The organism is Clostridium estertheticum (assembly GCF_018861295.1).
Taxonomy (GTDB): Bacteria; Bacillota; Clostridia; order Clostridiales; family Clostridiaceae; genus Clostridium_AD; species Clostridium_AD estertheticum_D.
In genome coordinates, this window is record NZ_JAHLDM010000008.1 from 1 (window position 1) to 57671 (window position 57671).

A 57671-nucleotide genomic window follows, 5' to 3' on the forward strand; every position below is an offset into this window, starting at 1 on the left:
TTAATGTTCTGCTTTAAATCATCTATGTACATTTTGTTTAATTCAACATTAGAAGATTTATTCCATTTAGCTTCGCGAGCAGCATAGTTTGCATAATAAGTATTAAGATTAAACATATTTTTAATAGTTAAATGAATACTCTGGGAAAGACCTTTCTCATGATTGTAAACAAGAATTGAATAAGCTTTAATTTTAGCTTCATTACCAACATACAGTATATTCGATAGATTGTTGAGATTTTCAAAGCTGAGCTTATCTTTATATATTCTTGTAGAAGAATTAGTTTCTATTCTCAAAATATTCACCACCTTTTTTTATAATCTCTAATATATATTATGCCGTAATAGCGTCTATAATATTAAGTTATATAAAAATAAGTTAGCAACAAAATTCATCTCCGTCTACAGAGAACGGAGTCTTCTTTTGCAAATAAAGATAAAATTCTTTTCAAAAAACATCATTAGATATTATCTATAATTATAGATAATATCTAATGAACTAAATTATTCTCTTTATTTTACACATGTTTTTTATGCTCAATTTTAAATGCAAATAGCGCTCCACATATTCCGCCTATAATATGTGCAAATTGAGATATATTATCCTGAGAAAAAGCTCCTGCAAAAATCTCTCTACCAATGAATACAAAAAACACAATAATTAAAGTTAATGGAATTTTCCCCTTCTGTGCATTTGTAAATGAGCTTAATATAATAAACATATAAACAATACCACTCGCCCCTAGAAGTGCATCATTTGAGAAAATCGTATTTATTAAACCTGTAACTAAAGCTGTTACGAGTATTAACTGTACTAAAACTCTCGAACCATACTTTTCTTCGAGCATTGGTCCTATTATTAGGATTATTATAAAATTACCAGAAAAGTGATCCCAATTAGCATGACCCAATATATAAGAAAATAATCTTATATATTGCATTGGATCCAGAAAAGAAGTTCTGTAATTTGAAAATATTACTTTATTAAGCATTCCATTTGTTAAATAACTTAATAAATAACTAGCAAGTGCTAGACCCGTAAAAGTTAATATAACCGGCGAATTATACTGTATTTTCTTTAGTTTCGCAAGCATTTTTTATCCTCCATTTTTCATACTTAAATCATCTCCTTCGGAGATGCATTAACGACTTCAGAAGGATATTTATATTCCAACTTAAATTTTATTTCTGATAAGGTAATTAATTTCAACTTATAGAAATGTGAGATTTTCCTTCTGAAATGTCGTTAAATATAACTTCTTAAGACTTCCTTTGTTTCTAAGTCAACAAAAGCTGCATTTACACTATTAAGGTATATTTGTTTATAATCATTAAAAGTAATATTAAATTCATTAAATAAAACTTCGCATTCCTTAGTCATGTTTGTGTTTGATACAGTCCTATTGTCAGTATTTACCGTTACTTTTATTCCATCATTATAAAAATTATAAATTGGGTGGCTACTTATCACATCAACTGCCTTAGTTTGAATATTACTTGTTGGACACATTTCAAGAGTTATTTCTTTATCTTTTACAATATTGTAAGCCTCAATACAATCTTTAATAAATACCCCATGGCCAATTCTTTCCGCTCCCAAAAGTTCCACTGCTTCAAGTACATTTTTACCTATTCCTGTTTCACCTGCATGAATAGTTATTCTATACCCATATTTTCTAGCTAGTGCTACAGGCTCTATGAATTTTTTGCAAAATTCATAGTCTTCAGCTCCACACAAATCTATAGCAACTACACCTTTGGATATATATTTTGCACCAGCTTCCACAACTTCAACTGCTTTATCTGCAGACATAAATCTCATGCAACAAAGTATTACATTTCCTTTTATATCATATCTCTCTTCTGCGTCTTTAATTCCAGATATTACACTCTCTATTACATCACTTATATTTAATCCATTATTTACATGAAGTAATGGTGCAAACCTAACTTCGATATATTTTACATTTTCTTTAGCACAATCTTCAAGAAGTTCAAATGTAATTCTCCTCAAACTTTCTTTTGATTGCATTACTAAATTAGGAATTACAAATCTTTTTAAATATTCATCGAGGGACTTGCATTCCTCAGGAGCAATCAATTCTTTTGTGATATTATAAACATCATAATACGGAATTTTTATTTCCTCTCTTCTTGCTATGTCAATTATTGTTTCCGGCCTAACACTGCCATCTAAATGACAATGCAAATCAATTTTTGGTAAATCTTTATATTTCATATTATCCCCTTTCTTAATCATTTAATATTTACTTACAACAATCACTGCTATAGAAACAAAGTATATAGCTAGTGGTATATATACTGTTAATCTTACGACTTTTCCACTGCTTGTTTCTCCACCTATTACCATATATTCTTCATCGCGTGCTGCGTATTTCAAATACTCATTATTCTCTTCTTGATTAATCACTTTAGCTCTTCCTTCACTCTCCTTATACTCTTTAAGTTTTCTTAGGTTTGTATATATTATAGCGCCTCCAACTAAAAAGAATATTGTGGCTTGAATCAATACTGAAGCAATGCTAATATTAGCTTCCTGTGCTGATTTTAAAGCGCTACTCTCAATCCCATTATTCATATAATTCATTAATACCTTACTTAAAATAAATGATATTGCGTTATTCGCTGCATGAAGTGTCATACTACCAACTATTGATCCTGTATACTCCCTAACCATTAATAAAATAAATCCTAAAAACATCACGTAAATAATTTGCATTATATTACCATGGAAAGCTGCGAATATTGATGTTATTATAAAATATTTTATTTTTTTATTTACCCCATCATAAGCATCTAAAAAAATTCCTCGAAAGAATATTTCCTCAAAAAATGCTGGAAGTAAAACCACAACTAATAATCCGAGTAACGTTGTACTACCACTTAATAGATTTGATATTTGTGTACTATCTTTTATAATAACTGGAAATAACTTAAAACTTATAGAATTAATACCCATAGCAAAAATATAAGTACCAAATGCTACAAATATAGTTAGATAGATCTGCTTTATAGATATTTTCTTTATTACCATTACATTTTTAAATTTTCTTTTAGTAATTAAACAGTATAATAAAGCAATTCCTCCAAGAACTACAACACTAGCACTACCTGAAAGAAGTAATGAAACATTTTCGCTTATAGGACGAACTAATCCAAATATTTTAATCGCCCAAACTGGAACTTGGATAAATAATAATAATGCCAATAATAATAAGCTATTAGCTAAAAATATTTTTTTGTTTTTCATAAACTTCTCCTTACGTTCTATAATTATATTACTCCAATATATATGATATGCCAATCACCAATAATAATCAAATTATAACTAACAAAAATTAATAAATTCATATATTTTTTCCAATTTGTAATTATTTATTATTAATTGCCTATTTAAATATAATTCTTAATTTTGTATAGCATATTATTTTTATGTTACAATTGGTCATGTTACAATATAGATTAAAGCGTTATATAGCTGAGAAAAGGAGATGCTCAAATTTGGAAAAATTATACTATGAAGATCAATATAAAACAGAATTTACAGCTGAAATAATAGATATAATAAAAAAAGAAAACAAATATCATGTTGAATTAAATGAAACGTATTTCTACCCCAAAAGCGCTAACCAGCCAAGTGATACAGGACATATAAATGGATCTTTAGTCACCTGCGTATACGAAGAAAACAATAAAATATATCACGTATTAGAAATTAAGCCTTTGAAAATTCATAAGGTTAAATGTAATATAAACTTTGATTTGCGATATGATTATATGCAGCAACATTTAGGCCAGCATATACTCTCCTCATGTATTTCTAATTTATTTAATCTACCTACTATTGGTTTTAACCTTGGTTTAACTTCTTCAACTATTGATCTTGATAAAGGTATTCGTGCCCAAGAAATTAAAGCTTGTGAGAAAAAGGCTAACGATATAATTAATGAAAATATCAAAGTAGAAGCCCTATATTTAACAAACTCAGAACTAAAAAAATTATCACTAAAAAAGATTCCAATAAAATCCGGCGAAAAAATTAGGATTGTGAAAATTGGTGATATTGATATTTTTCCATCCCAAGATATATATCCAAATTCCACTATTGAGGTTCAATTAATTAAAATTATAAATTTTGAAAAATATAAAACTGGGGTAAGAATTGAATTTATATGTGGACAAAGAGCGGTTTCTGATTATATTTCAAAATTTGAAGCTATTGAAAAAATGTCTAAACTCTTATCCTGCAATAATGCCACACTTATATCTAAAGTTGAGAATCTTACTGATGAGCTTAATAAGACGCTTACTAAGAACAGAGCACTAAGTTCAAAAGTTGCTACATATGAAGTTCAAAACATGTTAAAAGAAGCTGAAAAAATAGATGATGTTAGGGTACTTAAATTTATTTATGATAAAATGGACCTCAAATATGCTACCATGTTAGCGACAAAATTAGTAACCTCACCCAAAGTTATAGTTTTATTTGGGGTAAAACTTCAAGATAAAGCAAACCTCTTGTTCATGTGTTCAAAAGACTTAAAAATTATAAGAATGGATTTTCTTTTAAAGGATGCAATAACTCTTATAGATGGTAAGGGTGGTGGAAGTGAATTTTCTGCACAAGGTGGTGGAAAAAATAATAATAATTTGGATTCAGCAATTGATTATGCATTAAGTAAAATTAAAGAATATATAAAAGCCTAATAGATTATTTATCATATTAGGCTTCATATATTTTGATCCTTTATTTAATTTTCTTTATTTCATTGCTGATACTAATTTCTCTGTTGCTTCTTTTATACATTTTTTCGCAAGAATATCTGAAATTACAGCTACTCCATCAATATTTGCCCCCTTTAATAAATCAATGTTTTTCTGCGTAATTCCACCGATAGCAACTACAGGAATTGATATATTATCTTTTATTTCTTTTAAGCATGACACAGAAACAGCACTTGCATCATCTTTAGTAGTTGTAGGAAACATTGCACCAACACCAACATAATCTGCTCCTTCTTTTTCTGCCTCTCTCGCTTCTTCAACTGTTGATGTAGAAATTCCAATTATCTTATCATTTCCTATTATACCTCGTGCAATGCTTGCTGGCATATCGCTTTGACCCAAATGAACCCCTGCAGCATTTATAGATAAAGCAATATCTATCCTATCATTTATAATCAGTGGTACATTATATTTGTCAGTAACTTTTTTAACCTTTGATGCAATATTATAAAATTCTAAAGTGCTTATGTCTTTTTCTCTAAGTTGAACTAATGTAGCTCCACCTTTTATTGACTCTTCTACTGCAGTATATATATCTGTATCCACAAGCATTTTTCTATCTGTAAGAAGATAAAGACTGTAATTTATTTTATTCTTCATTTATCTTGCTCCTTTTATTTATTTCAGTCCCTTTTAAATTGTACATAGCATCTATCATTTTCACCCTAAAAGTTCCTGAACCTTCGATCTTTTTATCTAACCTTTCGTATGCTGTTTCACCTGCTATTCCCATTGAAACGACTCCTGCAAGGGCAGCTATTAAATTGTTTTCTCCTGCCCCTAAATAACAACCAATGACTGCAGTGCACATACACCCAGTACCTGTAACCCTAGACATCATTTTATGACCATTTGATATGGTGTAAAGAGTTTTACCATCTGTTATAATGTCTACCTCGCCTGTTATAGCTACAACTGTTACAAATTTAACAGCAAATTTTCTTGCCATTTCTTTCGTTTTTGTAAATTCATCGCTGCTTACATCAAATCTCTCAGAAGCATCCACACCTCTTGTAACAGTATCAATACCGTATATTGTTTTTATTTCAGACAAATTCCCTCTTATTACTGCTAATTTGACCTCACTTATAATCCTTTTACAGACTTCTGTTCTATAAGATGTTGCCCCTGCTCCAACAGGATCTAGGATAACAGGTATCTTTAACTCATTTGCCCTTTTTCCTGCCTTTATCATAGACTCTACACTTCTACTATTTAGCGTTCCTATATTTATAACAAGTGAAGATGAAAGTGACACCATCTCGAGGACTTCATTAATATCATCTGCCATAACAGGAGAACCACCAATAGCTAGTGTAATATTAGCACAATCATTAACAGTAACATTATTTGTTATTTGGTGAACCAAAGGCGTTTTTTCTCGTAAATCATTTAACAATTTAATTATTTTATTGTTAATTTCCATTTTGACATCATCCTCCAACTTATTAAATATATAAATCCTGTAATAACCATATCAGGCATTGTAGCTCCTAGTACAAAATCAAGTTTTATAAACCAATAATAAAGCATTATTCCTATAATCCACACAAAAATTGCTCCCCAATTTATAAGTACATCAGATTTCACTTTTGTGTTTTTCTTTATTATAAAATAATCTGTAATTAAAACTGCAAATAATGGTGCAAATACTGACCCTATAGCGTATAAAAAGTTTTCATAGTTTTCCATAGGAATTATAATTGCCATAATTGTTCCAATAACCGTCATAATGATACCAATCTTTTTTTCACCAAGCTTTGGCACTATGTTTAGAAATGAAACTCCTGCCGAGTACACATCTAAGAATGTAGTAGTTACTGTGGATAACACTACTATTCCAAGAGCCGCTATTCCTAAATTAGCTGCAAGCATCATAACCGAAGGATCTGAATTATTTGAAACAATAGCAGCCCCAAGACCTATAATAAACATCCATGAACTTCCAAGAAAATAACCTATAAAACTTCCATAGGCTCCTCCCTTTTCACTCCTTGCAAATCTAGTGTAATCTGCAATTAAAGGTAGCCATGAAAGGGGCATAACTATACTAAGTTCTAATGCCCCTCCAAAAGAAATTCCACCAGTAGCTGCTTTTGTTAGGAGTGTTTTATCTTTAAATATTATTGATCCAAGCACCAATGTAAGTATAAAAAGTAATGATACCGCTGTAATATTCAATTTTTTCATGCCTGCATTTCCAAAATAGAGCCACAATATTGTAAGTACACCTATAAGAAGTATAAATACTAAAACATTATTTACGTCCCATAAGCTTTGTGATATTAAGTTTACAGATCTCGCTGCTACCTTAATCATAATTGCAGTCCAACCTATTAGCTGAAGTATATTTAAAATTGAAAATAAATAGGTACTATATACTCCAAAAGAAATATTAGTTGAAATCATTGCTGGCACTTTTTCACGAGATCCGATGATTCCACCTAGTATTAATATTCCTGTTCCAATCAAGTGACCTAGAAGTATTACTATTATTCCAACTTTAAATCCTAAAGGTGCAATTAATCCACCTGTCATTATTTCAGCAATAGATACTGCAGCTCCAAACCACAAAAATACAAAGGTCCAAAATCCTAATTTCTCTTTATCCTTAATCATTTGCCATCCCCGCTTTTTTATATAGTTCATAGAAATGGTTTGTTGGTCCAACTCCATGTCCAATATCCAAAGAGTGTTCTATAGCAGTTGTTATATATTGTTTTGATTTTTTTATTGATTCCTTCATGCTAAAACCCAGTGCCAAATTTGCAGCAATAGCCGATGATAAGGTACATCCCGTGCCATGAGTATTTTTTGTGTTTATTCTTTCAGACGTAAAACGGGTAATTTCTTCTCCATCATAAAATACATCTACAGCTTCTCCCTTCATATGTCCACCTTTTAAAAGTATATTTTTGCATCCCAGCTTATACATTTCCTTAGCTGCCTTTTCCATATCTTCTATAGTTTCTATGTCTGGAAAATCTAAATTTACCTCACGAAGTATTTCTTGAGCTTCTGGTACATTAGGTGTAATAAGCGATGCGAGTGGTATAAGTTTTTTTATTAAAGCTGATTTTGACTCTGCTTTTAGTAGTGAATAACCACTCTTTGATATCATTACAGGATCAAGTACTATATTTTTAGGCTTGTATAATTCAAGCCTTTCACTTATCCCATCAATCGTAGAAATTTTAGATACCATACCAATTTTAACTGCATCTACAATTATATCTGTAAAAATAGCATCAATTTGTGCCTTAATGATTTCTGCATCTAGATCCAGAACTTCAAAAACACCCATAGTATTCTGCGCCGTTATGGCTGTAATGACACTCATTGCATATACGCCATTTGCGCTTAAGCTTTTTATATCTGCCTGCACTCCTGCACCTCCGCAGCTGTCAGAGCCTGCTATAGTTAAAACTTTTTTCATATTATTTTCCTCCTATTTTATCCTTTAACTTCTTTATTTAAATTAACAATTTTTTTTAAATCTATTACTCTAAGAATAAATAATGCAATTAGACTTCCTCCAATAGTACTTATTAAAAATGGTGCTACAAAGAATAATGCACCCACTTTTTTGCCCATTATAATATTAGCAATAGGAAATGCTAATAATCCCCCAATAATTCCTGTTCCAAATATCTCTCCGCCTACTGCAAGTAGATTCATTTTAGTTTTCTTATATAATATTCCAGCTAAAAGTACTCCGATGATACTTCCAGGGAATGCCAAAAGTGAACCTGTTCCTAAAATATTTCTTAGTAAAGATATACAAAATGCTATTGCTACGCCATATCCAGGGCCTAATAATACAGCTGATATAACATTAATTGTAGCCTGCACTGGAAAGCATTTTGCTACTCCCACCGGTATAAATATGATATTACCAGCTATTACACCAATAGCTATTAAAAGTGATGAAATAGTTAACTTTTTAGTCTTCATGCATTGCCACTCCCTTCTCTTATATAATTATAAAGGAATAAACTCTAAATAAACTAGCGTAATTAGTGTGCTGCATAACTAAAAAAACACAAATCCAAAGGATTTGTGTTAAATTAACGTGATATATAATAATTCATATATAATACACCAATAAACAACTTCCTACGCTGGCATTATCCAGTTCAGGTCATAGGGTCAAAGAATTACAGTTCTTGTTCTCAGTTGGCATATCCAACTCCCCTGTGCTATTTTATTCTTTTTTATTTCATACATCTAATAATAACATAACAAATTGTTATAAACAATTAAATTTCTATTCTAGTCTTATGCCTGATCTCTTAACAGCTATATGCCATCCATGAAGTAATTCTTTCCTATGTTCCTCTGTCATACTAGGTTTAAAACTTCTTGAAATTGCCCAATGCTTCGCAACTTCTTCCTTGTTTTTCCAATATCCTACTGCAAGCCCAGCAAGATAAGCTGCACCAAGTGCTGTAGTTTCAGTAACTTCTGGTCTATCTACTTGAACATTTAAAATATCTGATTGAAACTGCATTAAGAAATTGTTATTGCAAGCTCCTCCATCAACTTTAAGTTCAGTGAGTCTAATTCCAGAATCTTGTTGCATAGCTTTTAAAACATCATGGGTTTGGTATGCAAGTGCTTCAAGAGTTGCTCTTATTAAATGTGCCTTTTTTGATCCTCTTGTAAGTCCTACAATTGTTCCTCTTGCATAAGGATCCCAGTATGGTGCCCCAAGTCCAACAAAAGCTGGGACTACATATACTCCATTTGTATCCTCTACGGACATTGCATATTCTTCGCAATCAGAAGCATTATCAATCATTTGAAGTTCATCTCTTAACCATTGTATAGCTGCTCCTGCTATAAATACACTACCTTCAAGTGCATACTCTACTTTTCCATCTATTCCCCAAGCAATAGTTGTAAGTAATCCTTGTTTAGATTCAATTGCTTTATCTCCAGTATTCATAAGCATAAAGCATCCAGTACCATATGTATTTTTAGCTGTTCCTGAATTATAACAGGTTTGTCCGAACAGTGCTGCTTGTTGGTCGCCAGCAGCTCCAGCTATAGGAATTTCGCCACCAAACAATGAACTATCCGTATGTCCATAAACATAACTAGATGGTTTAACTTCTGGAAGCATTGATTTTGGTATGTTTAATGTTTCTAGTAATTCATCATCCCACTTTAATTCATGAATGTTAAATAGCATTGTTCTTGATGCGTTGGAATAATCTGTTACATATGTTTTTCCTCCAGTTAAATTCCAAATTAACCATGTATCTATGTTACCAAATAATAAATTACCAGCTTCGGCTTCCTCTCTAGCACCTTCCACATTGTCTAATATCCATTTAATTTTTGTTCCAGAAAAATATGCATCCAAAATTAATCCAGTTTTAGCTCTAACTACTTTATCAAAGCCTTTTTCCGTTAATTCATCACAATACTGAGCTGTCCTTCTACATTGCCATACAATCGCATTATATACTGGAACTCCTGTCCTCTTATCCCAAACTACAGTAGTTTCTCTTTGATTTGTAATACCTATTGCTGCAATGTCTGCGGCACTCGCATTAACTTTAGCCATTGCCTCAGTTGCAACACTAATTTGACTTGACCATATTTCCATTGGATCATGTTCTACCCAAGCTGCTTTTGGAAATATCTGAGTAAATTCCTTTTGAGCCGACGTTACAATAAGCCCCTTTTCATTGAATAGAATACATCTTGAACTTGTTGTTCCTTGATCAAGTGCCATTATATATTTAGCCATGTTAGCAAAACTCCTTTTTTTATTAGTTTTATTGAATCGTTTACAAATTAATACACAAAAAAAACGCCAAAATAAAGCATAATACTTTATAATAACGCGGCTCATTATCTCTGCCAAATATCATATATCATTAATTAAAGTATAACTTATTATTATAGCTTTTGCAATATTAGTTATAATTTTCACAATTTTTCTTTGTTTTTTTACCTTTTTTTGCTGTTTATAATATTATATACGACTAATGTACTAAATTTTTATAATAATAAATCAAAAATTCATTTTATTACACTAATGTGTTTTTTATTCATATTAAGAAAAATATACATAATTTTTGTAAATAATTCCTACTATATTTTATAAAAAAGTGGGTAATCTATATAATGCACTGAATATGTACAGTGTAATTTTTATATTTGAAAGGAGATTTTTATGAATAAATATAGTTTAGAAGAGACTAAAAAATTAAATAATCAATCAGCTACAAACGGAGGTTCAAATGCTTCATCAAATTCTGGTATGACTAACAGTACTAGTGATGCCAATTTACAAGAGACAATACAATTAAATAATCAATCAGCTTCTAACAAGGGCACTAGCAGTGCCTCAAATTCTAGTATGTCAGGTATGTCTAACATGTCAGGTGCTTCTAATATGTCTAGCAGCACTAATGATTCGGCTTTAGAAGAAACAAAAAAACTAAATGCTCAATCAGCATCAAATAAAGGCACCAGTGGTGCTTCAAGTTCTAGTATGTCAGGTATGTCTAACATGTCAGATGCATCTAATATGTCTAGTAGCACTAGTGATTCTGTTTTAGAAGAAACAAAAAAACTAAACGCTCAATCAGTTTCAAATAAAGGAACTAGTAACTAATAAATTATTTTCTTTATTAGTTATTGAAATATGTTTAAAATAAATATAAATAATATTCACCACTTTTAGGGGAGTCAAATTTATTTTGGCTTCCCTTACTTTTTTTCTCAAAAAATTTATTCTTCTATGTAAGTAATATTACCATCGAAAATGTAAGTCAACGAAATTTTTGTACCTTCTAGTGCATACATCATTTTTTCAATAACAATTTGTTCTTCTTTATTAGTTGTTATTGAAAGTTTACCTTCTTCATGAACCTCAGATTTAAGTTCAAATTCATATATAAAATCATTAATTAGTCTTATCCACTCGGCTGTGTCATTTGATCCTACATTTTCTTTCTTTCCAAATTCTTTTAGTGTTCTATCTAATTGTTTTTTTGAATATCTCAATATATTTGCCATTCTTTTGCCTCCTACCTATCACTTCTCTTAAAAATTTTCTTTTGTTTTACCTTAAATTTATCCACAATAACATAAAAGGATGAACTTTTTATGGTTCATCCTTTTATTATTAAATTATCTCTATTTTATTATGCCTTAACTTCTGGTTCTGCAGCTGCTGCTTCAGGAGTTGCAACTACTTCTTCAACTTCTTCTTCAACCTCTTCCTTCATTTGTGTTATAGATGCGTAAACTTCATCTTCTTTATCAGTAACTTTTATTTCTTTATTTAAATCAAAATTCTTTATTGTAATTGAATCTCCAAGTGCCATTTGTGATACATCAACACTTAATGAATCTGGCATTATAGCCATCTTACCAAAAACATCTATTTCTGGTTTTTGAACTTGTAATTGAAGACGTTGTGAGATTAAATTCTCTTCACCCTTATAAGAAATAGGCAATTGTAATTTAATTTGATGATCTTTAGATACAAGTTGCACGTCTATGTGTGTGATTTTAGCAGTTACTGGATGTCTTTGAATTTCTTTTATAAATCCAGTTTTTTCTTCTTCTCCGTATTTAACTACAACTTTTGCATTAGAACCATGTTTTACAAGAATTTTTCTTAATGGTACTAATTCAAATTTTACAGAAGTTGCTTCTGTAGAACCATCTCCATACATTACTCCTGCTATAAAACCATCTTCATTAAATTTTTTATTGCTTGTAGTTCTTTCAAGTGCATTCAAAATAACCTGTTCCATAATAATTCGCTCCTCTTGGCTTATAAAGCCTTTCTGTTTATTATTTTATATACATATGTTACCAATAATAATTTCCAATAGTATTTGTGTTAAACTTTAAAATGACGTGATTTTTTTAATTAACAGTACCTAAAAATTTAATATATGTAATTGTAAACATTAAAAGACAACATAAATACTCTGCTGCCTTCGTAAATACATTTGTTGAATTTCTATATTGTACATATCATTTATACAAATAAATAAAAAAAACCAGCATCACTACCCAAAAGGTAACATTAGTAATTAAAACATAATTATATTATAGCACATTATATCATATATTAGCAACAGAAGTTGTCCGTCCCTCTGACATCTTTTTTAGTGTCATTATAAACTAATTTTCTTAATAAATCAATTTAAAATGGGTATAATTAAATAAGTTAACTTCTTAGTTTCAATTGTTAAAACACATAATATATCCATATGTTCATTGTTTACTGTTATACTTGTATATATAAATATTGATTGGAGGGATTGCAGTGATTAAATATAAAAAAATACCTTATATAGAGTTTGTCCCCATAATTATAATTACTTTTCTTCTTTACAGAATAGTAAATAACATTGAAAATGTAGGTTCAATACTTCATAAAATTTTTTCATTATTGAGTTATTTTATCTGGGGGTTCGTTATCGCTTATCTACTCAATCCACTTATGGTGTACCTTGAGAAAAAAGTGAAGATAAAAAGACTCTATAGTATAGGAATAATTTATACATTATTAGTAGGCATTATAATTTTGGTAACAACTCTACTTGCCCCGAATATTATTAGCAGTGCCGTAGATTTATTTAATAATATCCCTAAATTTGCAGATAAATCATATAAATGGTCTACTCTTTTTATATCTCAAAATGAGTTATTAAACAAATTTGATATTACATCTTACTTGAATAAGTACCTTAATACTTTTAATAATGATATATCAAAATATTTTGCCCCGGGTTTACAACTTGTTCTTGATAACCTAGTGGGTTTAAGTTCTTTATTTATGAAATTAGTGTCTGGTATAGTAATATCCGTTTATTTTCTAATAGATAAAGAATCTATTATTTTATATCTTCAAAAATTTATTTATTCTATTTCAAGTGAACATATTGCTATTACCATAATTGATTTTTTAAAAATAGTTAATACTATATTTAAAAAGTATTTCGTTGGTAAAACAATTGACTCTATTATTTTTGGGATTATATCATTTATTGGACTTATTATATTAGGTATACCTTATGCTTTGCCTTTTAGCTTAGTAATTGGAATAACAAATATGATTCCATACTTTGGAAACATTATAGGAATGGCTCCTGCTGTTATAATAACACTATTCTTTAATCCAGTTAAATCTGTAGAAATAATATTATTTATTGTAACCCTTAGTAATATCGATGGTTGGTTCATTTCACCAAAAATCATTGGTGATAAGGTCGGTCTTAGTCCTCTACTTATAATCCTTGGAATAGTTCTTGGCGGAGGGTTATTCGGAATTATAGGAATGTTACTTGGTGTTCCAGCTATTGCATTAATTAAGACTCTACTAGAAAATTTCATGAATAAACAAGTTAAAAACGAATAAATACACTAAGTATAATAAGACACTTGCAAAGTAAATCACCTCGCAAGTGTCTTATTAGTTATCTTATAACTTACATAATTTATTTTTTGATTTTGTATCAAACATAAAAGAAAGCGCAAGTGACACTATCGCGATTATGATCATTGCTACAAATACCTCATGAAGCCCTGAATTTAAAGATAACTTTACTTGAAGCATACTTAGACTGTTACTCGAAATTGAACTAGAATATAAATTGCTTGGCTTTATACCACTTATGCCTAGATTATTAAAATATTTAACTATATACATATTTAATATGGTTCCAAAAACGCTTACTGCAATAGTTTGTCCTAATGTTCGCACTAGCGAATTTACTGCTGTCGCTGCCCCTCTTTTATTATATCCTACAGACTCCTGTACCACTATTGTTAATGTAGTAAACGCTCCTCCAAAACCAAACCCCATGATAAAACCATAAACTACAACTAATTGCAATGGAGATTCAATACTTAAAGTAGATAAAAACACACAACTAATAAGCAAAATAATATTAGCCGTCCCAACCACTATTTTCTTGCCATATTTAGGAATAGCTTTGCTCAAAACAAATGATGACAAGAGCCATGATATAGACATCGGAGCCATAGATATTCCAGAGATTGTAGGTCCAAATCCCAAAACATTTTGCATATATAAAGGCATATAAACCTCAGCGCCTATTAAAATACCTGATGCTAAAAAACTTATAGCATTTACTATATTGCTAGTCTTTGTAAAAATATCAAAAGGTATAATAGGTTCTTCCGCCTTTTTTTCCGCATAATAGAATAAAACTAACAACACAATTGTAACAGCTATTGCTATTACTGTTTTCATTTTACCACCAGATAAACTCCCAAGTAAAAAAGTTATAATTGCGAATGAAAATAATAATGTACCTACATAATCTATTTTGTGTTTCTTCCTTTCAACAGTTTCAATTAAATTCTTTTGCAAAAGAACTATAGATATTATCCCAAAAGGTAAGTTTATAAAAAAGATCCAATTCCAAGAAATATTTTCTATCAAAAACCCTCCTAAAAAAGGTCCAGCTAAACTTGCTATTCCCCATACCGTACTTATCCCTCCTTGAATCCTTGTACTTTCTTTAGCAGTGAAAATATCACCAACTATAGTATAAGTAATAGTAAATATCGCTCCTGCTCCCAGTCCTTGAACGCCGCGAGACGCTATAAGCTGATACATACTTTGTGATATTCCACAAAGACAGCTTCCGACTATAAAAATTGCAATTCCAATCGATAGAACATTTTTTCTTCCATACAAATCAGATAATTTTCCATATATCGGTGTAGAAATTGCAGATGTCAATAAATAAGCAGAAAAAACCCAGCTTATAAGTTCAAACCCATTTAAATCTTTTACTATAGTTGGTATTGCAGTAGTTACAACTGTACCCTCTACAGCTGCAAGAAACATCGCCACCATTAATGCAATTACTATACCTCTGTTTTTAGATTTCATTCCTTATGTCACTTCCCTTAATATGATAATTATCCTCAATATTTAATCTAAGCAATAATAGAAGACAAATACCATTTTACCATCAAAACCTGAATATTTGTACCCAAATTTAAACACCTTATATAAAATTTTGAATTATTCACTCTGTTTGCTATTCTTCAAAACTTCTCTTAACGATTTTATTCCGAGCTGACCAGTACTTATCGCTATTGCAGCAAGTTCATCTACAGTCGAATCTTCTCTAGCTGAAAATACCCCAAGTAACATAGGAATATTTATTCCAGTTATAATATCCATCTTTTCTTCTTTTCCCGCTATCCTACTAGCTGCATTGAAAGGGCTGCCACCAAACAAATCCACCATAAAAAGAACACCTGCTTCACACTGCAAAGACTTTATAACATCCTCATACTTTTTCATCAAGTCATCTGCGCCTTCTCCTGGCAAGTAAGTTATTGTAGCAACGTTTCTTTGCTTTCCTAAAATCGATTCTGTTAATTTTAATATTTCTTCTGAAACCTTACCATGGGTTGCGAGTATTATAGCTATCATCAATTAGCCCTCCAATTCAAGTATTTAATACTTTGTCTTATATATATTTATATAGCAAATACCATGTCAAAATAGTGTATCAAAATATATAAATTTTTTACATGACTTTCACCTTACCTATAATAAATTATTTAAGACAAATAATCAAGAAAGAGAGCTGAAATCTAACTGTAATTAATTATAAAATATTTATATTTTGTACTAAAGTGGGTAAACTATATGTAACATACGTTAAATATAGTTTTTAATTTGAAAGGTGGTAATTATGAGTAAAAATAATAATAAAAACAAAGAAAAATTGAACAATCAATTAGATGGTAGTAATTTTTCAAATTTTCCTATAAATAGTAGTTTGATAAATATACCTATTATACCTAACATGGTCAATGTTAATAGCAATATTCCTGAGGAAGAAATAAAAAAGAGAAAATAATTTTCATAATAATTAAGACAGGCATGTTCGCCTGTCTTAATTATTATAGACTAAACTTCTAAACTACGGGCCTTAATAAATTTTTTATACCAAATTGAACTATCTTTCATGATTCTTTCCTGCGTATTATAATTTACGTACACCATTCCAAAACGTTTTGAATATCCATATGACCATTCAAAATTATCCATGAAAGACCATAAATAATAACCTTTTAGGTTTCCACCTTCCTTAATAAATTCTTGCATAACTTTAAGATGTGCTTTAATAAAATTTATTCTATCTATATCGTGAATCTTATTATCTCCTGTTACTACATCATCATATGCAGCACCATTTTCAGTAATGTAGAGTGGCAATTTTGTATATTCTTGCTTAATTCTTGTAAGTAAATCATGCATTGACTCTGGGCTATTCTCCCATCCCATCGAAGTTTTTTCTTTTTCACCATCTACTCCTCGAAATTTCAACTGCGAATGTTCATCATATTCCACTATACTTCTAGTATAATAATTTATTCCTAAAAAATCCATATCAGTAGATATAATATTTAAATCTCCCTCTAAAATGAAATCTAGTGTTCCAACCTCTCTCTCATATAAATCAACCATGTCTTTTGGGTAATGACCCTTAAGTAATGGATCTAAAAACCATCTATTATTGTATCCATCACTAATTTTTGCAGCTATTACATCTTCCTTCTTCTTTGATACTGCATATGTTGGTGATAAATTCAAAGTGATTCCTATGCTACTATTTTCAAATTTAAACTTTTCAAATGCCCTTACTACAATGCCATGAGATAGTAATAAATGATGCGCAACTATTAATGCCTTTTTTAAATCTTTATTTCCCGGTGCATGTATTCCTAAATAGTTTCCAAGTATAGATGCACAAAAGGGTTCATTATGTGTTATCCACATAGATACATCTTGTCCAAATTCCTCAAATATTTTTGTGCAATAATCCTCAAACCAATATATGCACTCCCTATTTTCCCACCCCCCTAAATCCTGAGCCCATTGTGGTAAATCCCAATGATATAATGTAATTGCCGGAGTAATTTTTTTATCTTTTAATTCCCGGATTAAATTTTTATAAAATTTTACTCCTTCGTGGTTAATCTCATCCTTACATGGAAATATTCTAGACCAAGAAATAGAAAATCTATATGAATCTACTCCTATATTATCTAAAATCTTCACATCTTCCTTAACCCTATGGTAATGGTCACAAGCTACATCTCCAGTATTACCCATAAAAACATTCTCTTCTTTCTTTGAAAAGGTATCCCAAATCGATGGCATTCTTCCACCTTCATTAACTCCTCCTTCTATTTGGTATGCTGCCGTAGCCGTTCCAAGTATAAAATCATCTTCGAATTTATTCATTTCAATACCTCCTATGCAAATATTCTCACATTCTCGTATTATCTTCTCTACTGTGTTTTTTTATATCTACTCTTCCCTTGAGTTCTCTTCCCACTCAGGTCTTAATAGCCCATATAAATACATATCATATCGCCTACCATCTCTGTGAATAAACTCCCTATAAACCCCTTCTCTTTTAAATCCTAATTTCTCATATAATTTTATTGCAGGTTCATTATATTCAAGCACCGTAAGATATATTCGGTGAAAATTTAATTCCTCAAACCCAAACTCTATAGTTAATTTAAGAGCTTCCTTTCCATACCCCTGTCCCCTATTTCCACTTTCACCAAGTCCTATGTATATTAAAGCAGTACCATTATTCCAAGATATATTTTCAAATCCTGTAACTCCAATGATTTTTTGCTTTTCAAGTATTTTAACAGCAAAAGTATAAGCTGTATTACTTTTCCTTACATCATTAATTGTCTCGAGTACTTCTTCAAAATTTTTAGGAGTTGCACTTACTACATCATAATTACGCATGAATGATACATCATTGTGCCATTTTTGAATTTCTGGCATGTCTTCTTCGTTTATAGACGTAAGATTCACTTTTTTTCCCATCAACAAATTTTTCATTATTTCACCTTTCCTTCACTTTATTTTAATTATAAACATAAGACTTCTTCAAAAAAATAGACTAGCTAAGCGCTAGTCTATTTTTTTAAATCATTTATTAATTACTCTCTTTAAATCTATAAAATATTACTAGAACTAAGAATATATTTTTTTTCTAATTTAAATGGATGATATGATAATTTAGATTTTCTAAGACCTTCAATTCCAAGGTCCTGTTCTCTATTTATTATTTTTACATCACTAAAACTTCTATCAACAAATGCCTTGTTAATAAAGCTGTACACACCACTATAACTAGTATCTGCTTTTTCTATGTGAATTACAGCTAGATCATCATTCAATTTTTCTCCTAAACTAAAAGCTACAATTTTCTCATCTACATAAACAGCTATACCCTTTGTGTTTACAATTTCAATGTTTTCTAGAATATCTTTTATTCCTTGAAGTTCAAAATTAAGCATACGATCATTGTTATTCGCCTCATACCATTTTTCCGCAGCCACGACAACATCTTTTATTACCTGCGCCTCTTCAATATCTTTAACTTCATAATTATAATTTTTTATAAACGAATTGTAATGATTTTTTTTTCCGTGAAGTTTCTTACCAGAAAGTTTTGTAAGTTTTTCTGCTTCATATAAATAATCAAAGTTATCTCTATCCTCTTTAATACAGATACCCCGTGCATCCCCATATATATCTTTTATCTCTTCCATAAAACTTTCATCAAGATCTTTAAATACAAATTCCATATTGTTTTCTTTTTTATAATCCATTAGCGCATCTATTAACTCTTTAAGATTCTCTTTGTTATATCCCAAAGGTTGCATAAAATAGTATCTTCCCTCAAAATCCATTTTTTTTATTATTAAAGCATCTTTGTAAACAGTAAAACAAATATCGCAAGCCTCTCTCCATATATATAAAGTTGTAAAAGAATATTCACAGCTCAAAAATTTGTATGGATAAATATATTTTTCAAATATTTTCTTATCTTCAATCGTAAGTCTTTTAAAAATCATAATCTCAACCTTTCCACTTAGTGTAAACCATAAATGTTGTCATCTTAGTATATTCTTATATCATTCTAGACTGTAAACTCATTTTTTGCAAGTAGATACTTTTAAGAACTTTAGTTCCCAAAAGTATACCTTTGTTTGTAATCTATATTTGTATATATATTAACTACTTATTAGAAGATAATTTGCCATTACTTTTATGTTTATTACATTAATATATAGTATAATGATATGATAGCATATTGATACATAGAAAACATAACCTTTTTTTATTTTCTTTACTTTATAATGTGATTTTCTTATGCTAAATTTTAAGGAGAGTGAAATATATTATGTTCCCCGATGGTACATGGCAAATTATATGTTTAATAATTTTATTATTATGTTCAGCCTTTTTCTCTGCTTCTGAAACTGCATTAATGACCTTAAGTAAAATAAGGTTAAGGAATATGGTAGAATCAAAAATCAAAGGCGCTAACATTATTAATAAATTGCTTCAAAACCCAAGTAAACTTTTAGGTGGTATTCTAGTAGGAAATAACATAGCAAATATTGGAGCTTCTGCACTAGCAACATCGCTCGCAATTACATATTTTGAAGACTCTGGAGTTGCTATTGCAACTTTTACAATGACAATTCTTGTATTAATTTTTGCAGAAATAACACCAAAGTCATTGGCTGCACAAAACTCTGAAAAAATCGCTTTAAAAATTGCTAAACCGTTAAGTCTAATTACTTTCATTTTAAATCCACTTATTACAGTCTTAATTTATATAACAAATACAATAATCAAAATGCTCGGTGGCGAGGTTAACAAAAGTAGGCCCTTTATTACCGAAGAAGAGTTAAAAACTATGGTTAGCGTAAGTCATGAAGAAGGCATGCTTGAAGGCGAAGAAAAACAAATGATTTATAACGTATTCGACTTTAGAGATTCACAAGCAAAAGATGTTATGACTCCGCGAACCGATATGATTGTGGCGAGCTCTAACTCAACTTATGCAGAACTTATAAATGTTTTCAGAAAAGAACAATTCTCAAGACTTCCTATATATGAAGATACTGTTGATAATGTTATTGGAGTTTTATATATTAAGGATTTGATTTTCTTTGAAGATGGGAAAGAAGAATTTAAAATAGAGAAACATATGCGCACACCCTACTTTACCTATGAATTCAAAAGTACTGCTGATTTATTTGCAGACATGCGTTTAAAACGAATTCCTATATCAATTATACTCGATGAATATGGTGGTACTGCTGGACTTGTTACATTTGAAGATTTGGTAGAAGAAATTGTTGGAGATATAGATGATGAATATGACGATGATATAGACAAAATACAAGTTATCAAAGAAGATGAATTTATTGTAGCTGGTGATACTAAAATAAGTATGGTTAATGAAATGATAGGATTAAGGATTGAATCTGATGATTTTGACTCAATAGGAGGTTTTGTTACTGGATTACTTGGCCGGCTTCCAAACACAGGTGAAACAATAAATTATAATGATACAAAATTTATTGTACAAGATGTAAGCAAAAATCGTATAATAAAATTAAAAGTTATAACTTAAATAAAGCACTTAAAGCTAAATTATTAAATTGGCTTTAAGTGCTTTATTATATCATTTACTTTTTAATTATCTACTACAATATTTTTCTAGGAATTGGACTTTTTAATTTTCTTTCTATTGCATCTAAAAGAAATTTGTCCTTTGGTGCTGAAAATAAATATGTATATCCATCCTCGCCAGCTCTACCAGTTCTACCAATACGGTGAATATAACTCTCAGCAGTTTCTGGCATATCGTAATTATACACATGATCTACTCCGTTTATATCAAGGCCTCTAGCCGCAACATCTGTGGCAATCAAATATTGTATATCGCATTTTTTAAAGTCTCTCATTATTTTTTCTCTCTTTGCTTGTGTTATATCAGAATGAAGCTTCTTGCAATTATACCCTTTTTTATAAAGTGCTACCTCAAGATCATCAACTCTTCTTTTCGTTCTACAGAATATGATAGCCATAAAAGGATTATCCTCGTCTATTACCTTACATAAATCTTCTTGTTTTTTTCTGTCAGTAGTCTCTATTAAAAATTGCTTAATATTCTTAAGCGTCGCCTCTTCTTTTTTAATAATTACTTCTATAGGATCATTCATATACTTATATGCCATTTTTTTAACATCTGAGCTCATAGTTGCTGAAAAACATAAAGTCTGCCTATTTTTAGGTGTCTCCATTAAAATGTTCTCAATGTCATTTTTAAACCCCATAAGAAGCATCTGATCTGCCTCATCTAACACTACTGTCTTAAGTTTATCAAGATTCACAGTACCACGTCTAAGGTGATCAAGTAACCTTCCTGGTGTTGCAATGACAAGATGAATATTTCCCTTTAATTTTTTGAGTTGCGCACCAATATCCTTACCACCATAAGCTGCTAAAATATTTAAATTTTTAGCTCCTGCAATTTTCTTCGCTTCCTCAGTTATCTGAATAGCAAGTTCCCTTGTAGGTGTAACTATTAATCCTTGTATTGTATCAATATCCGCTGACATATTATCAAACATTGGCAGCAAAAATGCAAGTGTCTTTCCCGTTCCTGTTTGAGCTTCTGCTATAACATCCTTGCCATCCTTTATTAATTGAATACTCTTCTCTTGAATAGGAGTTGGCTCAGTTATTCCTTGAATTTTTATCGCACTTAAAATATCATCATTAAGCCCTAATTTTTTAAACTTTATCATTTTTATTTACCTTTCTATTTCAAAATTATTTTTATTGTTTTTTTATACAAACCATTTAATTATAACAGACATTAATTATAATAAAAAGCATTTTATAAAAATGATTTTAAGATACATTTTATAAAAATGATTTTAAGATACCTTAAAATCAAAATATGCTATGTCTAATGCAAATCCCAGTAGAATAAATTATCATTCTACCGGGATTTGTACTTTAAAACAAAAGATTTTTTTGGAATAACTAGTATTATTTTAACAGCCATTTTATATAATAAAATAAGTTCTAAGATTTATTGTCCATATTAATTCTTCCATCTTTTATTTCAATTATTCTATCAGTTTTTTGTGCTATCCTTAGGTCATGTGTAATAATTATAAAAGTAGTCTTAAATTTTTGGTTAATATCTTTAAGTATATTATAAATGTTCTCCGTTGACTCGGAATCTAGGTTTCCTGTCGGCTCATCTGCAAGTATTATTTTAGGGTTATTAATTAAAGCTCTAGCAATAGCAGTTCTTTGCTGTTGTCCCCCAGACATATTTGATGCTAAATTATCCTTCACTTTATAAATTCCAACCATATCCATAAGTTCCTTGGCTCTCTCTATAATTTCTTTTGGTGGCTTTGGATTATTCATCATATATGGTATAAGCACATTCTCTATGGCAGTAAATTCTGGTAACAAATAATGAAATTGAAAGATAAATCCCATAGTCTTATTTCGAAGCGCAGCTAAAGCATTTTTATTCATGCTATCTGTTCTTTGGTTATTTATATAAACCTCTCCGCTAGTTGGTTTATCTAATGTACCTATAATATTTAATAGAGTAGTTTTACCACTTCCTGATTGCCCTATAATTGAATTAAAAGACCCTTCTTCAAAACTTAAGTTTGCATCAAACAAAACTTGAGTCTTAACAGTTGACCCATAAATTTTATTTACATTTTTTAATGTAATAATATTAGCCATTCTTAATCACCTCAATTGGTTCTAATTTTGATGAGTTTCTTGCTGGTATAAAAGCAGCTATCGATGCTGAAAGCACTGCTATCACCCCTGATATTGCAATAAACTTATAATCTAAATAAAGCGCTATTATTGGTGTCCCATCAGGATTCAAGGCAAAACTCGTAAATCCTACCATAAGCGTAATCCCGAGTGTTATTCCGAGTATCGCCCCAGCTACTCCTAGTAAAACCCCTTCAAACAAGAAAATTTTACTAGCATCTCTATCTTTTATTCCTATAGCTTTAAGAATTCCAATTTGTTTAGATTTCTGAACAACTGTCACTGCGAGTACACTTGCTATTCCAAGAGTTACAGAGATAAGTACAAACACCTGTATCATTAAGCTAGAGACGCTTTGCCCATTAAGTCCACCAAGTAATTCTTCATTTTGGTCTTTCCAATTTTCAACTCCTATATTTTTATCAGACAATTTTGCTTTTATTTTTATTGCAATTTCATCGGCCTTAAAAACATCTTTTGAATTCAACTGCATTTCTATAGAAGTTATCTTATTTTCAAAACCAAATAACTCCTGTGAAGTTTTAATGCTTGTTAGAACCCATGATTTATTTATATTTGCTACTTTTAAATCATAAAAACCAGTTACTACAGCTTCTTTAGTAATCCCCTCTGAAGTAACTAAAGAAATTTTATCTTTTATTTTTAAATTTAACTCTTCTTGTAAGTTTTTTCCTATTAGTACCTCATATGGGTTCTTTGGAATATTACCCTTATATATTTTAGATTTTATGTTATACAAGTCCTTATCATCGGTTAAATTTAAACCCCTTATAATTATTGGATCAGTTTTATCACTATATTTGATAAATGCAGGTGAATCAACAGCAGGTGATACTTTTTCTATTCTACTATCCGTCTCTTTTACTTTAGTTATCTTTTGTTCCCAATTTTCTATGGTTTTATCATCTTTATTAGATGATATGGTTATTTGAGAAGAATTTCCTATAGTTTTATCTATTAGACTCTTTTGTAATCCTTGTATAAGCGAACCAATAAAAATTTGCACTGAAACACCAATAGCTATACCTATAACTATTAGAAATGTTTGTCCCTTACTAGACTTTAAAAATCGTACAGCAATTTTAAATGATAAATTCATTCTTTTTTCTCCTCTTTTAATTTTCAAGTTAAAAATTTTACACTTTATTGTCAATATAACCATAAAACTACATTTTATATTTTTTTATTTTAAGTTTTATCATGTTACTTGCCATATTTACATGTTATCTTTAATCATATAATATTTTTAGTTATATAATAATCATAATTATACAATACTATATATTTTATAATTTGTAAATATTAATTTTTTAAATAAACTTAATTATAAAATAGCAGTCATATGTATACCATTTTTTTTTGTGTCAATAATTATAATGTGATATTACAATTGAAAGGAGCATTTTAATGAAAAGTATTATTAAATTAATAAGTGATGAAACTTTAGTTAAACAATATATAGAAAAAGGCAAAGGTCTATTTAATGATGGAGAGATTGATAAAGCATTTAGAAATTATAATAAGGCAATTTTACTAGATAATAAATATTCTCTAGCGTATTTTGTTAAAGCTGACGCTTTTCTAGAACTATATGAAGCTGATGAAGCTGAAAAATGTATAAAAGAATATCTTAAATTAGTTCCGAATGACCCAACCGCTTACTGGAAATTAATTTATATAAACGATTTAACAGGAGACTTTGATAAATGCGTTCACTATTGTGAAAAACTTCTTGAAGACGATAATCAAAATGCTCTCATCTATTTAAAAAAAGGAGAGTTCTTAACTATTCTCAATCGTTTAAAAGAAGCATTAGAATGCTTTAATCTTTGCCTTAAATTAAGCCCTGATTTTTACGACGCTCTATGTGGTAAAGCTAGCGTGCTACTCTCACTATCAAATAAAGAAGAGGCCCTTAAACTGTATAATAGGGCCATCTTCCTTGACAATACTAAGAGCATTGCCTATTTTGGGGCTTCTGAAGTGTGCGTAGTTATGGAAAATAATGAAAGTGCTTTATTATTTGCAGAGAAAGCATATGAAATAGAACCCAAAAATGAATGGTATAAATGTCATTATACCGTATTAAAAAATATGTATTTAGATATTAAATAAAAAATTGCTCCTACTTAATAAGCAGGAGCAATTTGTTTGTTTCTTTTATATCATTATTTATAACCATAATCTCACCTCAATTTATTGTGAGCATTAGTTCATTTCATTATACAATATATTTACAATTACTCCTTCATCTCAAATAAACCATATATTTCATCATCACTTAGTGTTGCAAATCCTTCGCCACTAGCCATTTCATCTCCCATAAGCTCTGATATGAGTTTTTTCTTTTCTTCTTGAAGTAACAGAATTTTTTCCTCAATTGTACCTTTGGCTATAATCTTTATAACACTCACCACATTTTTTTGTCCTATTCTATGAGCTCTATCGGTAGCTTGTTCTTCCACAGCTGGGTTCCACCAAGGATCAAAATGGATTACTACATCTGCTGAAGTTAAATTTAGTCCCGTTCCTCCAGCCTTTAAGCTAATTAAGAATACGGGATCTTCTCCATCATTAAAAGTTTCTACCAAATCCATTCTCTTTTTAGACGGAACAGAACCATCCAAATAACTAAAAGTAATTCCCTCTAACCTAAGCCTCTTTTGTATATTCTTAAGTACAGATGTAAATTGAGAAAAAACAAGTACTTTATGCTGCTCATCTACGCACTTATGAAGATGTTCTACAAGAGCTTCTATTTTTGCGCTACCTCCACTATAATCATTTAATAATACAGCTGGATCTAAACATAATTGTCTTAACTTTGTAATATACGAGAGTATCTCTATTTTACTATTTTTAAACTCATCGTTTTTCACCTTGTTTTTAATAAGCTCCATTGCATGATTTGCATAGGTCTTATAGACTTTTTTCTGCTGATGCTCTAAATTAACCATTAATGTTTTTTCTATTTTATCAGGTAATTCCTTCAAAACATCTTTCTTTCGCCTTCTTAAAATAAAAGGTTTTATAAGCCTATTTAAGTCCTCTAGTACCTCTGGATTTGCCTTAAGTTTCTTATGATATCTTACACTAAACATTTTTTCATCGTATAAGTATCCTGGCATTATAAAATCAAATATAGACCATAAATCCATAACTGAATTTTCTATTGGCGTACCCGATAGTGCAAATTTTGTCTTTGCCACTATCTCCTTAATTGCTATCGCATTTTGAGAATGTGGATTTTTAATATTTTGTGCTTCATCTATTATGCAATAATCGACCTCTAATGGTGCGTAGTTTTCTAAATCCCTTTTCAATAAATTATATGTAGTTATAATTACATCAAATTTATCTATGTTTTTTATTACCTCGACTCTCTCATCCTTAGGTCCACTAATTGCCGCCACATTTAATGTAGGTGCAAACTTTTCAAACTCACTTATCCAATTGTATATAAGGGATGTTGGTGCTACAATTAAACTCTTACTCCCCTTATTTGATAATATAAAAGCAATCGCTTGAATAGTTTTACCAAGACCCATTTCATCTCCGAGTATTCCACCAAATCCTAAATAATCTAATGTTTTAAACCAATTGTACCCAATCTTTTGATATTTTCTTAATGTACCTTTTAAATCATCTGGCTCTTTGAAACTTAGTTTTTCAATATTCTTAAGTTTATCATGTACTTCTTCTAGCTCTTTTTTGCCTTTTATATACCTAATATTATTATCTTCTAAATAATTATCTAAAAAAACACCTTTTCCTTTTGATATTTCAATATGATTGTCAAAGCTGTTAGGTGGCGTAATAACATCTAAAAGCTTTAAGAATTTATTAAGTTCTAACTCCTCCAAATCAAGATACTCACCATTTTTGAGTTTGTAATACTTAATGTTATTTCTAAATGCACGTAATATATTAATAGTTTCCTTTGGCTCTATATCGCCTATTTTAAAATCCATTTCGAAGTAATTATATTTCCCACTTTTAACATTTCCACTTATTGCTTTAGTCCCTAATGATTTTATACCCTTAAAATTTTGAGAATAATATACTTCTCCCATTTCTTGAAGTACACCTATATCGCTCTTAAAAAATTTGAATATGTAGTCTTCTCCTCTTAAAAAATAAAATTTGTTCTTTATCTTCTCAAATCCCAAGTTCTTTAAAACAGTTATAACCTGATTCTCTTTTTTAGAATCCCTATATATGATCTTTTCATCACAATCCTCAAAAACATTAAACTCAAATGTTCCATATTTAACCCTTAATGTTAGGGTAATATCTTTTCCTACCTGATCAAAATAGAAACTAATTTGACATTTTGCCATTATTATTTTATCCTTAATAGCTTTCGATAAAACAACACTAGGTGATAAGGAATTTAGATTTGGAATTAACCGTCTTAATATGGTCTCTTCCTCAAGACTATCCATAGTTACAACCTTTGCCTCATTAAAAATTTGTAGATATGGATTTATTTTATAACAAAACTCATAATCAGGAAGATATATAATGCTACCATACAAAAAAACATCATTTTTAGATCCTAAAGGAACTGGCATTCCACTTGATGACTTTAGAACATAAGTGTCTTTAATTAATTTTAAATCAAAATCTAACGGTGGAGATTCATATAAAATCTCTGTATCAACAGGTCTATAAAAAAAGCCATCATTTAAATAAACCCTATGCTTAGTTATAACTTCAAAAAATTCTCTTGTTAAATACTGAGGTATTTTTATGTTTTTTCCATCTACATATCGTTCTTCACTTCTGCGTGCATTTCTTTGTTCTCCCTCTATAGTCTTTACCATTTCAATAAAATCAATAATCCTTTTATCTTTAGTACTTAGTTTTTGATTTTTGATATTAAATGTAAAATTTTTACTATAGCTTATAGGAATATTATTATAACATGCTAATATAAAATGGTTAATGTCCTTTAAAACATAAAGATTACTTGAAGTCATAGAACTTAACCCTATCTTAAATTCCGCAGTAAGGTCGCTGGTCCACTGATTTTTATTTATATAGACTTCTATTTTAGTCTCATCCTTTTGTTTTTCATCCCCTAAAAGCATAGATAATATATTGCTTTTACTCTTATATATACTTGGTTTCTCTACATCATCTTCTCTTAAAAGAGGGTGCCTTGATAAATCCTCTAATGCTTTATAAAATGTTGCAACTAAATGTTTACAACAATAATTTTCTTTTTTAAACTCATTATTTTCAAAATCAGCACAGCTACAGAAAGTAGAAAATATACTTCTTCTGCCTGCATCCATTTCGATTTTTGTGTGATATTCATTAAAAAGTTTCTCTGAAATCACATTACCATCGATACATATTAGTTTATCTTCGTTTGTAATATCTATCGAAGAAACTAAATCATTACTAAGGACTCTTTGCCCTTTAGCTCCATTTTTACCGCTTGTTCCTTCATTGAATATTTGTAATATCATATCTTCATTCAACATATTTTCTCCCTAAATAAATTTTATAATCCTCTAATTATACCATAAATTCGAAAAGAACATAAAATCTTCATTCTATGTTCTTTTCTAAAGGACTACTTAGTTTTTTTAATAGGAACTATGATTTTATCAAATAAGTTTTTGTTACTATTTATTTTAGTTTCACTTCCTACAACGCAATGTAAATTCTGTTTTATTACTACATCTAGAAGACCGGCTAAATCTCTTATATCGCTGGCTTTAGTTGCTAAAACCTCGTCACGTATTTTTTGAATATCCTTTTGAGTAGTTCCTGAGAAATACATATTATCCCCTAATATGCCTTTAGCATAAGGGCCTTTCAAATAATCCATGTTTCCTATAGTTCCTATTATATAATTAGTCATTTCCTTATCATCTGCATTAAATTCTTTTAAAAATTTTACTACCCCATCAAAAGTATCTAATGTCTCCTTTAAGTTTGGGTCACGATAAGAATAAAATAATACCTCATCTTTCGTAAAATTAATGGAGCCACCATAAGCACCACCTTTTACTCTAAGTTCCTTCCATAAATAATCACTATTTAAAATATTTTCAAGAACCTTCATATGTCCATTATAAGTATACCCTGATTTTGTAAAATCTCCAGCCTTAACCACATATTGAACTTGAGATGGAATTACAAAGGCTTCGTTTTTACTTGAAAAATCAAATTTGTAGATTTGCTTAGTGAATTTCTTATCATTAATTGTTTCTTTAAATTTATTAAAATTATAAATGAATTTTTCATAATTCTTCTCGTCTCCTGTGTAACTTACAACTAATCCTTTCTTATTAAATACAATATTACTAACATCGCTTAAATTTGTTGTCATTTCATCAAACCGTGATTCATAGTTATCATCTAAATCACAAATAAAATCATAATATGGAATACTATTCAAATCTTTATATTTACCACTATTAGATAAATAAGACAATGTACGATTTATTGCAAGAGTGTTTCCTTGATTAACAAACATCGACTCATAATTTACTCTCAATGTTTTAATTAAAGCTTTCATACGTGGCTTATCGTTAAACACACTATGATTCATTATCTCACTTAAAAGATCCAAAGCTTCTGGCAATGTACTATTAAGCGAATTTGCACAAATACTAATTTTGGGCGCATATTCATCACTATTAGTATTACTCTTAAATGCTGTTGAATTAAAGACCATGCCACCAGTATACTTCATCATTTTATTTGATATCTGCATAGGATTGTATTTTTGCGTATTAACATTTCCTAAAATACTAGCTAGTAATTTTAAATATAACACCTTATTTTGAGGCACATTTGAGCTATCAAAATATAAATTATAATAAGATATGCCATTAGTAAACATTGGATGGCTTAATACTTTTGTACCTTGCTCTATTTTTTCTATTGTTGGAATTTCTTCTTCTTTTAGTTTTATATCTCTGCGAGTCAGCGTTGGTACTTTTGATAAATTTTCTTTTGAATCCGCTGTCCCCTGCCACTCTTTTAATTCCTCTGTATCTTTTTTAATTGATGTCAATTGAGTTTGTGATAGTGATTTTTTGTAGGCAGCTAACTTCTTCTTTAGCGCTTCTTCTTTGATCTCATTTAATCCATTTGATGGCTTTAACACAACCAATGAATTATGTTCATTATCTAATAAATATTTTTGTACTAGTTTTTCAAAATACTTATCTGATAATTGGGCTTTTATTTTTTTTAGAGAAGGTGTAATTTCCAAATACTCTGTTGGATTAATATCATAATTCCAGGAATTCAAAGCAGTTAACATGTAATTCATTCCTCTATTTGCATCTGAATTTTGAGTGCGCAAACTTAATTCTAAAGCACTTAATACCGAATTTACAGTTTCTTTATCAAAACCATCTTTCACAACTTGCTTTAATGCATCATCCACTAAATTTTTAAATTGATGCTTTTGTGATTCATTTGCATTAGTGGCAATTATACTGAAAGTTGGTTGCAGTGTTGATGGATTAAAACTTGCATAAACATTTGCTCCAATGCCGTTATCGTGCAGTGTTTTCCTAAGAGAGGATGATTTCGTATTTAAAAGTATTTCTTGCAGTATTTGAAATCCTAAGATATCCTGCGCACTCGGGGTTTTATCAATCACATAGTTAGTTGATAAATAAGTCATATTTGATGTACTTGCAGTCTTCGCTACTGGATATAATGCTGTTTTTTCAACTTTTTTTTCATATTTATTTTCTAATTTAATTTTACTATCTACATTTACCATTTTTGCTTTACTAAGATACTTATCATTCATAAATTTTAATGAATTATAAATATCTAATTTTCCATATAAATATATAGAGCTGTTTGATGGAACATAATATTTTTTATAAGCCTTTATAAATTTTTCATAAGTTAAATCAGGTATATTATCCGGATTACCACCCGATTCAAATTTGTATGAATTACCATTAAAAAGCGATTGATTAATAGTATTTGATAATAATACCTGTGGTGAAGAATAACTACCTTTCATCTCATTATATACAATTCCATTATAATTTAGCTCACCAGTCTTGCTATTAACCTCATAATGCCAGCCTTCTTGTTTAAGTATTTTAGGATCCTTAATTATATTAGGAGAAAACACTGCATCTAGATATACACTCATTAAATTATTAAAATCTTTTTCATTCTTACTAGCTACTGGATACATTGTAAAATCTGGACCTGTAAAAGCATTTAAAAATGTACTTAGTGATTGCTTAGTCATAATTAAAAATGGGTCTTTAACAGGATAATTCTTTGATCCACATAAAACCGAATGTTCAATAATGTGATTAACGCCAGTATTATCATTCACTGGTGTTCTAAAGCTTATGGAGAATACCTTATTTTCATCATCATTTTGTAAATAAATTAATTTAGCTCCACTTTTATTATGCTTAAATATCATAGAAGTAGACTGTATATCTGAAAGCCATTTTTTTGATTCAAGAATAAACCCTGATATATTATCACCAACTTCGATTTCTCTCTTATCACTAATTATAGGCTTGGTATTACCAATCTTTAACTGTGACCCTTTCGTATCTGGTACAATTTGTGCTCCTAATGCGGTTCGTACACCTGGCATAACTTGCGCACTTGGTGCGACTCGCATACCTGGTATGACTTGCGCACTAGGTGCGACATTACCGAATATATTAATAAATAATGCTGTTGCAAGCAACATAGATGTTTTTTTCGTAAATTTTTTCATTTTTATTTTGTTCCCCCTCAAATATAAAATCTTCATAAAACGATTTTAATGTTATAAATAGTATGTTTTATTTGTATTTTTATATTCGAGACAATAATTGGTATATATACTATATTATTTATATTATTAAGTTTTATTCAATAATTTTATAAAATAAAAAAATCCAGCAGATCTTAACATCTACTAGATTTCCTTATATTTTACTCTCTCAAAACTTAAACAAATTATGCATTTAACATATTAAGCATATCCTGCTTTTCTCTTGTAAACCTATTGTATACGCTTTGCTTTACATCTTGTGAACTATCTCTAAAATAAACATCAACCTTTTGGCGTTCATTATATAAATCATTTATAATATTCTTATCACTATTTTTCAAATTAAGTTTTGAGAACACTGATAAAGCACCTGTAACACCATGTTGAACTACTGTAGACAGCAGACTTTCTTTTAAAGCATCACTTTTCTTGCTTACATCAAAACCATACTTTTGCTTTAATTCTAATGCTGCTACATCGTAATAATTTCCTTTTATGCTGTTTTGCTGCAATTTTAAAAATTTATCTTTATTACATAAGGCAATACTTGTCCACGTTTCATCAAAGTTCTTCCCAAATTCGTTACCATCTTTGGCTTTTGCTTCTGTTAACCTTGAATAAATTTCTTTATCTTTTATTTTTAGTGAACTTATAAATGAATCTAAAGAACCAGTCTTCGATGAAAATTGCCATGCTCCATAAGATTTCCCTCCATAATCACCTAATGTATTGCTTATTGCTGCTGGATTAAGATTAGATTCATATTTAGCCGATGTAAGCCCCAATCCATTAGAATTATTATCATTTGATAATGATCTGGTGGCATCTCTCATTTTAGCATTAAAATCATTTAATGAATTTAATGAATTTAATGAATCATTTACGCTATAGGAATTTTGATTTGATATAGCACTAGACATTAGTTGTGTCATCATCGAAGTTCCCGAACTATCCATCATTTGAATAAGCATTGTTTGAAACATGATTTTCTGATTCTCTATTTCCTTATTAACACTACTTGTGCTTGTATCCGAACTCATAGTATTGGTTTTTGTTTGTAATTTATATTGGTTCAACATGCTATTAAAAATAATATCTGAAGATAATGCCATGACTATCACCCATTTTAAATAAATTTTTTCTATATGTTTATTATCGTATACTTTAAAACAAACTTTATTCTTATAATTAAATATTTTAGAATAATAATAATTTTTTTACACATATTATAATAGATGAAAGTATTATTTAATTAGTTTCCTATTAACAAGAATATATAATAACATAAAACATAATTTGTAGGCAGTGTGCTTATTTATATATTGAAGGTTTTCATGTAATGTTAAATTGTAAGTAATTTGTAGAATTATGAAGGGTGAATAATGTGCAAAATGAAATCAATTATGTAAAAGTTGGAACTAGAATAAGGATTGAACGAGAAAAGTTTGATATGACAAGGGAAAAATTATCGGAGCTCTTAAACCTTTCACCATACTTTCTGGGGCAAATTGAAAGAGGAGAAAGACGAATGAGCATTAACACATTAATAAACATTACTGAATGTTTACATGTTTCGATAGATTACTTATTTTTTGAACGGTTAAATGTTAATACCAATAATGATGTGTTACATTCATTAATTGATAAATGTTCAGAAAAAGAAATCAAAGTAATTGAAAGCCTTATAAAATTAATAATACCACATTTAGCAAGGTGAGTGGTATTTATTACCTATGTTTCATAACATAAATAAAAAATATACTACCTACATACGTAGGATATTAGCATATTTTTTATTTATCTTTTTTCATATGTAATAATATTCAACAATTTATATTAATTAGAAATATAAATTCTTTAATCTAACTCCATTCTTTTAAAATATTTTCTACCTTAATATTGAACAAAATTCTAGAGCATGTCCCACTTAATTTTAATTTTAAAAAGTACTCATATTCTTCAAATTGTAACCCCATTTTTTCTTTGATTCTATTATTTAGAATATCATGAGTATAATCCAACTCTTCATAAGGAATATTATCTATAAGAAAAAACTCCAATTCTTCTCCCGCAACACCTTTGCTTTTAAAACTATTAGCCATCTTATTAATCATGAACCACTTTTTTATGTTTTCGTATTCATTAATCATTTTTTCTAATGACATATTATATATAGCTTCTTCTAAAAATGGCACCTCGTTAAGACAATTTACATTCATTACATTTTCTTCTACATCTCCAACAAAATAAAACATATTATTTGACCTCCATAACTTTTATATATACTTCCATATTATTCATTATAATTTTATTTTCCGTAAATATTATAACAAATCTCCATTTTATTTTCTATTAATTATTAAAACCATTAAATAAACAATTTCACTTTTATAACATCATTTCTCATTTTTGTTCCATTGTTATTTCCATTTTAAAGTGCTACTATTAATTTATGTATACATATGAATAAGAACTTAACATTAATAAAATCTAAGAAGTCACTTTTGAATCTTTTTTATATAGATACTTGTTTATAAAATAAAATATGATAGGATATGAAATAATGAGTATGAAAAATATTACAACACTAGCAGATACACAATATTTAAAACTCTACGATGCAGAATATATTAATAAAAATGGGGAATGCAAAAATTGGTCAATAGCTTCTAGAAAAAACATAGATACATTAAAAAATATCTATTTTAATAAAGCAGAGTGCGCTATAGATGCTGTAATAATAATAGCAACTCACACCTTTGAAAATAAATTAGTAATTATAAAACAATTTAGAGTCCCTCTTAATGATTATGTTTATGAAATACCTGCTGGGCTTATTGATCCTGGTGAAGATTTTAAAACTACTGTTGCTCGAGAACTAAAGGAAGAAACTGGGCTTGATTTGATCCAAATCGATTATTCTAAGACAAAATCACAGGCTTACATTTCAACCGGTATGACAGATGAATCCGCTGCACTCGTGTATTGTACTTGCCAAGGTATAATATCAAAAGATTATCTAGAACCTGATGAAGATATTGAGGTTATACTTTTATCCAAGGCAGAGGCTAAAATTTTAATTGATTCTAATAAGAAAATAGACATTAAGGCTTTTCTTTCAATACAAAACTTTATCGCTTAGTTGAATCTAAATCACAATTTATGCTTTCCTCATGAAGTGTTTATAAAACTTTATATTTATAATAAAACAAATCCATCAGAATATTATTTATTCTGATGGATTTGTTCTTTATTTATATTCTACATGTAATAACTTGTGAACCTTATCTTTTAACAAACCTTTATACAATGTGTCCATCAGAGGATTTTCCTCTGATCGCCTTATAACATTCATTCTGTCTGCTTCATATAATAAAGCACCACGTTTTAATTTTCCCTTTGATTTTACAAATGGTTGTCCTGCACCACCAATACATCCTCCAGGACACGCCATAACTTCAACAAAATCATACTGGACAGTTCCTGCCTGTATTTTTTTCACAAGTTCATCAGCATTTTTAAGTCCACTTACAACAGCTACATTTATTAAACGTCCACCAACTGTAATACTTGTTTCTTTAACTCCCTCCATTCCTCTTACCCCAGTGAAAGCAAGAGCACGTAGTGCAGAAGGTGATTTATCCTCTATTACAAGGCGTAAAACAGCCTCAGTTACCCCACCTGTTACTCCAAATATAACTCCAGCTCCACTACTGACACCAAATGGCATATCAACTGCTTCAGGCAATACCTCCGAAAAAACAATACCTGACTCTTTTATCATTTTAATAAGCTCTTGCGTAGTTATTACATAATCTACATTATTAACCCCATTCTCTCTAAATTCATCTCTTTGTGATTCAAATTTTTTTGCTGTACAAGGCATTATTGCCACATGTACAATTTTCTTATTTGATTCCTTATACTGCTCTTTAATTACAGATGCAAACATCTGCATAGGTGAACGACATGTAGAAATATTTTTAATTAAACTAGGATAATTATTTTCAACATAATTTACCCAAGCAGGACAACATGATGTAAATAATGGTAATTTTTCATTCCTTTCAATTCTTGAAAGGAATTCTTTTGTCTCCTCAAGTACTGTAAGATCAGCTCCAGTCGATGTATCAAAAACTTCATCAACACCCATTTTCCTAAGACTGCTTACAATTTTGCCCATAACATTTGCATCATTTTTTATGCCTAATTCCTCACTAATTCCTACACGTACTGCAGGTGCAATCTGAACCACGACTAATGTTTCTAAATCACTAATATCTTTCCAAAGCCTCTGCGTATCATTTTTCACAATAATTGCACCAGTAGGACACACTGCTGCGCACTGTCCGCACCCAACGCAATTGGTCTCGGCAAGTGGTACATCAAAAGCCGTTCCTACAGTCATTTTTGAACCTCTATTAACAAAATCAATAGCTCCAACATTTTGCACTTCCTCACACATACGTACACAATCACCACATAAAATGCACTTGCTTTTATCGCGCACTATGCATACTGAAGAGTCATCTATTTTACTCTTCACGGAAGTGTTACTAAATCTTACTTTTGTTATTCCAAACTGTTTAGCAAGTTCTTGCAATTTGCACTGACCACTTTTTTCACATGTAGTACAATCTCTGCAATGCGCCGCTAATAGTAATTCAAGTATCATTTTTTTATATTTACGAAGCTTCGGGGTATTTGTATAAATCTCCATATTAGCCTTTGGAGGAGTAGAGCATGCAGCTTCCATTCCTCCCCATTTGTTTTCTACCATGCACATACGACAGGCACCATACACTGAGAGTTCCGAATAATAACATAAGGTTGGCAAATCAATGCCTGCTTTCCTAACTAACTCAAGAATGTTTTTTTCTCCATTTATCTCTACAGGAATATCATCTATAAGCATAAATTGACCAGTCATCATCTTAATCCTCCTTTATAGCTTTAAATGTGCAAGCTTCAACACAGGCACCGCACTTAATACACTTATCTTTGTCAATTGTATAGGTTGACTTTATTTTGCCTGAAATTGCATTAACTGGACAAATCCTTGAGCACTTCGAACAACCCCTGCAAAGTTCTTTATCAATAAATATGGTCTTAAGCCCAACGCAAGTTTTTGATGGACATTTCTTTTGATTTATGTGTGTTTCATACTCAGATCTGAAATTTTTAATAGTACTAACAACTGGTAATGCAGCTGTTTTTCCAAGGCCACATAATGCTGTTTGTGATATGGTATCTGCAAGTTCGAGTAACATGTCAATATCTGATGGTTTGCCCTTACCTGAAGTAATTCCCTGAAGAATTTCAAGCATTCTTTTAGTACCCTCACGGCAAGGAATACATTTTCCACAAGATTCATTTTGAGTGAATGTCATAAAAAATTTTGCAACTTCAACCATGCATGTATCCTCATCCATAACCACAAGTCCACCTGAGCCTATCATTGCTCCCACTTTTTTTAATGAATCAAAATCAAGCCTTAAATCAAGATCTGATGTTATAAGGCATCCCCCCGATGGGCCACCTATCTGGACAGCCTTAAATTTCTTGCCACCCTTAATTCCCCCACCTATTCCAAATATTATTTCTCTTAACGTCGATCCCATTGGAACCTCAATAAGCCCTGTGTTTTCAATATTTCCAGTTAAAGCAAACGCCTTTGTACCAGGGCTATTTTCAGGTCCTATAGATTTATACCATTTTGCTCCTTTAATAATAATTAAAGGAACATTAGCAAATGTTTCTACATTATTAAGTACTGTTGGTTTAGCAAAAAGTCCTTGCTCAACTGTCCTTGGAGGTTTTACTCTTGGCATGCCTCTTTTCCCTTCAATTGAAGCTGTAAGTGCGCTCCCCTCTCCACAGACAAAAGCACCGGCCCCTTTGTTTATTTTGATATTAAAGCTAAAGCTTGTACCAAGAATATTATCACCTAAAATACCATAACTTCTTGCCTGACTAATAGCATTTTTAAGTCTATTTACAGCAAGAGGATATTCAGCCCGCACATAAATATATCCTTCATGAGACCCACACGCGATAGCCGCAATCATCATACCTTCAAGTACTCTATGTGGATCTCCCTCCATAAGACTTCTATCCATAAACGCACCCGGATCACCTTCATCACCGTTACATACAATATATTTTATATCGGTTTTCTGTTTTTTTACCTGTGACCACTTACGGCCTGTAGGAAATCCACCGCCTCCACGTCCTCTTAAATTAGACTCCTCTATTTCTTTAATGATACTCTCGTCATCCATATTAAATAAAGCTTTCTCAAGTGCTGTATATCCTCCTATAGCAAGATATTCTTCTATAGACGTTGCATCAATATGTCCACAATGTTCAAGTGCTAGCCTTGTTTGACTCTTATAAAAAGGAATTTCTTCTTGCTTTTTATATATTTTTCCGTTTTTAGTATATGCAAGCCTCTCAACGCACTCATTATTTAGAATAGTTTTTTCAAGTATTTCGGCGCAATCTTCCACTTTTACTTTTATATATAAATATCCCCATGGCTCAATCCTTACAAGCGGTCCCATTTCACAAAATCCATGACATCCACTCTTTTTAATTCCAACTGATTCATCATGTGGTTCCTTTTGGAGACCTAACTCACAATCTATCCCTTTATCCTTCATAAGCTTTACAAATTCATCATAAATTTCAAGTGCACCACCTGCAATGCAACCCGTACCTGCACATATAAGTATTTTTTTTTGTTGATATTTAAAACTATCAGCATATTCATTTCTGATATTAATTAAATCATTTCTACTAAGAAGCATATTATTCTTCCTCCTTAAGTGTGTTTAAAAGTTCCATTGCTTTTTGTGGAGTCATAGCACCATGTACTTTATCATTAATAGTTATAGCAGGTGCAAGCCCACAAGCGCCAAGGCAAGAAACCGTTTCCACTGTAAACCTCAAATCATCCGTTGTAGTCTTCGTTTCTGACAAGCCTAACTCTGCTCGCATTTTGTCTAAAATAGGAATAGACTTTCTTACATGACACGCTGTGCCATCACATATTTTTATAACATACGTGCCTTTTGGTTCTAAAGAGAAGTTATCATAAAAAGTTGCCACACCATATATTTTGGCCATACTCATTCCAAGCTTTTCTGAAAAATATGCAAATACCTCTTTAGGTAAATACCTATATATTTCCTGCGTGTCTTGTAATATTGCAATAATGTTACTAGGTTTATTTTCATGATTTTGGAGTATCTTATCTAAGTTACTAAAATCAATTTGAGTATTCATTATTCTTCCTCCTAAGGTACTTTGTTAATTTATTATCTTAACTGTATTCTATAATAACTTTAACAATATTACAACAATCATAATTATTATTTTTTGTATTTTCTATCCTATATGATTATATAATGACAAGTCACCTAATTAAAAACACCTCAGCCTATTAGGTTGAGGTGTGATAAAATACATACTAATTTTTCAATTATGAATTTTTATAGATTTAAAAACTATAATACCCGCAATTGCTGATATAATTGAGGCAGATATTACACTTATTTTAGCCATAGATAATAACTCTCCTCCTGGAAAAGATAATGAGGATACAAATAATGACATTGTAAATCCAATACCACCAAGTAAACTTGCACCATATATATGTTTTAAAGTTACCTTCGATGGGAGCTTAGCAATTTTAAAATGTATTAATAAATATGATGCTCCAAATATTCCTATTTGTTTCCCCAAAAATAGTCCAAAAATAATTCCAAGTCCAACTGGTTCTACTAAAATTTTTGAGAAACTGTTAAAACTAAAAACCACACCTGCGTTTGCTAATGCAAATATAGGCATAATTACAAAACTAGACCAAGGCGTTATCATATGCTCAAGCTTATATAACATAGAACTTTTAAATTCTAATTTATCTTTCTTAACTGGTATAGTCATAGCAAGTAATACACCAGCAATAGTAGAATGTATACCTGATTTTAAAAGACTTGCCCATAATATAATACCTAAAAATATAAAAAGCGATACATACTTAACCTTAAATTTATTCATTAATATAAGTGTTATTATCACTACTAAAGACACCAAAAGTGCAGTGAGTGAAATTTGGTTAGTGTAAAAAATAGCAATTACAATAATAGCACCTAAATCATCAACTATGGCGAGTGCTGTAAGAAAAATAATTATTCCCTTCGGTGCTCGCTTGCTTCCTACTAAAGAAAGTACTCCAAGTGCAAAAGCAATATCAGTTGCCATAGGAATTCCCCAGCCTAAACTAGTAGGCTGATTATAATTAAATATTGAATAGATAATAGCTGGGATTATCATTCCACCAATAGCCGCGCCCACAGGCAATATAGTTTTATTAATAGACTTAAGTTCTCCTACAACTAGCTCCCTTTTTATTTCCATACCAACTACAAAGAAAAATATAGCCATTAATCCATCATTAATCCAATGTAGAATGGACATTGATAATGAAAAATCTTTGTATCCGATAGTTATGTAGCTATGGAGAAACTTATCATAGCTAGAAGCAATTCCAGAATTAGTTACTATTAATGCAATTACAGCACAGACCATCAGAATTATACCACTGGCAGATTCATTTTTAAAAAAGCTTATAATTGGACTAGTAATCTTATTTTTTTTTTTTAAATTCATATTATCATTCCTCTCCGTTTATATTTCTTATTTTAGGTCAAAATACAAATTAATATTCCCACCTACCTTTTTCAACCACTTGTTAATTTAATGTTTTTATATTGTAGCTTATTTCACATTTTGTTATAAAAATCAAAAAACAAAAAGCAGGAACCTCAAATAAGAGTTTCCCACCCCAGAAACAAATTTCTTGGAATCAAACTTAGATTAGTTTGTCCAACCGATAACAACTATATATTACATGTTAACTCAATATTCAAATTATGTCCATTAATTTATTTGTTATATTTTTTAAATAAACCATCCAATGCTTCTCTTAAAAGAAATGCTTCGGTTTTATCATTTGCCTTAGAAAGTTCTGATAACCTATCAAGTTGGGTTTTAGTAAAATAACTTGATTTCAGTACCATACTTTCTGCCTCTGACAGACAAATTCTATTTCTCCCCTCTTTTTTAGCTCTGAAAAGACCGCTATCCGCAACTCTAAGAAGATCTATAACATTTTTAGAATCACGTGGATAACTAGCAACTCCAAAGCTTAGAGTAATATTAATGTTTTCTGTTTTAGTTAAACTTTTTAAATCGAAGGTATTATCTGATAAATATCTTCTTATTTCTTCTAAGTCCATAAAACTTCTCTCTGCACCTTTTTTTACAAGTAACAAAGTAAATTCGTCACCACTTCTGTTTATTAAATCTGTATCAGATAAATTATTACTAAATATAGAAATAACTTTATTAATTACTTCATCGCCTATATCATTTCCATGAATTTTATTAATATTATTTAGATTATCAATATCGCATGTAACTACACTAAAAGGTCCTTCATTATTTTTAATTAAATCTTTAACTCTTGATGTTATTTCATCTATAGAAATTAGTGTTTTATCCATCATAACTTCTCCTTAAAATTCTTATTTTAATACCTCACAACTTGCTGTCATTATTGTAAGCGCATCATTCATTTTAGCGACTCTATCCTCATTGGTGAGTACAATCAAATAATCGCCGGGAAAAATAACGGTAGATCCTTTTGGAATTATCTCATGTTCTCCTCGCTTAACTGTTACTAACAAGCAATGAGATGGCCATATGACATCTTTAATTCGTTTTCCATCTAAATCTGATCCCATACAAACTACAAACTCTAGTATAGCCTTGTTTCTCTTATTACCAAAGGATATCTTTTCTCCTTGATTATGTAGAAATTTTTCAAGTAACGATTCATAAATAGGTTTTGATGCCAAAATATCCGCAACAATATATGCAACAATAGATACAACAGATAAAGAAAGTAATTGACTAAAAGAACCTGTCATTTCAGTAAGTAGAATAATTCCAGTTATAGGTGCTCTAACTACAGCTGTGAAATATCCTGCCATTGCAAGTATTATAAAGTTATTAATATACATGCTATTAAAATGTGCAAAATGTACGAGTGTTATCCCATAAACATTTCCTATTAAAGCTCCAATAGCAAGAAGTGGAAGAAAGATTCCTCCTGGCGCACCAGATCCAAAACTTAGCATAGTGAATAAGAATTTTACAAAAACTAGAATTACTAAAATTATTAAAGATGGGTTTCCTGTAAATAATGAGGTTATTAGTTCGTGACCTCCTCCTAATGCTTGCGGTAATAGAATTCCAATTATAACTGAAATTAATAATGGTACTACCATTCTCATTTCTTTTGGGAGCCATGTTTGAGCTACATATAAATCCTGAGTTTTTAAAAGAATTTTATTAAATAAAACCCCTAAAACCCCAACAATAATACCTAGTATAATCAAATAAAAATAAAATTTAAGTGGCAATATAGATAAATTTTTAATTACGAAAATTGGTTTTAGGCCCAAAAAGCTGCTTGCTACAAAATCAGCTGATAATGCCGCAGATAATGCAGACAGTAAAATTAAAGGTGAAAAATTTTTATGAACCTCTTCTAAGGCAAACAATGCACCAGCGAGTGGTGCATTAAATGCAGCTGACAGTCCTGCACTAGCTCCACTTGTCATGAGATATTTTTCTTCAATCTTTATTCTTTTAAAGACCTTACTAAACCCTTGACCAACGGCTGCACCTAATTGAACCGATGGGCCTTCCCTTCCTAAAGAAAGACCTGATCCTATTGAAAGAACTCCTCCAAAAAATTTACCAATTATAACTCTCCACCAGGTCATATCAAGCTTTCTAAGTAAAACTCCTTCAACTTGAGGGATTCCACTTCCAGTAATCATGGGTTCATGTTTAACCATTAGTCCTACAATATATCCTATAAGTATTAAAGCACAAATCCATGGTAAAATAAGTACTGGGTTTATAGATATAGTTTTGTAAACATAAGTTACAAAAATTCCTGCTTTTTCAAGTGTATAACGATACAGTACAATTAATAAACCTGTAATGATACCTACTCCTATTCCTTCAAACACGAGCTTTAGTCTAAGACTACGCCAGTTGAACAAGGAATTATAGGTATTGTGTTTGTTTTTTGATTCCATTTCTCTGCCTCCATTGCTAGATAAAAACAATTATTATTTATATCTTCAAACTCTATAAAGTATGTGATTAAATTATGACGCTATATATATAATAACATATATATGCTGTTATATGTTATTGTATATATGTGTTGTTATATATATATGCTATGGTAATTATAGTACCAATCCAATTTGCAATTAAATGGAAATGTTGTGCTACTAGCCATTCATATACGTCCTTGTGTCGAAATCACCGTTTTATTAATGAGTAATTTTATTACGTTCTAGTCACTATTTTCTAGTTACTATTTTAATAAGACAGAACAAATATAAAAAGAGAGGAGAAGTACGTTCAATGTTTGATAAGTATAATGTTACTGAAATTTTAAATGCAATTGAGAAAAACTCCTTTCAAAGCAAATCTGATTGTCGTGTAATTATTTATTACTTTAAGTGCTTTTTAAGAGAAAAATACAAAAGAAAATTTACAATTGATGCATATATTAAAGATGTGGAACAATATATTAATTGGTATTTTTCAAAAAATACGCACAAATTTTCCATATTAAGTAAAGAAAGCTTTAGTCAATATGAATTTTATTTGCATTATATAAAAATGTATAAAAAAAACACCATAACATATAAAAAAGTAGCTTTACGTAAGTTTTACAAATTTTTAATTGAATTTAATCAACAAAATATTAATGAAGAATCTGATAATCATACTAAAACAAATAGAAGCCAATACAACTATTTAACAAAGTCATATATAAAGCTCTAATTCATTTATTATACGCATTAATATGATGAAATCCTTTAATCATTATTGAAAAGCATGCCCAAATATTTATTCATTTCTATTAATGAATATCATTTATAAAGATACCAATAACCTTATTACTATTCTTTTGACTTATTATAATATGTTTCTTGCATTATCACATTGTGGTATCATCGTATTAAACAGTTACTGTCGAGGTAATAGCTACACTCCTCATTTCGATAAAACCATATATTATCAACATTACAAATCTTTTTTTATTTATATTTTTTATTTTTTCTTCAACTTAATTCCCATTCTTAAAAATATTTCTCTCTTTTTTTGCATAATCATTTAACACAAATTGCAGTATTTCGAATTTTATGTTATTATAAGGCAACATATTTTTTATGTAATGTATTATAAAAATTAGGAGGAATTTATGGAAAGTATTATTAATGCAGTTAGTGGTCTTATTTGGAGTAATGCCCTCATATATTTGTGTCTGGGTACGGGTATTTATTTTTCTTTTAGAACTCGTTTTCTTCAAGTAAGACATCTTAAACACATGGTAAAGTACTTATTTAGTGGCGGAGACTCCAGTCACGGCGTATCTTCCTTTCAAGCATTTGCAATGTCAGTAGCTGGACGTGTTGGCACAGGTAATATAGCAGGCGTTGCGACAGCTATAGCTATGGGCGGTCCGGGTGCCGTTTTCTGGATGTGGGCTATTTCATTTCTTGGTGCAGGGTCTTCCTTTATAGAATGTACTCTTGGTCAAGTTTATAAAGAAGATGTTGATGGGGAATATCGTGGAGGTCCAGCATATTACATAGAAAAAGCTATGGGCAAAAAATGGTACGCAATTATTTTTGCGGCTGTAACTGTAATTGGTTTAGGATTTTTTGCTCCAGGTGTCCAATCAAATAGTATCGCATCTAGTATAAATATCGCTTTTGGTGTTAGTCCTAATATAATTGGCATTGTAATTGCTATTTTACTTGCTATTATTGTATTCGGTGGTACAAAACGACTTGGAAAAATTGCTGAAATTGTAGTACCTTTTATGGCACTTGCATATATATTGGTTGCTTTATTAGTACTCGCAGTAAATATTACGGCACTTCCACATATGTTCGCTTTAATAATTAAAAGTGCTTTCGGCGCTGAACAAGCTTTTGCCGGCATCGTTGCATATTCAATTCAATGGGGAGTTAAAAGAGGAGTCTACTCAAATGAAGCCGGACAAGGAACTGGACCACAATCATCTGCTGCTGCAGAAGTGTCTCACCCAGCTATACAAGGCTTAGTCCAAGCTTTTGCAGTTTATTTTGATACATTATTTGTATGTTCTGCAACTGCATTCATGATTTTATCAACGGATAAATATAATGTTATAAACCCAGCTGGTGGATTTATAATTGAAAATATTCCAAAAGTAGCTATAGGCCCTGGTTATACACAACTAGCAGTTGGTACCGTAATGGGTAAATTTGGAGGCCCCTTCGTCGCTATCGCATTGTTCTTCTTTGCTATTACAACACTTATGGCATACTATTACATAGCAGAAACAAATCTAACTTATTTAGTAAAAGATTCTAAATATAGCAAGGTATTTATAAATATTCTCCGAGTTGGTATCCTTGCTTCCACTTTCTACGGTTCCATTAAAACAGCAGAAATTGCTTGGGCACTTGGTGATATTGCTGTTGGTTCCATGGCATGGCTTAACGTTATTGCCATATTAATTCTCGGAAATATTGGTATCAAGGTTTTGAAAGACTATGAAAAACAACTTAAAATGGGAAGAGATGAAAAAACATTTATATTTGATCCTAAAAAATTAGGAATCAAAAATGCAGACGCCTGGTATAGAATTAATGAAAGAAAAGCTAAAAGAGATAAAAAAGAAGAAGAAAAAATTTCTTAAAAGAAAAATCCAGTAGAATAATTTATATTATTCTACTGGATTTTGTTTGTATACTATTTACCTTGTGTTTTGATTACCTCTTTAACGTCAATGTTCTCAATATTTTTTGGTATTATCGAACCTTTTTCACTTGCCATATTTGCAAGTACCATACTCATTATACCTTCCATTGCGTTAGGTGTTTTTCCATCAGCTCCACCCATTATTATAGTTTGTGGCACTAATGGTGACTTACTTATCTTTAACGCCTCTGCAAATGCTATCATAACACTTTGCCTAACTTGTAAATCGGGGCCACCATATGCCTCAACTAAAGCCTTAGCTGCAGCTCCCTTTGCAATTCCTACCTTTGTTTCTTGCTCAGCAGTAGCATCTGCAACTGCTTTAATATTTAATGCTGTTGCCTTTCCAACTGTTTCAAGTTTAAATGACTCTGCTTTTGCTTGAAGTTCTACCTGTTTCGCATTAGCCTCAGCTGTTAGTTCAATAGTCTTCGCCTGCGCCGCAGCTTGTGCTTCCCTTGTGTATCTCTCAGCATCTGCTTCTTGAGTTCTCTTGTATTTGTCGGCTTCTGCAAGTTTCTGAGTTTTAAATGCTAATTGTTCTGCAAGTCTTAATTCAGATTTCCCCTTATTATCAGCAACTTCTATATCAATACTTGATTGTGTAAGAGCTGACTGCGCCATTGCTTTTGCCTCTGCCTCATTTAGTTCTCTTTGCTTTTCAGCAGACTTTTGTTTAGCTTCATTTGTCTTAATTTCTTCCATAGCTACTTGTCTATCTCTTAACTGTGCAAGAATTTTTTCAATTCTTGTATCACTAGCGGAAGCAGCTGGTGTTCCAATTAATACTTCTTGTAGTTCTAGATCATATAGTTTAAATTTACCCGTCATTTCATCTGCTGCTTGTTGTTGAATCTGGCTTCTATCTTGAACAAGTTCTATAAGAGTTTTAGTTTGCCCAATGTTTTTAAAATACCCAGCTACCATTGGATCAAGAGATTGTTCTATAAGCATTTTAATATCGCCAAATCTTTGTATAACTGATGATGCTTTTCTATAATCAATATTAAATACTACGGTTAGTGGTAAATTAGGCTCGAAAGCATCCTTTGTTATCAAACTAATTTCTTTTAAATTATCATCTAACTTATGCACACCAGTTTGGCCACTAATCCACTTAAGTATTACATTAGTAGTAGGAACTGGAACGACTTTACCAGCATAAGTATTAAATGCATACTTTCCTGGCATCATAGAATCTCTCCAAATACCTTTTTTACCTTGTTCTACAAGTTCTCCATGAGAATACCCTTTCCCAGAGACATCTTCACCTTTATCACCAAAGTAGCTTACCACTACCCCTACATATCCAATATCTATTATGCTTTTAGGTACTATATCAACAGTTGCAAACATCCTATTAATGAAATAAACTCCATCAGTAAGTACTTGCATTTGTTTACCTTTTCTACCATCTGCAGCTAAAAATTTCTCTGGTTCTTGAAAATTGTTGTGATAGAACTCATTATTTATACCATCACCAACAATAGGTGCTATAATTGCTCCATTGTCAGGTGTTGGGCCCTCATTAATAGTTACAATACCTATAGTATCACGGCTAGTTGACTTTTTAGTTGTGTTTTTATTAAAGGTATTTTCTATTTGACTACCATCATCCTGCTGAGTATATGACTCAGAAACTTTTGAGCTTGATATAATTACAGGATTAAAGCCACTATCCTTAGCTAAGTCACTTCTCATTGTCTCTATTTGAGCTGTTTCAGCTTTTGAAGTAAATATTGAATGTACTTTATCCTTCGTAATTATAATAAATTGTGCTAAGTTAAATGCATAAGTACCCTCACGAAGAATTTGCCTTTGTGGTCCCTTTTGTCCACCATTATTTAAAAATCCTACAACGTCTTGGAATGACTTGCTTTGTGGTATAACCTTACCTAAAGTTTGGCCCTCTCCTAGACTTTCTCCAGACCTTGAAAATACATAAGCTATTTGTCCTTGTGGTATAGTTACAAGCCTCACCTTTTTAACCTTGTACTTGAAAGGTGTTTTGAAATGAATACCAGCCCTTAGTACTTCTGGTTGGTAACCTGCTTCTCCTTTAAGTGCTATAAGGCCATCAGCTGGCACTGAACCACCTGAACTCCACCATTTCTCGACAATACCTACTTCATCTGATCCTATGCTTGTAGCCCCTATTCCATAAATAATTAAAATTAGTACTACTATTACTATACCTGCTATAACTAATAATGTGTACGGAATCATAATTTTCCCCCTTTATCATTTATATTTTATTCTATAACTGATATTAACATACTATTGTACTATATGTTGGTATTTTTGAAATAGTATTCAAAAAACATTAAAATCATATTTTTTAACTTAGTAACTAAGTTAACTTTCTACCACACATAGGACAATAATAAATCTTAATTGTTTGAACTGATATATCTTCCTTATCCAAGCGAATTTCATTTTTACTCTCATCAATATACCAGCTATTATCCCCTGTTGTATCTAATAACTGTTTGCCCTCTTTACAATAAGTACAACCCTTTGTATTAGTTAGCTGAATGTTAAAATGTTCTTTATGATTATCCATAGTAACGCTATAGCCCATAATCTACCACCTTTTTTATTTATTTAGATATCAAGTTACAACTGTATGTTACTTTATATTTTCTCTCATTAGTAATCCTCCATTTTCTTATTATGATTATTATATACATTTTAAATTGAAAAAATGCAGATACCTCAACGCTTGAGATATCTGCATATATTATGGTGCTCCATCAGGGAATTGAACCCTGGACCCCCTGATTAAGAGTCAGGTGCTCTAACCAGCTGAGCTAATGAAGCATGTTAAACAACTTCTTTAGTATATATTAGTTTTATGTATTTGTAAACACTTTTTTTATAAAACTAATAGATAAATGAATATCTATTAGTTTTAGTAAGTAAATTATACTATTATTTTATATAATTCACATTATTTTCTTTTCTTTTTGGTGCATTAGTTACTTCAATTTTTTTATACCCTAGGCAAAATGCATGTATTTGTTTAAATCCTTCTGGAATTTCAAGTTCTTTAATAAAGTCTTTGCCTTTTTCACTGTTTAATAGAATAGCAATAAGACCAACCCAACAAGAACCAATTTCTAACGATTCCGCAGCTATTAGCATATTCTCAGTAGCAATACCACAATCTACTGGAGCAGACTTACTATTTATGTCCCCAGATACCAATACTACCGTTGGTGCATTATAAAATACATGGAATTTTTCATTATCAGAAAATCTTCTAATATACTCATTATCAGAGTCTTTTGCAATTTCTTTAAAAGCATCATTTAATCTGTCGATAATGTCTTTTCTTTGTATTACGGTAAAATGCCATGGTTGCTGATTATCAGCACTTGGTGCATAAATGCCCGCATCTATTATCTCTGTTAAGTGTGCACCATTAATTTGTTCTGGTAAAAATGCTCTTGTACTTCTTCTATTTCTTATATTTTTCAAAGTTTCATTCATAATAAGTCCTCCTAAATATATTTGATTTTTTTAACATCTAGTCACTAAAACAATACTATATCACACTTTCTCCATTAAATCATCTCCTGCGGAGCTGCATATTAATGACTTCAGAAGGAGATTTATACCTCCACTGAAGTTTTGTTTTTGCTAAGGTAATTAACTACTACTTATAGAAATGAGAAACTTTCCTTCTGAAATGTCATTAAAAGCACAGAATCACTCATTTCTTGTTAAAAAAAAATAAAATCTATGCTATAATTAAAGTTATTAAATTTAAACATAAGAGGTGAAACAAATGATAGATATAAATGATAAGTTAGAAATAAATAATAAAATTACAATTTTATTAGAAAATTTAAAAACTTCAGATGATAAACAGAGATCCGCTATAATAAACAAACTATCTCTAGATTATAATAATGCCATTCCACTGTTATGGTCAAAAATAATAACTGAGGATGACCCTAGGACCTTACTATCAGTTATGAGAGATATTTTAAAAAAGGAAAAGCCAAAGGGAATGTTTAAAAGAACTATTGGTAACTCAAAGGAAAAGCTCATTGCTTTTCTTTCGCATTCTGATCCTAAGGTTCGAAAGAATGTGTGTGGTGTCATCGGTGAACTTGCAGACCCTGCATATTTAGACGGCTTATATAACGCCTACAATGCCGAAGAGAAACTATTTGTGAGATATTCATATGTACTTGCGATAGGTAACTGTGGCAGCGCTATTGATGCAGAAAAGCTAAAGGAAATGTTTGAGGAAGTAGTCCATAACGAACAAATCTCAAAAGATAATAACTCACTGATTACAACTAATAAACATATTAATGAAGAAAAACTAGCACTTACAAGAGCCATAGATAAATTATCTCCAACTGCACGCCATGAATTTAAGGGATTTGCTGCTCCTGTACCAATGCTACTCACAATTATGAATTATCAATATCAGCTTACTTTAGCTGAACTTGATGAAAAATTAATCGAAGGTAGACTTATTAATGATGGTATACTTATATGTGAAAATGATTTAGATAAGATTTATAGTTGTAGGACCTTTTATGAACTTTTATATCCTTTAGGTGATTGCTCTGACGTGTTGTTTGATTATAAGATAATTGCAGCTGAAATTATAAATGCAGATATTGTAGGCTTTTTAAATGATTGTCACGATAATGAATCGAATTCTCCTTTTGGATACAGAATTGAATTTAAAACTATGGATTCCAACAGAGATAGATCCGATTTTGTAAAAAATTTATCTAGAGAGTTAGATGAAATCTCCTCTGGAAATTTAAGAAATAGCCCATCCTCATATGAAGTTGAAATTCGAATACTTGAAAAAGATAATCTTTGTAATGTATATATTAAATTATATTCCTTTAAAGATAATAGATTTGATTATAGAAAAAATGACCTAGCTACATCTATAAATCCAGTAACTGCAGCTATTGTAATAAAATCCATAGAGCAATGGCTAGAACCTAATGCTAAAGTTATAGATCCATTTTGCGGTGCAGGAACAATGCTTATAGAAAGATCTAAATTAGAACAATTCGAGTCTTTAACAGGAATTGATATATTTAGAACCGCTATAACAGCTGCAACAATAAATTCTAAGTTAGCTAATGTAGACATAGAACTTATAGCTGATGATACATTAGAATTTATTCCTTATACTCTATATGATGAGATTATAACAAATATGCCTTTTGATAATAAATCTACCACCCATAACAAGTATGCAGACCTATATAATGCATTTATAGCTAAAATTCCGAGGCTAGTTAAATCAAACGGAATGGCATTTGTATACACAATAGAAAAGGAATTGTTTAGGGAAATTTTATTAGGTAATGATCAACTTGAATTACTTAAAGAAATAAAAATTGAAAGTGGTAGACTTACACCTCATGTGTTTGTTCTACGAGTAAAATAAATTAAGATTATATAAAAAAACAAATGCATCTAAATAATAGGTGCATTTGTTTTTTAAATTTATTCTACCCACCAAGTATCTTTTGTTGAAACTGGTAAATGCCTTTTATGTTTAGATACATTGTATAACTTCAATATCTTTGCCTCATATTCATCAGAAATCTCTTCACCTCTTAAATACATACAAACTTGATGATTTAATTCTGTTACTTCTTCTAAATTTGATTTATTATCCCACATACCACTTGTAGATACCTTATCAATTATAGATTTAGGAGCATTAAATATCTTAGCCATTTCATAAATTATACCTTTTGTTATCCCAGCAAGTGGTTTTACATCTGCAGCATCATCGCCAAACTTAGTTACCATTCCTAGAGTTAACTCAGCAACATTTGAAAATCCAGCAACTAAAACATCATAAACTTCAGCTATTCTATATATAACTGTCATTCTTATTCTAGATTTTGTATTCCCTATATCTACTTTTGAAGAAGGCAAATTATGGAGAAGATCAAGAGATTCATTTACCGGTCCTGTTATATCATAAGTTCTAAATACATCAGGTTGTATTACATGCTTCTCAATTTCTAAATCCTCTATATCTGGATTAATTCCAAAAGGAAGAGATAAATTGATTAACTCAAGTCCTGATCTTTTGATAAGCATACTAGTAACAAAACTGTCAACTCCACCTGTTAAATTACATACGTATCCTTTTTTACCAGCAAGCTGTGCATATTTTTTTAAAAAAGTGCAAGTTTCCTCTATCATTCTATATGCGTATTTTTCGTCCGACTCATCTTGAAGAGGACAAGGTATACCAAATTCACTCATTATCTCATTTTGTTTAATTTTATCCATTTCGTTCCCCCTTAAACTTATTTATACTCTCATTATAACACATATTGTATATATTACGTTAAAACATTAACAATATTCATCCAATATTAACTATTATGGTGATATAACTAATAATCATCTATATACTATGGAATTAGCACACAATATTTATTTTATAATTAATCATTAATTTAACTCAAAATGAATTCAACGAAAAAAAGAGATGTTAAACATCTCTTTTACTGTAGGTTTTTATAAATTTATTCAACCCACCAAGTATCTTTTAGCGAAACTGGTAAATGTCTTTTGTGTTTAGAAATTTCATATAGCTTTAATATTTTTTCTTCATATGCTTTTTCTATATCTCCACCTCTTAAATATATACAAACCTGGTGATTTAGTTCTGTTACTATTTTTTGATTTGTTCCATTATCCCATACACCAGTTGTAGATAGCTTATCAATTATAGATTGAGGTGCATTAAGTATTTTTGCCATTTCATATACTACACCTTTTGTTATTCCTGCAAGTGGTTGTACATCTGCCGCACCATCACCATATTTAGTCATCATTCCGAGTGTCAATTCTGCAGCATTTGAGACCCCAGCAACTAAAACATCATAAACTTCAGCTATTCTATATAATACAGTCATTCTTATTCTAGCTTTTGTATTCCCGATATCTACCTTTGAAGAAGGTAAATCACGTAAAAGTTCAATAGATTCAATAACAGGACCCATTATGTCATAGGTTTTGAACACCTCTGGTTTTATAACACGTTTAGCTTTTTCTACATCATCTATATCTTGCTTTATTCCAAAAGGAAGTGATAAATTAATTAATTCTAGTCCAGATTTTCTAATTAGCATACTTGTAACGAAGCTATCTACTCCACCTGTAAGATGACAAACATACCCTTTTTTACCTGTAGCTTCAGCATACTTTTTTAAAAAATCAGAAGTTTCTTCTATCATTCTATTTGCATATTTTTCATCTGACTCATCTTTAAAAGGATGAGGTATAGCAAATTCTTTCATAATTTTTTGTTGTTTAATTTTATCCATTTAGAGCCTCCTTAAACTTATGTATACGATTATTATAACACATATTATACTATTTTCACCATATGATAACATCTAATATTAGTTAAAAATAAAAAAAAACCTCTAAAATTAATATCCAATTTTAGAGGTTTTTTATGAATTTATAAAATTTTATTCAGATAAAGTTTTATTTTTAACTGGCTCTGCTGCAATATTTGCTGATGGAAGTTCTTTTATATAAGTTTTAATTGCTCCAGTAGGACATTTAGCTGTGCAAGTAGCTTCATTGCACTCTGACATACAAATTTTGCTGTCTACTACAGCTAAATTGTTTTCAATTTTTATTGCACCGTGGGAACAATTTTTAACACAAATTCCACACCCAATACACGCTATAGTACAAAGTTTACGTGCTACTGCGCCTTTGTCTTTTGAATTACAATTTATAGCCACATGAATTCCAGGTGAAACTAAATCAATAACTTTCTTTGGACAGACTGATTTACATTTTCCGCAGCCTGTACATTTTTCTTCATCAATAATAGGTAAACCATTATCACCCATTGTCATTGCATCAAATGGACAATTGTTAACACAGGTTCCAAAGCCAAGACAACCATATTGGCATCCCTTAGGCCCTCCCTGTAGTAATGATGCTGCAACGCAGTCTTGTACACCTTTATACTCGTAAGCTTTATTTGCTTTATCTATGCTGCCAGCGCAATGTACAAAAGCAACCTTTGGTTCCACTTCTAATGCTGCTTTACCAGTTAAATCAGCTACCAATTTTGCAACAGCTGCTTTACCCGGAACACAAAGATTTGGTGGCACATCATCATTCATAACCACAGCTTCTGCATATGCCATACAACCAGCAAATCCACAGGCTCCACACTGACCTTTTGGTAATATATCCTCAACGATATGAATCAATGGATTTATTTCAATAGAAAACTTTTTATTAGCAAATGCTAAAACTAAACCAAATACCAATCCAACTATTGTCATTACAATTAACACTGCAATTGCAATTTCTAAATTACTCATATTAATTTTTCAGCTCCTTTTTATACTGGTATCATCCCAGAAAAACCTAAGAAGGCTAATGCAAGCATTCCAGCTAAAATAAACGCTACACCAAGCCCTTGAAGTGGTTTTGGGACATCTGCAAGTCTTAATTTTTCTCTTAAACTTGCCATAAGGACGATCGCCAAAGTAAAGCCTAAACCGGCACCTACTGCAGTTACCGCACTGTCTAAAAACGAATTATTATTTTCTACATTTAAAAGTGGTACACTAAATACAATACAATTTGTAGCAATTAATAATAAATAAATTCCCCACATATTATATAAAGTAGGTGCATGTTTTTTAATAATCATTTCTAAAAGCTGAACAAAACTAGCAATTAGGAGAACAAATACCACTGTTGTTAAAAATGTTAAATGAAAAGGCGCTAATACAAAATGGTAAACTAACCATGCCATCATAGAACTTAATGTCATAACAGAAGTTACAGCCATTCCAATACCAACGGATGCATTTAAACTTTTGGAAACTCCAAAGAAAATACAAAGTCCTAAAAACCTTGTTAAAACGAAATTGTTTACAACTATATTACTTGCAAGTATGGTTAAATAATGACCCATTACATCTCACCTCTCTCGAGTTTAACTTTTTCACTATGGTCAATCCACATCTTAAAACCAGCCACCATGTAGCCAATTAATATAAATGCACCTGGTGATAAAACCATAATAAGTGCTGGATTATACCAAGAGCCAAGAATTTTCATTCCAAATAATGTTCCTGCACCAATAAGTTCACGAACTATCCCGATTAATACAAGTCCAAGTGCAAAACCACATCCCATTCCAAGTCCATCAAACATAGATGGAATAACTTTATTCTTTGAAGCAAAAACTTCAGCTCTTGCTAAAATAATTGCAAAAACAACAATTAATGCAAGATATATTCCTAAAGCCTTATTAAGTGCTGGCAAATACGCTTGTAATACCAACTGTACTACAGTAACAATTGTTGCAACTGAAGTAATATACACCGGTACACGAACCGTCGGATTTACTAATTTTCTAGTAACAGATACAACCATATTATTAGCAGTAATAACAAACAGTACCGCAAGTCCCATAACCAAAGAATTTAGCGCACTACTTGTTACCGCTAAAGCAGGGCAAAGACTAAGTGCAAGAACAAAAATTGGGTTCTCTTCAATAATCCCTTTTTTAAATATGTTCCATAACTCTTTCATATTATTTCCTCCCTACAAACTGTGTAACTTTTTGCACAGCTTCTTTAATGCCTTTAGTTACCGCTTTAGAAGAAATGGTAGCACCAGTCATTGCTTGAATATTATTTGTTTTTGTTGGATCTTTTGTTACTTCTAAATCTTTGACTGACTTACCTTTAAATTGGTTTCTAAAAGGATCTTTACTTGCATTGTCTCCAAGTCCAGGTGTTTCTTTAGTTTCTAATATAGTAAATTCAATAATTTTACCTTGTGGAGTAACTGCTACAAGCATTTTTATTGCTCCACCATATCCTTTACTTTCTGCTGGAACAACATATCCAACTACTTTTCCATCTTTTTCTGCAGTAAACCATTCTGCCTTACCATTTACAGGCGTAAATTTTTGTGCACCTACCACTAGTGATTTCATTGCATCAGTTTTAATTCCTGCTGCTGTTTTTACTGCAACTGGTGCTGTAAAAAAATATACTACAGCAATAATCAATCCTGATATAAAACAGGCAACTGTTAAATTTATAGTGATTTGAAAAATGCTATATTTTTTTTCATGATTAACTTTAGGCTTGATATTATTCTCATCTGACATTTTTCACTACCCCCTTGCTCCAAATTTTACCGGCTTCATCAAGCGATCAATAAGTGGTGTAACTGCGTTCATTAATAAAATAGAATAACAAACCCCTTCAGGATATCCACCCTTAAGCCTGATTAAGACAGTAATAACTCCAGCGCCAATAGCAAAAACTATCTGCCCTTTCTTTGTAATTGGAATGGTAACCATATCTGTAGCCATGAAAAAAGCTCCTATAATAAGGCCTCCAGCCATCATATGAAATAACGGATCTCCAGTAAATAACCCTGTTGGTCCACATATCCAAGTTAAAATACCTACAGTTCCAATCATAAATGCAGGAACTACCCAATTTGCATAACCTTTATAAATTAAATATATACCTCCAATAATTAGTAAAACCGTAGATGTTTCACCAATACTTCCATTACGAAAGCCAATAAACATATCTTTATACATTTGAGGCGCACTTCCAAAAGTATCTATTAATTTTGAATATCCTTGTTGTTTTAAAATATTTAAAGGTGTTGCAGTAGACACTACGTCTACACTTGATGTAAATTTTGACCAAGTTGTCATAGCAACAGGCCATGACACCATAAGAGCAGCACGACCAATATGGGCTGGATTGAAAATATTATATCCAAGTCCACCCATAGCATGTTTTGCAATTACTATAGCTATAAATGAACCAACAATTGCCATATAAGGTGGTATTGCTGGTGGTAAACACATTGCAAGCAATAGTCCTGTCAAAAATGCACTTCCGTCTGTTATAGTTACTGGCTTTTTTCTAAGTTTTTGTACTATATATTCAAATCCTACCGCAGACAAACTTCCCGCAAGTAATACGAATAAAGCAGACGTTCCAAAATGATAAATTGCGAAAAGCGCAGCTGGTGTTAATGCCATAGTAACAGTCCACATAATTTTAGAAATAGATGCTTCTGCACGTATATGTGGAGAAGTTGATACGGTAAAGAGATTCTCTTGTAATTTTACTTCACTCATTTAGCTAGAGCCTCCTTTTTTTTAGCAGCATCTGCATTGTTTCTCATTTTACTGTATTTAATGTATTGTACAATATTACGTTTAGCTGGACATACATAAACACAGCTTCCACATTCAGCACAATCGAAAAGATTTTGTTCAAGTTTTGCTTCCTCATACATATCTCTTTCTCCGAGTATACTTAACATACTTGGATTAAGTCCACAAGGGCAAACACTTACACATTTTCCACAACGAATACAGGGAGATTGAGTTCCATTATTAATATCTTTCTTAGTTAATCCAAGTATTCCAGAAACC

52 protein-coding genes, 1 tRNA gene, 1 riboswitch and 1 other annotated feature (1 of these 55 running past the window's edge) are annotated in these 57671 nt (G+C 30.6%); of the genes, 11 read left to right on the forward strand and 42 right to left on the reverse strand.

What is annotated here, in order from left to right; translation table 11 throughout:
- The 4 genes from KPL54_RS09730 to KPL54_RS09745 all read right to left on the reverse strand — a co-directional run.
- A partial coding sequence (locus tag KPL54_RS09730; RefSeq protein WP_216106393.1) for a hypothetical protein occupies positions 1-296 on the reverse strand: 296 nt, incomplete at its 3' end.
- A gap of 221 nt (positions 297-517) precedes the next feature.
- Positions 518-1093, reverse strand: coding sequence for a rhomboid family intramembrane serine protease (locus KPL54_RS09735; protein ID WP_216106394.1), 576 nt, complete (start codon positions 1091-1093; stop codon positions 518-520).
- 152 nt (positions 1094-1245) lie between these two features.
- Complete coding sequence (add, locus tag KPL54_RS09740; protein ID WP_216106395.1) at positions 1246-2238, reverse strand: adenosine deaminase; 993 nt, start codon at positions 2236-2238, stop codon at positions 1246-1248.
- 21 nt (positions 2239-2259) lie between these two features.
- The gene (locus KPL54_RS09745) at positions 2260-3270 is read right to left on the reverse strand and encodes a CPBP family intramembrane glutamic endopeptidase (RefSeq protein ID WP_216106396.1); all 1011 of its coding nucleotides are present in this window, start codon (positions 3268-3270) and stop codon (positions 2260-2262) included.
- A 251-nt stretch (positions 3271-3521) separates the two neighbouring features.
- Here KPL54_RS09745 and KPL54_RS09750 point away from each other — a divergent pair, with 251 nt between their 5' ends.
- Positions 3522-4727 (forward strand): alanyl-tRNA editing protein, encoded by a 1206-nt coding sequence (locus KPL54_RS09750; protein ID WP_216106397.1) that lies wholly within the window; start codon positions 3522-3524, stop codon positions 4725-4727.
- 54 nt (positions 4728-4781) lie between these two features.
- Here the strand turns inward: KPL54_RS09750 and thiE are convergent, their stop codons facing one another.
- The 6 genes from thiE to glpK form a co-directional block, all read right to left on the reverse strand.
- Positions 4782-5405 (reverse strand): thiamine phosphate synthase, encoded by a 624-nt coding sequence (thiE, locus tag KPL54_RS09755; protein ID WP_216106398.1) that lies wholly within the window; start codon positions 5403-5405, stop codon positions 4782-4784.
- Positions 5395-6231, reverse strand: a complete 837-nt coding sequence (gene thiM / locus KPL54_RS09760) for a hydroxyethylthiazole kinase (RefSeq protein ID WP_216106399.1) — start codon at positions 6229-6231, stop codon at positions 5395-5397. Before thiM ends, thiE begins: the two co-directional genes overlap by 11 nt.
- The gene (gene cytX / locus KPL54_RS09765; RefSeq protein WP_216106400.1) at positions 6210-7424 is read right to left on the reverse strand and encodes a putative hydroxymethylpyrimidine transporter CytX; all 1215 of its coding nucleotides are present in this window, start codon (positions 7422-7424) and stop codon (positions 6210-6212) included. Before cytX ends, thiM begins: the two co-directional genes overlap by 22 nt.
- Positions 7417-8241, reverse strand: a complete 825-nt coding sequence (gene thiD, locus KPL54_RS09770) for a bifunctional hydroxymethylpyrimidine kinase/phosphomethylpyrimidine kinase (RefSeq protein WP_216106401.1) — start codon at positions 8239-8241, stop codon at positions 7417-7419. Before thiD ends, cytX begins: the two co-directional genes overlap by 8 nt.
- Positions 8242-8258: 17 nt before the next feature.
- Positions 8259-8759, reverse strand: a complete 501-nt coding sequence (gene thiW / locus KPL54_RS09775) for an energy coupling factor transporter S component ThiW (RefSeq protein WP_216106402.1) — start codon at positions 8757-8759, stop codon at positions 8259-8261.
- Between the two features lie 141 nt (positions 8760-8900).
- A riboswitch (TPP riboswitch) is annotated at positions 8901-9011 on the reverse strand.
- 61 nt (positions 9012-9072) lie between these two features.
- Positions 9073-10563 (reverse strand): glycerol kinase GlpK, encoded by a 1491-nt coding sequence (gene glpK, locus KPL54_RS09780; protein ID WP_216106403.1) that lies wholly within the window; start codon positions 10561-10563, stop codon positions 9073-9075.
- Between the two features lie 429 nt (positions 10564-10992).
- Here glpK and KPL54_RS09785 point away from each other — a divergent pair, with 429 nt between their 5' ends.
- Positions 10993-11436, forward strand: a complete 444-nt coding sequence (locus KPL54_RS09785) for a hypothetical protein (RefSeq protein ID WP_216106404.1) — start codon at positions 10993-10995, stop codon at positions 11434-11436.
- A 116-nt stretch (positions 11437-11552) separates the two neighbouring features.
- Here the strand turns inward: KPL54_RS09785 and KPL54_RS09790 are convergent, their stop codons facing one another.
- Positions 11553-11840 carry a hypothetical protein gene (locus tag KPL54_RS09790; protein ID WP_216106405.1) on the reverse strand — a complete coding sequence of 96 codons (288 nt, stop codon included), beginning with the start codon at positions 11838-11840 and terminating at the stop codon, positions 11553-11555.
- Between the two features lie 128 nt (positions 11841-11968).
- Entirely contained in the window at positions 11969-12586 is a 618-nt protein-coding gene (locus tag KPL54_RS09795; RefSeq protein WP_216106406.1) for a 50S ribosomal protein L25, read from the reverse strand.
- Between the two features lie 521 nt (positions 12587-13107).
- On the opposite strand from KPL54_RS09795, the gene KPL54_RS09800 reads away from it, so the two are divergent.
- Positions 13108-14202, forward strand: coding sequence for an AI-2E family transporter (locus tag KPL54_RS09800; protein ID WP_216106407.1), 1095 nt, complete (start codon positions 13108-13110; stop codon positions 14200-14202).
- A gap of 63 nt (positions 14203-14265) precedes the next feature.
- On the opposite strand, the gene KPL54_RS09805 is transcribed toward KPL54_RS09800, so the two are convergent.
- Both KPL54_RS09805 and KPL54_RS09810 read right to left on the reverse strand, forming a co-directional pair.
- Entirely contained in the window at positions 14266-15708 is a 1443-nt protein-coding gene (locus KPL54_RS09805; protein ID WP_216106408.1) for an MDR family MFS transporter, read from the reverse strand.
- Between the two features lie 135 nt (positions 15709-15843).
- Positions 15844-16260: a mannose/fructose/sorbose PTS transporter subunit IIA gene (locus KPL54_RS09810; RefSeq protein ID WP_216106409.1), complete on the reverse strand. Its 417-nt coding sequence runs from the start codon at positions 16258-16260 to the stop codon at positions 15844-15846.
- A 265-nt stretch (positions 16261-16525) separates the two neighbouring features.
- On the opposite strand from KPL54_RS09810, the gene KPL54_RS09815 reads away from it, so the two are divergent.
- Positions 16526-16693 carry a hypothetical protein gene (locus tag KPL54_RS09815; RefSeq protein ID WP_216106410.1) on the forward strand — a complete coding sequence of 56 codons (168 nt, stop codon included), beginning with the start codon at positions 16526-16528 and terminating at the stop codon, positions 16691-16693.
- 50 nt (positions 16694-16743) lie between these two features.
- Here KPL54_RS09815 and KPL54_RS09820 read toward each other — a convergent pair whose 3' ends face one another.
- From KPL54_RS09820 to KPL54_RS09830, 3 genes are all read right to left on the reverse strand, one after another.
- Complete coding sequence (locus KPL54_RS09820) at positions 16744-18084, reverse strand: GH1 family beta-glucosidase (RefSeq protein WP_216106411.1); 1341 nt, start codon at positions 18082-18084, stop codon at positions 16744-16746.
- A 66-nt stretch (positions 18085-18150) separates the two neighbouring features.
- A complete protein-coding gene (locus KPL54_RS09825) occupies positions 18151-18705 on the reverse strand; it encodes a GNAT family N-acetyltransferase (protein ID WP_216106412.1) in 555 nt (184 codons plus the stop codon).
- A 116-nt stretch (positions 18706-18821) separates the two neighbouring features.
- Positions 18822-19730, reverse strand: coding sequence for a DUF2156 domain-containing protein (locus KPL54_RS09830; protein WP_216106526.1), 909 nt, complete (start codon positions 19728-19730; stop codon positions 18822-18824).
- Between the two features lie 326 nt (positions 19731-20056).
- Here KPL54_RS09830 and KPL54_RS09835 point away from each other — a divergent pair, with 326 nt between their 5' ends.
- The gene (locus KPL54_RS09835; RefSeq protein ID WP_216106527.1) at positions 20057-21301 is read left to right on the forward strand and encodes a hemolysin family protein; all 1245 of its coding nucleotides are present in this window, start codon (positions 20057-20059) and stop codon (positions 21299-21301) included.
- Positions 21302-21374: 73 nt separating this feature from the next.
- Here the strand turns inward: KPL54_RS09835 and KPL54_RS09840 are convergent, their stop codons facing one another.
- The 3 genes from KPL54_RS09840 to KPL54_RS09850 form a co-directional block, all read right to left on the reverse strand.
- Positions 21375-22481, reverse strand: coding sequence for a DEAD/DEAH box helicase (locus KPL54_RS09840; protein WP_216106413.1), 1107 nt, complete (start codon positions 22479-22481; stop codon positions 21375-21377).
- A 283-nt stretch (positions 22482-22764) separates the two neighbouring features.
- The gene (locus KPL54_RS09845) at positions 22765-23451 is read right to left on the reverse strand and encodes an ABC transporter ATP-binding protein (protein ID WP_216106414.1); all 687 of its coding nucleotides are present in this window, start codon (positions 23449-23451) and stop codon (positions 22765-22767) included.
- Positions 23444-24610, reverse strand: coding sequence for an ABC transporter permease (locus KPL54_RS09850; protein WP_216106415.1), 1167 nt, complete (start codon positions 24608-24610; stop codon positions 23444-23446). Before KPL54_RS09850 ends, KPL54_RS09845 begins: the two co-directional genes overlap by 8 nt.
- Before the next feature lie 308 nt (positions 24611-24918).
- Here KPL54_RS09850 and KPL54_RS09855 point away from each other — a divergent pair, with 308 nt between their 5' ends.
- Positions 24919-25626, forward strand: a complete 708-nt coding sequence (locus tag KPL54_RS09855; RefSeq protein ID WP_216106416.1) for a tetratricopeptide repeat protein — start codon at positions 24919-24921, stop codon at positions 25624-25626.
- A 125-nt stretch (positions 25627-25751) separates the two neighbouring features.
- On the opposite strand, the gene KPL54_RS09860 is transcribed toward KPL54_RS09855, so the two are convergent.
- The 3 genes from KPL54_RS09860 to KPL54_RS09870 all read right to left on the reverse strand — a co-directional run bounded on the left by KPL54_RS09860 (position 25752) and on the right by KPL54_RS09870 (position 33399).
- Positions 25752-29003 carry a DEAD/DEAH box helicase gene (locus KPL54_RS09860; RefSeq protein ID WP_216106417.1) on the reverse strand — a complete coding sequence of 1084 codons (3252 nt, stop codon included), beginning with the start codon at positions 29001-29003 and terminating at the stop codon, positions 25752-25754.
- A 92-nt stretch (positions 29004-29095) separates the two neighbouring features.
- A complete protein-coding gene (locus KPL54_RS09865; protein WP_216106418.1) occupies positions 29096-32248 on the reverse strand; it encodes an insulinase family protein in 3153 nt (1050 codons plus the stop codon).
- A 224-nt stretch (positions 32249-32472) separates the two neighbouring features.
- Positions 32473-33399 carry a VgrG-related protein gene (locus KPL54_RS09870; protein WP_216106419.1) on the reverse strand — a complete coding sequence of 309 codons (927 nt, stop codon included), beginning with the start codon at positions 33397-33399 and terminating at the stop codon, positions 32473-32475.
- A 272-nt stretch (positions 33400-33671) separates the two neighbouring features.
- Between KPL54_RS09870 and KPL54_RS09875 the strand changes: the two genes are divergently transcribed.
- Positions 33672-34004 (forward strand): helix-turn-helix domain-containing protein, encoded by a 333-nt coding sequence (locus KPL54_RS09875; protein ID WP_268038112.1) that lies wholly within the window; start codon positions 33672-33674, stop codon positions 34002-34004.
- Between the two features lie 145 nt (positions 34005-34149).
- Here the strand turns inward: KPL54_RS09875 and KPL54_RS09880 are convergent, their stop codons facing one another.
- Positions 34150-34542: a hypothetical protein gene (locus KPL54_RS09880; protein WP_216106420.1), complete on the reverse strand. Its 393-nt coding sequence runs from the start codon at positions 34540-34542 to the stop codon at positions 34150-34152.
- Between the two features lie 308 nt (positions 34543-34850).
- Here KPL54_RS09880 and KPL54_RS09885 point away from each other — a divergent pair, with 308 nt between their 5' ends.
- Positions 34851-35429, forward strand: a complete 579-nt coding sequence (locus tag KPL54_RS09885) for an NUDIX hydrolase (protein ID WP_216106421.1) — start codon at positions 34851-34853, stop codon at positions 35427-35429.
- A 108-nt stretch (positions 35430-35537) separates the two neighbouring features.
- Here the strand turns inward: KPL54_RS09885 and KPL54_RS09890 are convergent, their stop codons facing one another.
- The 6 genes from KPL54_RS09890 to clcA all read right to left on the reverse strand — a co-directional run bounded on the left by KPL54_RS09890 (position 35538) and on the right by clcA (position 43464).
- Entirely contained in the window at positions 35538-37217 is a 1680-nt protein-coding gene (locus KPL54_RS09890) for a [FeFe] hydrogenase, group A (RefSeq protein WP_375372985.1), read from the reverse strand.
- Between the two features lie 4 nt (positions 37218-37221).
- Positions 37222-39096 carry an NADH-quinone oxidoreductase subunit NuoF gene (gene nuoF, locus KPL54_RS09895; RefSeq protein WP_216106423.1) on the reverse strand — a complete coding sequence of 625 codons (1875 nt, stop codon included), beginning with the start codon at positions 39094-39096 and terminating at the stop codon, positions 37222-37224.
- A gap of 1 nt (position 39097) precedes the next feature.
- Positions 39098-39574 (reverse strand): NADH-quinone oxidoreductase subunit NuoE family protein, encoded by a 477-nt coding sequence (locus tag KPL54_RS09900; RefSeq protein ID WP_216106424.1) that lies wholly within the window; start codon positions 39572-39574, stop codon positions 39098-39100.
- 192 nt (positions 39575-39766) lie between these two features.
- Entirely contained in the window at positions 39767-40960 is a 1194-nt protein-coding gene (nhaA, locus tag KPL54_RS09905; RefSeq protein ID WP_216106425.1) for a Na+/H+ antiporter NhaA, read from the reverse strand.
- Between the two features lie 164 nt (positions 40961-41124).
- Positions 41125-41182: a sequence feature (sodium ion sensor (DUF1646 type); this cis-regulatory element may regulate processes involved in with the transportation of sodium ions), on the reverse strand.
- 53 nt (positions 41183-41235) lie between these two features.
- A complete protein-coding gene (locus KPL54_RS09910) occupies positions 41236-41856 on the reverse strand; it encodes a GGDEF domain-containing protein (RefSeq protein WP_216106426.1) in 621 nt (206 codons plus the stop codon).
- A 21-nt stretch (positions 41857-41877) separates the two neighbouring features.
- Positions 41878-43464 (reverse strand): H(+)/Cl(-) exchange transporter ClcA, encoded by a 1587-nt coding sequence (gene clcA, locus KPL54_RS09915; RefSeq protein ID WP_216106427.1) that lies wholly within the window; start codon positions 43462-43464, stop codon positions 41878-41880.
- Positions 43465-43801: 337 nt separating this feature from the next.
- Between clcA and KPL54_RS09920 the strand changes: the two genes are divergently transcribed.
- On the forward strand, positions 43802-44227 hold the full coding sequence (locus tag KPL54_RS09920) for a hypothetical protein (protein ID WP_216106428.1): 426 nt from the start codon (positions 43802-43804) through the stop codon (positions 44225-44227).
- Between the two features lie 421 nt (positions 44228-44648).
- Positions 44649-46136, forward strand: coding sequence for an alanine/glycine:cation symporter family protein (locus tag KPL54_RS09925; RefSeq protein ID WP_216106429.1), 1488 nt, complete (start codon positions 44649-44651; stop codon positions 46134-46136).
- Positions 46137-46189: 53 nt separating this feature from the next.
- Here the strand turns inward: KPL54_RS09925 and KPL54_RS09930 are convergent, their stop codons facing one another.
- The 4 genes from KPL54_RS09930 to KPL54_RS09945 all read right to left on the reverse strand — a co-directional run bounded on the left by KPL54_RS09930 (position 46190) and on the right by KPL54_RS09945 (position 49690).
- Positions 46190-48424: an SPFH domain-containing protein gene (locus KPL54_RS09930; protein WP_216106430.1), complete on the reverse strand. Its 2235-nt coding sequence runs from the start codon at positions 48422-48424 to the stop codon at positions 46190-46192.
- Between the two features lie 124 nt (positions 48425-48548).
- Positions 48549-48779 (reverse strand): hypothetical protein, encoded by a 231-nt coding sequence (locus KPL54_RS09935; protein ID WP_216106431.1) that lies wholly within the window; start codon positions 48777-48779, stop codon positions 48549-48551.
- A gap of 162 nt (positions 48780-48941) precedes the next feature.
- Positions 48942-49018, reverse strand: a tRNA-Lys gene (locus KPL54_RS09940).
- 111 nt (positions 49019-49129) lie between these two features.
- A complete protein-coding gene (locus tag KPL54_RS09945; RefSeq protein WP_216106432.1) occupies positions 49130-49690 on the reverse strand; it encodes a nitroreductase family protein in 561 nt (186 codons plus the stop codon).
- A 298-nt stretch (positions 49691-49988) separates the two neighbouring features.
- On the opposite strand from KPL54_RS09945, the gene KPL54_RS09950 reads away from it, so the two are divergent.
- Positions 49989-51632, forward strand: coding sequence for a methyltransferase (locus KPL54_RS09950; RefSeq protein ID WP_216106433.1), 1644 nt, complete (start codon positions 49989-49991; stop codon positions 51630-51632).
- Positions 51633-51691: 59 nt separating this feature from the next.
- On the opposite strand, the gene nadE (KPL54_RS09955) is transcribed toward KPL54_RS09950, so the two are convergent.
- The 8 genes from nadE (KPL54_RS09955) to rsxC form a co-directional block, all read right to left on the reverse strand.
- Positions 51692-52495 (reverse strand): NAD(+) synthase, encoded by an 804-nt coding sequence (gene nadE / locus KPL54_RS09955; RefSeq protein WP_216106434.1) that lies wholly within the window; start codon positions 52493-52495, stop codon positions 51692-51694.
- A 239-nt stretch (positions 52496-52734) separates the two neighbouring features.
- The gene (gene nadE, locus KPL54_RS09960) at positions 52735-53538 is read right to left on the reverse strand and encodes an NAD(+) synthase (protein ID WP_216106435.1); all 804 of its coding nucleotides are present in this window, start codon (positions 53536-53538) and stop codon (positions 52735-52737) included.
- 150 nt (positions 53539-53688) lie between these two features.
- The gene (gene rnfB / locus KPL54_RS09965; RefSeq protein WP_216106436.1) at positions 53689-54564 is read right to left on the reverse strand and encodes an RnfABCDGE type electron transport complex subunit B; all 876 of its coding nucleotides are present in this window, start codon (positions 54562-54564) and stop codon (positions 53689-53691) included.
- Positions 54565-54584: 20 nt separating this feature from the next.
- Positions 54585-55166 carry an electron transport complex protein RnfA gene (locus tag KPL54_RS09970; RefSeq protein WP_216106437.1) on the reverse strand — a complete coding sequence of 194 codons (582 nt, stop codon included), beginning with the start codon at positions 55164-55166 and terminating at the stop codon, positions 54585-54587.
- Positions 55166-55789, reverse strand: coding sequence for an electron transport complex subunit RsxE (gene rsxE, locus KPL54_RS09975; RefSeq protein ID WP_216106438.1), 624 nt, complete (start codon positions 55787-55789; stop codon positions 55166-55168). Before rsxE ends, KPL54_RS09970 begins: the two co-directional genes overlap by 1 nt.
- A gap of 1 nt (position 55790) precedes the next feature.
- Positions 55791-56375, reverse strand: coding sequence for an RnfABCDGE type electron transport complex subunit G (locus tag KPL54_RS09980; RefSeq protein ID WP_216106439.1), 585 nt, complete (start codon positions 56373-56375; stop codon positions 55791-55793).
- A gap of 6 nt (positions 56376-56381) precedes the next feature.
- On the reverse strand, positions 56382-57371 hold the full coding sequence (locus KPL54_RS09985) for an RnfABCDGE type electron transport complex subunit D (RefSeq protein WP_171295471.1): 990 nt from the start codon (positions 57369-57371) through the stop codon (positions 56382-56384).
- On the reverse strand, positions 57368-57671 hold the 3' portion of the coding sequence (gene rsxC / locus KPL54_RS09990) for an electron transport complex subunit RsxC (RefSeq protein WP_216106440.1). It continues 1034 nt past the right edge of the window; the window shows 304 of its 1338 coding nt (coding positions 1035-1338); the start codon falls outside the window, past its right edge; the stop codon is at positions 57368-57370. The genes KPL54_RS09985 and rsxC overlap by 4 nt, the downstream gene beginning before the upstream one ends.

What these genes read in the sequence shown, in the direction of transcription:
- KPL54_RS09735 (WP_216106394.1), bottom strand. Translation starts at nt 1,093, where the DNA reads ATGCTTGCGAAACTAAAGAAAATACAGTATAATTCGCCGGTTATATTA.
- add (WP_216106395.1), bottom strand. Translation starts at nt 2,238, where the DNA reads ATGAAATATAAAGATTTACCAAAAATTGATTTGCATTGTCATTTAGAT.
- KPL54_RS09745 (WP_216106396.1), bottom strand. Translation starts at nt 3,270, where the DNA reads ATGAAAAACAAAAAAATATTTTTAGCTAATAGCTTATTATTATTGGCA.
- thiE (WP_216106398.1), bottom strand. Translation starts at nt 5,405, where the DNA reads ATGAAGAATAAAATAAATTACAGTCTTTATCTTCTTACAGATAGAAAA.
- thiM (WP_216106399.1), bottom strand. Translation starts at nt 6,231, where the DNA reads ATGGAAATTAACAATAAAATAATTAAATTGTTAAATGATTTACGAGAA.
- cytX (WP_216106400.1), bottom strand. Translation starts at nt 7,424, where the DNA reads ATGATTAAGGATAAAGAGAAATTAGGATTTTGGACCTTTGTATTTTTG.
- thiD (WP_216106401.1), bottom strand. Translation starts at nt 8,241, where the DNA reads ATGAAAAAAGTTTTAACTATAGCAGGCTCTGACAGCTGCGGAGGTGCA.
- thiW (WP_216106402.1), bottom strand. Translation starts at nt 8,759, where the DNA reads ATGAAGACTAAAAAGTTAACTATTTCATCACTTTTAATAGCTATTGGT.
- glpK (WP_216106403.1), bottom strand. Translation starts at nt 10,563, where the DNA reads ATGGCTAAATATATAATGGCACTTGATCAAGGAACAACAAGTTCAAGA.
- KPL54_RS09785 (WP_216106404.1), top strand. Translation starts at nt 10,993, where the DNA reads ATGAATAAATATAGTTTAGAAGAGACTAAAAAATTAAATAATCAATCA.
- KPL54_RS09790 (WP_216106405.1), bottom strand. Translation starts at nt 11,840, where the DNA reads ATGGCAAATATATTGAGATATTCAAAAAAACAATTAGATAGAACACTA.
- KPL54_RS09795 (WP_216106406.1), bottom strand. Translation starts at nt 12,586, where the DNA reads ATGGAACAGGTTATTTTGAATGCACTTGAAAGAACTACAAGCAATAAA.
- KPL54_RS09805 (WP_216106408.1), bottom strand. Translation starts at nt 15,708, where the DNA reads ATGAAATCTAAAAACAGAGGTATAGTAATTGCATTAATGGTGGCGATG.
- KPL54_RS09810 (WP_216106409.1), bottom strand. Translation starts at nt 16,260, where the DNA reads ATGATAGCTATAATACTCGCAACCCATGGTAAGGTTTCAGAAGAAATA.
- KPL54_RS09815 (WP_216106410.1), top strand. Translation starts at nt 16,526, where the DNA reads ATGAGTAAAAATAATAATAAAAACAAAGAAAAATTGAACAATCAATTA.
- KPL54_RS09820 (WP_216106411.1), bottom strand. Translation starts at nt 18,084, where the DNA reads ATGAATAAATTCGAAGATGATTTTATACTTGGAACGGCTACGGCAGCA.
- KPL54_RS09825 (WP_216106412.1), bottom strand. Translation starts at nt 18,705, where the DNA reads ATGAAAAATTTGTTGATGGGAAAAAAAGTGAATCTTACGTCTATAAAC.
- KPL54_RS09835 (WP_216106527.1), top strand. Translation starts at nt 20,057, where the DNA reads ATGTTCCCCGATGGTACATGGCAAATTATATGTTTAATAATTTTATTA.
- KPL54_RS09840 (WP_216106413.1), bottom strand. Translation starts at nt 22,481, where the DNA reads ATGATAAAGTTTAAAAAATTAGGGCTTAATGATGATATTTTAAGTGCG.
- KPL54_RS09845 (WP_216106414.1), bottom strand. Translation starts at nt 23,451, where the DNA reads ATGGCTAATATTATTACATTAAAAAATGTAAATAAAATTTATGGGTCA.
- KPL54_RS09850 (WP_216106415.1), bottom strand. Translation starts at nt 24,610, where the DNA reads ATGAATTTATCATTTAAAATTGCTGTACGATTTTTAAAGTCTAGTAAG.
- KPL54_RS09855 (WP_216106416.1), top strand. Translation starts at nt 24,919, where the DNA reads ATGAAAAGTATTATTAAATTAATAAGTGATGAAACTTTAGTTAAACAA.
- KPL54_RS09860 (WP_216106417.1), bottom strand. Translation starts at nt 29,003, where the DNA reads ATGTTGAATGAAGATATGATATTACAAATATTCAATGAAGGAACAAGC.
- KPL54_RS09865 (WP_216106418.1), bottom strand. Translation starts at nt 32,248, where the DNA reads ATGAAAAAATTTACGAAAAAAACATCTATGTTGCTTGCAACAGCATTA.
- KPL54_RS09870 (WP_216106419.1), bottom strand. Translation starts at nt 33,399, where the DNA reads ATGGCATTATCTTCAGATATTATTTTTAATAGCATGTTGAACCAATAT.
- KPL54_RS09880 (WP_216106420.1), bottom strand. Translation starts at nt 34,542, where the DNA reads ATGTTTTATTTTGTTGGAGATGTAGAAGAAAATGTAATGAATGTAAAT.
- KPL54_RS09885 (WP_216106421.1), top strand. Translation starts at nt 34,851, where the DNA reads ATGAGTATGAAAAATATTACAACACTAGCAGATACACAATATTTAAAA.
- KPL54_RS09890 (WP_375372985.1), bottom strand. Translation starts at nt 37,217, where the DNA reads ATGACTGGTCAATTTATGCTTATAGATGATATTCCTGTAGAGATAAAT.
- nuoF (WP_216106423.1), bottom strand. Translation starts at nt 39,096, where the DNA reads ATGCTTCTTAGTAGAAATGATTTAATTAATATCAGAAATGAATATGCT.
- KPL54_RS09900 (WP_216106424.1), bottom strand. Translation starts at nt 39,574, where the DNA reads ATGAATACTCAAATTGATTTTAGTAACTTAGATAAGATACTCCAAAAT.
- nhaA (WP_216106425.1), bottom strand. Translation starts at nt 40,960, where the DNA reads ATGAATTTAAAAAAAAAAAATAAGATTACTAGTCCAATTATAAGCTTT.
- KPL54_RS09910 (WP_216106426.1), bottom strand. Translation starts at nt 41,856, where the DNA reads ATGGATAAAACACTAATTTCTATAGATGAAATAACATCAAGAGTTAAA.
- clcA (WP_216106427.1), bottom strand. Translation starts at nt 43,464, where the DNA reads ATGGAATCAAAAAACAAACACAATACCTATAATTCCTTGTTCAACTGG.
- KPL54_RS09920 (WP_216106428.1), top strand. Translation starts at nt 43,802, where the DNA reads ATGTTTGATAAGTATAATGTTACTGAAATTTTAAATGCAATTGAGAAA.
- KPL54_RS09925 (WP_216106429.1), top strand. Translation starts at nt 44,649, where the DNA reads ATGGAAAGTATTATTAATGCAGTTAGTGGTCTTATTTGGAGTAATGCC.
- KPL54_RS09930 (WP_216106430.1), bottom strand. Translation starts at nt 48,424, where the DNA reads ATGATTCCGTACACATTATTAGTTATAGCAGGTATAGTAATAGTAGTA.
- KPL54_RS09935 (WP_216106431.1), bottom strand. Translation starts at nt 48,779, where the DNA reads ATGGGCTATAGCGTTACTATGGATAATCATAAAGAACATTTTAACATT.
- KPL54_RS09945 (WP_216106432.1), bottom strand. Translation starts at nt 49,690, where the DNA reads ATGAATGAAACTTTGAAAAATATAAGAAATAGAAGAAGTACAAGAGCA.
- KPL54_RS09950 (WP_216106433.1), top strand. Translation starts at nt 49,989, where the DNA reads ATGATAGATATAAATGATAAGTTAGAAATAAATAATAAAATTACAATT.
- nadE (WP_216106434.1), bottom strand. Translation starts at nt 52,495, where the DNA reads ATGGATAAAATTAAACAAAATGAGATAATGAGTGAATTTGGTATACCT.
- nadE (WP_216106435.1), bottom strand. Translation starts at nt 53,538, where the DNA reads ATGGATAAAATTAAACAACAAAAAATTATGAAAGAATTTGCTATACCT.
- rnfB (WP_216106436.1), bottom strand. Translation starts at nt 54,564, where the DNA reads ATGAGTAATTTAGAAATTGCAATTGCAGTGTTAATTGTAATGACAATA.
- KPL54_RS09970 (WP_216106437.1), bottom strand. Translation starts at nt 55,166, where the DNA reads ATGGGTCATTATTTAACCATACTTGCAAGTAATATAGTTGTAAACAAT.
- rsxE (WP_216106438.1), bottom strand. Translation starts at nt 55,789, where the DNA reads ATGAAAGAGTTATGGAACATATTTAAAAAAGGGATTATTGAAGAGAAC.
- KPL54_RS09980 (WP_216106439.1), bottom strand. Translation starts at nt 56,375, where the DNA reads ATGTCAGATGAGAATAATATCAAGCCTAAAGTTAATCATGAAAAAAAA.
- KPL54_RS09985 (WP_171295471.1), bottom strand. Translation starts at nt 57,371, where the DNA reads ATGAGTGAAGTAAAATTACAAGAGAATCTCTTTACCGTATCAACTTCT.